This is a genomic window from Pseudoalteromonas piscicida, from assembly GCF_002744175.1.
GTDB classification, from domain to species: Bacteria; Pseudomonadota; Gammaproteobacteria; order Enterobacterales; family Alteromonadaceae; genus Pseudoalteromonas; species Pseudoalteromonas piscicida_B.
This window is the reverse complement of record NZ_NKHF01000007.1, coordinates 57,672-115,342: the sequence shown is the minus strand read 5'-3', so window position 1 is coordinate 115,342 and position 57,671 is coordinate 57,672. Positions and strand designations below refer to the sequence as shown.

The following is a 57,671-nucleotide window of genomic DNA, read 5'->3' as shown; positions in this document are numbered from 1 at the left end:
AAAGGGCAAGAAGATAGCTGAGCGCGTGCCAATGACTAGCGCGCTAATGCCTTTTTCCGCTCGTCGCCAAGTATGGAGGCGATCGTTATCGGTTAAGTTTGAATGCCATAGGTCTATAGGTAAGTGTTTAAAACGCTTTTTGAAACGATTAACGGTTTGCGGTGTCAGGCCTATTTCAGGCACTAATATAAGTGCCTGTTTCCCCGCCTTGATGATGTTTTCGAGGCACTGTAAATATACTTCGGTCTTGCCACTCCCCGTTACCCCTTCAATTAAAAAGGTACGGTAGCCGACTTGTGCATTTACGGCGCTGCAAATAGTGGCTTGCTGGTCGTTTAATCTAGGCTTTTCACCCAGCATTAACTCGCTTTGCGCCCAGTTGTTGTCATGCTCTATCGCTTGTGCAATCAGTCCTTTTTCTTCCAGCGCTTTAATGGTTTGATTGGTAAAGCCAAGCGCTTTTAATTCACTGAGTTTGATCCCACCTCCTTCGTATAATTGAGAAAGTAGTGCTTGTTGTTTTTTTGCCCGTAGCGTGGGGAGCTTTTGGCCTTTTTCTGTCAGTCTAACAATAGGGACCTGGGTTTTGTCTGGGCTCCCTCCATCTCTTAATACGGCAGGTAGAGCGGTAAAGAGTGTATCGCCAATAGGGTGGCAGTAATACTGCGAAACAAAATGCAAAAAAATGAGCTGCGATTGGGTAAATACAGGCGTACTGTCTAACACTTCAATGACAGGTTTTAGTTTGTCTTGTGGTACGTCGGTACTGTCTTTTATCGCGATTGCAATGGCGGTGGCGCGGCGGTTAGCAAAGTTCACGGTGACTCTCATTCCAGGCTCAACTTGCATGGTTGGTGCGAGCAGATAGTCGAACGTTCGGTGCAGTGGCAGCTTTAAAGCTACTTCAAGGATCAGCATGTATTACAGTTCCATAACGTGAGCGCAGGGACGAAGTATATACCTAAGGTGGTGTGAATTGAAAACGCAGACAGAGAGGTATAGAAAAAACTCTGAAATATTGCTTGTAGATTGTTCAGTTAACCACTAAAATACGCGTCCACATTTTTGTATAACTACGTATGGTGCCAGACTTCGGGTTTGGAGAGCGATACGGCCTTAACTAGAGGTTGCTATGAAAGAAGGTATTCACCCTAATTACGAGACGATCACTGCATCGTGCTCTTGCGGTAACAAGTTCGAAACTCGTTCAACGCTTTGTAAAGATATTCACCTAGACGTATGTTCTGCATGTCACCCGTTCTACACTGGTAAGCAGAAGATCCTTGACACAGGTGGCCGTGTTGATCGCTTTAACAAGCGTTTCGGTGCACTTAGCAGCAAGAAGTAATCTTGTTGGTCTAGTCGGAAAAAGCACCTTAGGGTGCTTTTTTTGTGCCTGTATTTTTACTCCGCCTTCGCGCACTCTTCTTTTCCTCTTGCCAAGTTGTTCCTTCCAAATATAAAAATCTGTCAATTTGGCAGTAAATCTTTACTCTTGCTGAGAGTGGAGTAAAAGCTCTATTTCGCTCGTTGATATTGAATATTTATGAGCTTAAGTTGTGAAAATAGCGAAAACGAATATAGTTATTGATATCGAAAGAAGTGAGTCTACTATGCATAAAATCGGGATATATGCGGTTAAGTGTCGCTATATTGTAGTCAAAGTTGATAAAGTTTCCGTTTTTCGTTTTTTATCTTAGGGTTTTTACATCTGCATTAATTTTCACCATGTTAGGGCGCTTTTTAGCTCATTTTCTTTGCCGTTTACCCAGCTTAATTGTGAAATTTTTCTTAAAATTGGGCTTATCTTCTCGGAAAATACAAAAAATAGCGGGTCCAGTGGATAGACCTGATTTTACTTGAATAATGAATAAAACTCGGTATTGTGTGAATACGGTCGATTAACTATATGTCCTATTGACATACTGCGCATAGCATTGTGCTTTAACGCTGTGTAATGTCGTCGCTCATATAGTTAATCGCACTGTCTGTGGTTGTAGACATCGTTGAGCAACCAACATTCAGAATGCGAACGTTTACCACACTCTCACATTAACTTCGTAGGAAAATATCGCGCCATGACAGACTTTCGTCAACAAGCTCTAGATTATCACGAGAAGCCCGTTCCAGGTAAAATCAGTGTTGAACTCACTAAACCTGCCGAGACCGTCAAAGACCTAGCACTAGCATACAGCCCAGGTGTTGCTGAGCCAGTACGTGAAATCGCGGCAGATCCGGCGAACGCCTATCGTTATACTGGAAAGGGCAACATGGTTGCAGTGATCAGTAACGGAACCGCAATTTTAGGTTTAGGTAACTTAGGTCCATTGGCTTCTAAGCCTGTTATGGAAGGTAAAGCTTTGCTATTCAAGCGTTTTGCTGGCCTTGACTCAATTGATATCGAAGTAAAGCACAACACGACGGAAGACTTCATCAACACAGTTGCAAATATTGCAGATACGTTTGGTGGTATTAACCTAGAAGATATCAAAGCGCCTGAATGTTTTGAAATTGAACGTGCCCTAATCGAGCGCTGTGATGTGCCTGTGTTCCACGATGATCAACACGGCACTGCAATCGTGACAGCAGCTGGTATGCTAAATGCGCTAGAAATTCAAGGTAAAGATATTCATGATGCCATCATTGTGTGTTTAGGCGCAGGTGCTGCGGCTATCGCTTGTATGGAACTCCTAATTAAATGTGGTGCACAGCGTGAACACATCTATATGTTAGACAGAAAAGGGGTTATCCACACTCGCCGTGATGACCTCAACGAATACAAAGAGTTGTTTGCAAACAATACAGATAAGCGCACACTACAAGACGTTATTGCCGAAGCCGATGTCTTTGTTGGTGTATCTGGTCCTGATTTATTGTCACCTGAAGACCTTAAGTTGATGGCTGATAAACCAGTGGTATTTGCTTGCTCTAACCCAGATCCTGAGATCAGCCCTGACGTAGCACATGGTGCCCGTGACGATTTGATTATGGCAACGGGTCGTTCGGATTATCCAAACCAAGTAAATAATGTTTTATGTTTTCCGTTTATCTTCCGCGGTGCACTAGATGTCCGTGCTACGGCCATCAATGATGAAATGAAGATCGCAGCGGTTGAGGCGATCAGAAGCATTGCAAAAGAGCCTGTGCCGGCTGAAGTTTTAAAAGCAGCTGATGTTGATAGCCTTGAGTTTGGTGCCGAGTACATCATTCCAAAACCGATGGATCCGCGTTTGCTACCACGTATTGCAAAGGCGGTTGCGACTGCGGCTGTTGAGTCTGGCGTAGCGCAAATCGAGATGCCTGTGGGCTACATGGAATAATATCACCTTTTTTGTGCTACTTGAGGGAGGCTAGCAGACGCTAACTGCATTAAAATTTTGGCTTTAGAACAACTAAATAGCAAATTTTTTGCCTAGTTACTAAAGCTATTTCTGTGCTTCAAGTTGCGCATTTACTTAATACATTTGGTATAAACTTGGTATGATCAACTTATCCCAAATATGAAAAAAGCCTCGATTGAGGCTTTTTTTGTCTGTATTTCCAAAGAAAATAGAAGAGTAACGATCACTCTTCGTTTATTTCTGGGATCTCTAACCCACGTTCTTCCATTATTTGTCTAACTTCTAACGGAATACGCTCTGGGTTGTCTTTCCTTAAGTCTTCATCACTGGGAAGTGGCTGACCTGTGAAAGCATGTAAAAACGCCTCACACAGTAGCTCACTGTTTGTGGCATGACGTAAGTTATTCACTTGACGACGTGTACGCTCATCAGTTAGCACTTTGAGTACATTCAGAGGTATGCTCACCGTGATCTTTTTTACTTGCTCTGCTTTTTTACCGTGTTCTGCATATGGGTGAATATACTCACCATTCCATTTTGCCATAATTGTGTACTTGCCTCAGTTACATCAATGCCAATATGACTGGGTTCTGATCTATTTTATTCAACTAAACCAGTAACACAGGGAAATCTTTACTGATAAAAGATAACACCTGATCTCGAACAGTTGAATAAACTAATCCGCTATAGCGAGATCAATGAATCTCTGCCATAGTTTTCAATAACTCAGTCGTATTAGCAACGCCTTAGAGTGGCGAAATTTTATCGGTTTAAAAAAGATAGTCAAATACTAGTTATTTAGCCATTTAGCGGTATAAATGTTTTGACTTCTACTTTCTCTTGCTCTAACCTTTTAGACGTCTAAACATCCAACTATCTAGGTGACCCTATGAGTCAAAGTAACAAATCGACGGTTGCAGTACGTCATGGCATAGAAGCAGATAAAGCACATGGTGCTGTAGTGCCGCCTCTTTACCTTTCGACGACCTATTCTTTTGCCGATTTTGATACCAAGCGCGACTATGATTACGGCCGCAGTGGTAACTTTAATCGTGATGTGCTTGCAGAAGCGCTGACCGAACTTGAAGGGGGTAAGCGTGGCATCATTACCGCAACCGGTATGGCGGCGGTTCACCTAGTTACTCAACTTTTAAACCATGATGATACGCTGGTGATCCCACATGATTGCTACGGTGGTAGTTACCGCTTATTTACCTCATTGGCAAAGCGTGGTTTGCTCAAGCTGGTGGTATTAGATTTAACTCAACCACAAAGTCTAGCAAAACTTGAGGAAATCCAACCTAAACTGGTTTGGATAGAAACCCCAAGCAACCCCATTTTACGGTTAACTGATATCGAAGCCGTTGTAACAGCCGCTCATGCTGTGGGCGCGTTGGTCGCAGCCGATAACACTTTCTTATCACCAGCACTGCAAAACCCTATCGCCTTCGGTGTTGATATTGTCGTACATTCAACAACCAAATACATTAATGGTCACTCTGATGTGGTGGGCGGTGCGGTGATAGCGCGGACACAAGAGTTAGGGGATGAGTTAGCTTGGTGGGCAAATAATATTGGTATCACCGGCGCGCCTTTTGACAGTTATTTGACATTGCGCGGTTTGCGTACATTAAAAGTGCGTCTGCGCCAACACCAAGAAAACGCGCAATTAATTGCACAATATCTAGAGCAATCACCTTATGTTAGTCAAGTGTACTATCCTGGTCTTGAATCACACCCGCAGCATGAGCTTGCGAAAAAGCAGCAGCTAGGCTTTGGTGGCATGGTAAGTTTTGATATTAAAGGCAATTTACAAACCTCTGCGAAATTCTTAACGTCGTTAAAGCAGTTCTCTTTGGCTGAGTCATTAGGTGGGGTAGAAAGTTTGATCTGCCATCCAGCGACAATGACACATGCTGGTATGGAGCCGCAGGCAAGATTAGAAGCTGGGGTAGGCGATACACTGATCCGTATCTCCGTTGGAATTGAAGACGTACAAGATTTAATCGCAGATCTTGAATCTGGATTTGCGTGTATTGATGAAAATCAGGCGACTGATGATGCTAAGTCATTCAAGCTAACGCCTGCACATACAGTAGCGTTGTGGTGAGTAAATGGCAAAAGTAGTACATAAGTTTGGTGGTTCAAGTTTAAGCTCTGCAGAGCGCTATCAGGCCGTTGCTAAGATAGTATTAGAACAGTGTCAGCCAGGTGACAGCGTGGTGGTTTCTGCCGCAGGTAAAACAACCAACACTTTGGTGAAGCTTTGGCAGAGTTTTGAGCAGCAAGATGCCCGTGCCTTTAACGATGTCTTGTTACAAGTAGAAAACCATCAGCGTGAATTAATAGATGCGCTGTTTAGCGGTGATCTACACGCTGTTTTGCTCAAGCAGCTTGTTAATGAGTTACAGGCCATTGCGCAAGGACGTGAAGCACGCACACTTCACTATGCCAGCCTATTGGCACATGGGGAGTTGTGGTCGGCTCGTATACTAGCTAATTACTTAAGCTCGCAAGGTATTGAAGCAAAGGACATTGATGCTAGAAAGTTATTTGTCCAACAGGACGGCGTATTACTGCATGCTCTGAATAAAGAGGCGTGCTATAACACGATTGGTGACAACGCTATCCATATTGTAACGGGTTTTATCGCAGCTAACAGCCAAGGTGAAACTGTGACTCTAGGCCGAAATGGTAGCGATTACAGCGCCACCTTATTGGCAAATTACATTGATGCTGCACAAGTGTCGATTTGGACGGATACAACTGGCGTTTTTAGTACCGATCCACGCAAAGTAGTCAATGCTATTAAGTACACTAAAGTATGCCGAGGTCAGGCTGAGTTATTGGCGCGTCTTGGTAATCCAGTATTGCATGCCAAAACACTTTCACCACTGAAAGATACCGATATTAAACTACAAGTACGAAGCAGCTTTGATCCCGAAGCGCTGGGCACTGAGATTGTCAAAGCGGGATACAGCAAAGAGAAGCGCTTTATCACGACCTTTGGACAGCTTGATTTACTGCGAGTTGAAAAACTAAATAATGGTGAAGTAAAGCAGTTGAGTCAACGGATCCAGCATAGTATCCATCATTTTATTAAAGGTGGAGAAGCACATCTATTGGTGCCATCTGAGTATAGTCATGTGGTTATTAACGCATTAGATTCTCGTGCCAATATTATCGAGTCTCAAGTTCAGGGGTTTGCGATTGTCGCACCAAGTCAAGATATTGCAGGATTGCATCAACAAGCGCTAGAGCTTCTAGATGATAACGCAATTGTGACTCGTTTTGTTTTGCAAGCACCTCACTATAGCTTGGTTTTAACCGATCAATCTATTGATAGTGATTTGCTCGCCATATTACATGAGCGTCTGGTCAACAAAGGCAGAGAGCTTGCTGTGATTGTTGCAGGTGTTGGTAATGTTGGGGAAGTGTTTATTGAGCAGTGCAAACAGCAGGTTGGTAAACTGAGTGAACACTTCGATCTCAAGCTGGTGGGTCTACTGCGCTCCAAGCAAATGCTGTTTTGTCCAAGTGGGCTCAATCTTGATTTATGGCAGCAGCAATGGCAAAACGAAGCCATAGAGTACAATGAAACTGAGTTATTTACTCGTATCAACGAGTTAGATTACGAGCATAAGGTGATTGTTGATATCACTGCGAGTGAAGGCTTCAGTGAGCTATATCCTAAGTTTATAGAACACGACTGCCACTTGATCAGCGCGAATAAATACGCAGGTACAGCCAAACAAAGTTGGTACTCGCAGTTACGCCAGCAGTTGCAAGAGCGTAACTTACTATGGCGTTACAATACCAGTGTTGGGGCTGGACTACCGATTAATTTTGCTTTAGCGGATCTACAAAATAGCGGCGATGAAGTTGTGAAAATTGAGGGGGTCTTCTCTGGTACTTTATCTTGGTTATGCAGTCGTTATGATGGTACTAAGGCCTTCTCTGAGTTAGTACTGGAAGCGCAAGCGCTTGGCTTTACGGAACCTGATCCGCGAGAAGATCTATCGGGCCGTGATATGCAGCGTAAGCTACTGATCTTGGCCAGAGAGCTAGGAGTTGAGTTAGAGCTTGATGATATTGAGTTGGAAGCACTCATGCCATCCTCACTGAGTGCAGGTTCATGGCAACGGTTTTTGGAGAACCGCCAGCAGCTTGATGATTTTTATGCGGCACATTACGCACAAGCCAGCGCCAACGATGCAGCGCTGCGTTACACCGGTGCGCTTGAAATTGCGAGCAATGGCAAAGTGTCTGCAAAAGTTGGCATTGCACAAGTACCAAATGGTTCAGCGATTGCAAACTTAACGCCTGGCGATAATATTTTTGTGATCCATACTAAATGGTACGAACAAAACCCATTGGTGATCCAAGGGCCCGGTGCTGGGAAAGAAGTTACAGCCGCTGGGATCCACTCTGATTTATTCTGGCTGACCCAAAACCTGAATTCAAAATAATACCAATTGATATAACGCCGATATCACATCATCTGTGATGAAGGCCAAAAAAGCCGATACATGTATCGCTTTTTTGGTTTAAAACAATTCTTCTGGGCTTGGAAGCGGCGCGGTATCGTCAAAGGGTGTGCCGCTATTGGTATCTAGCACATATTTGCTCGGCGCCGTACCTTGCTCAAAGTATTCAAACCGCGAGGTATGATCGTTCTTACGAGACAACAGCCCGGTTTTTAAATCAATCCTAGTTGATATTAAGCCAGGGGGCGGTTCAATAGGGGCTAGTGGCTCGTCTTTGAGCGCTTCACGCATAAAGTCTATCCAGGCTGGCTGAGCCGAGATAGCACCAGCCTCGGCACCGACTAGTTGGTTTCTACCTAGGTTGGCATTATACGCTGCACGGCCTAACGATTTACTAGCATCATCAAAGCCTACCCAAACGGTTGTCAGCACATTGCGATTAAAACCGGTGAACCAGGTATCAACAGAGTCATTAGTAGTACCAGTTTTACCAGCAAGATCGCGACGTTTTAACCATTGACCACGCCAACCTGTGCCACTCCAGCCGGTATCATGTTTCCAGCTTCCACCACCCCAAATCGCGCTATGCAGAGCATCGGCAATCAAAAAGGCATTTTGCTCAGAAATTATTTGCGGGGCACAGCGTTCTGGCCGCTCTTCTTGTTGCTGCTCATCGCAAACGATCAGTGGCTCAGCTGCACCCAATTCATTACCAAACGAGTCGGTAATTTTATCGATAAAGTAAGGTTCGATAAGATGTCCGCCATTGGCAAAAGTAGCCATACCTCGGGCCATTTCTATTGGTGTTAACGCAGCACTCCCGAGTGCTAAAGATTCACTGCGATTAATGTCGGCATCTTGGAACCCAAACTTCAGAAGGTGATCTGCGGCTTTATCTATTCCAACTCCTTTAATCAGGCGCACCGATACCACGTTTTTCGATTGTGCTAAGGCAGACGAATGCGGATTGGACCATTGTAAACTTCTGGACTATTTTTTGGACGCCAAGCCACGCCAACGCTTCTGTCCCAGTGGTTAATTGGCGCATCGTTAATGATTGTGGCAAGGGTGTAGCCATTTTCAAGTGCAGATGAGTAGATAAACGGTTTAATGTTAGAGCCTACTTGACGTTTAGCTTGTGTTGCACGGTTGTATTGACTCAACTCAAAGCTATAGCCTCCAACAATGGCCTTAACTCGACCATCTTGGGGATCGAGAGAAACCAACGCACTAGCCGCTTGCGGTAACTGGCTTAGCATCCAGCCATTCGTTTGTTTGCGAACAAATACCTGCATGCCCGGTGCCAGAATATCAGCGGTGGTCTTCGGTGGTAAGCTTTGTCGTCTTTCGCTAATGTATTGTCGTGCCCAGCTCAGGCCTGGCCATTGCACGGTAATTTGCTCGCCACTTTTGAGCAAAAGTCCGGCACTTTGCTTCGCAATACTTAATACGACAGCCGCTTTTAATGGGCCAATCTCATTGACTTTGTCTAGGCGACTTAATATTCCCTCATGAGTCAACGGAGATTCACTTTCTGCATCCCAGTAGGTGGCTTCTGGGCCTCTAAAGCCGTGGCGCATATCATATGCATGAAGATTATCTACTAGGGCATGTTGAGCGGCGAGTTGTATCTGTGATTCAACGCTGGTGTAGACTTTCATGCCTGAATTATAGGCCTTATCTGTGCCATAACGCTCAACCATATAAGCGCGAACCATTTCAGAAATATAAGGGGCATACAGCTCAATTTCAGCACCATGAAACTTTGCAGTAATAGGCGCTTGAGTGGCCTCATTATATTCTGATTGAGTAATGTATTTTTCTGCCAGCATTCGGCCGAGCACAACATTTCGGCGATGCTTAGCTCGCTCTGGATTGCGGATTGGGTTTAGCGCAGAAGGTGCTTTTGGCAGCCCTGCTATCATTGCCATCTCAGGTAAAGTTAATTCTGAGAGCGAGCGACCATAATATACCTGCGCTGCTGCACCAATACCGAACGCACGATTACCCAGCTCAATTTTATTCAAATAAAGCTCAAAAATTTCATCTTTCGTTAATAGCTGCTCAATATGCAACGCAATAAAGATTTCTTTGACTTTACGAATATAGGCTTTCTCTCGTGTTAAGAAAAAGTTTCTGGCAAGTTGCATGGTAAGCGTACTTGCTCCTTGTTTCTTTTCACCAGTGGTGATGAGCACGAGCGCTGAGCGAACAATCCCGATGGGGTCTATGCCAAAGTGGTCATAAAAGCGATTATCTTCTGTGGCTAAAAAAGCCTTTCGCATGGGGACTGGTACATCTTGCAAACGCACTGGGATCCGACGTTTCTCACCAAATTGATTGATGAGTTTTCCATCCCGAGTAAAGACTTGCATAGGAGTTTGTAATTGAACATCTTTCAAAACCTCTACACTTGGTATGTCAGATTTGACATAATAATAAAGGCTGATAAGTGTCAATACGCCTAAAAGGGTACAAACAACAGCGAATTGTAAAAATCTTTTCAATAATTTCACGGAATTATCCCTAGTTAGACTCCCAATTACAGGTAGACACTGCTAGTATATCTTGATTAAAAAACGATTAATATTTTTGTGTGCTAAATTTTTATAGTATACAGACTGAAAAGGAAACGAGCGCTTCACATGCTGAGCCAACTACTAAAAAAACAAGCACCTCTGATGATAGGGATCGACATCGGTTCTCATTGTGTCAAAGCTGTGTTGTTGTCAAAGACAAGTTCCAGCTACCGTGTTGAAGCCGTTGCGATTGAGCCTATACCTAAGGGTGCAGTAAATGAAAGGGCCATTCAAGACATTGAAGCGATCGGCAACGCGATAACTAAAATGAAGCGGCGCATGCCAAAACTCACGCAGTATGCTGCAGTTGCCGTATCCGGTCAGACCGTGATTACCAAAGTGATCTTTATGGATGTGTCATTAACGGATGCTGAACTTGAGTCTCAAATCGCCATAGAAGCAGATAGCTTAATCCCTTACCCATTAGATGAAGTCAGCTTAGATTTTGAGAAAATCGGAGTCAATGAAGCAGACCCGTCTAAAGTGAATGTGTTGTTATCTGCTGCTCGAACAGAAAGTGTCCAAGCTCGTGTTGGGGCATTAGAAGAGGCTGGCTACAAAACCAAAGTAGTTGATGTTGAAAACTATGCGCTGAGTCGCGCTATGGATGTAATTTATCCAGAACTACCGAATGACGCCTTCGACAAGATTGTCGCCATGATTGATATTGGTGCAGTGCTAATGTTGGTGAGCGTTATTCAATCGGGCAAAACCATCTACACTCGAGATCAGGTTTTCGGTGGTGAGCAATACACCAATAGTATCGTGGCTTACTACAATAAAACCTACGATGAAGCTGAACTGGCTAAAACTACTGGCGATCTGCCACCTAATTACACATTTGAAGTGTTAGCCCCCTTCCAAACCTCAATGCTGCAACAGATACGCCGAGCGGTGCAAATGTTTATGACCACCAGTGGCAAAGATCATATTGACTATATTGTGTTAACCGGTGGCACAGCGTTGGTTGAAGGATTAGACAAACTGCTGATTGATGAACTTGGGATCCATACCATCGTTGCTGATCCTTTTAACGAAATGGAAATTGCCCCTAAAGTTGATAGACATGTATTGCAAAAACATAAAGCGCAATTTGCACTAGCAACTGGATTGGCATTAAGGAGTTTTTCATCATGCCACATATAAATTTGCTGCCATGGCGAGAACAGCAACGACAAGCCTCACAACAGATTTTCTTATCCATCATTGCCGTTATTATTGGAACCTGCCTATTGCTTATGTATCTTGTGGGAAGCTTTTATGATGGTTTAAAAACGGGGCAGGAAATTAAAAATCGTTATCTAGACAGTGAAATTGCGTTACTCGATTCTCGCATTGTGGAAATTAATGATTTAAATAAACAAAAAGAAAATTTGCAGCGTCGTATTAGACTGATTGAAGAACTACAATTAAACCGCAGTTTGGGAACGCAAATTATCGATGAAATCGCCAGAGTGGTCCCCGCGGGTATTTACCTTACTAGCCTTGAGCGCAAAGATGACATGATCAAAGTCATTGGCCGCAGCGAATCAAACAACCGATTATCGCAAATGCTCAGGCAGGTTGAATCATCATACTTACTAGAACGCCCAGTGATCCAAGGGATAGTTGCAGGTGAACAAAGTTCGCAAATACTGAGTGACTTTACCATGCATTTTTACGTTAAGTCTCATGAAGACATTAACTTAGCCGATAAAGCAAAGTAGCGTGGAGGCATAGGTAGATGAACTTTGACTTAAATAGTTTAAAAGAAATAGATTGGAATGAGCTTGAACTTGACAACATAGGCCACTGGCCGTTTCCTGTAAAAGTTTTATGTACAGTATTGGTTGTTATCTTAATGATGATTTTGGGTTACAACCTGATGGTATCGAGTTCTATAGACCGCTATGAGAAAGCGGTGAAAAAAGAACAAGAACTAAGAACCAGTTATCGAATTAAGTATGCAAGAGCGAATAACTTAGAATTATACAAGCAGCAAATGATCGACATGGAAGCCCAATTTACTGAGCTACTTAGGCGTTTACCTAGCTCAAATGAAACGCCAGGGCTACTTGATGATTTAACCTATGTGGGTACTTCAAGTGGACTAACGTTCTTGAAAATTGGTTGGATGCCAGAGGTTCGCAAAGAATTTTATACTGAGCTACCGATTAAATTAGAAGTGATTGGCAAGTATCATGAATTTGGGCAGTTTGTAAGCAAAGTGTCTGAACTGCCGCGGATTGTTAGCTTACATGACTTTAGAATTGAAAACGCGGGTAATGGTGAGCTTATTTTCAGTGTTGTTGCTAAAACGTATCGCTATGAGCAAGGAGGTCAGCAATGATCCGAGTTTTGCTTAGTGTGTGTGTTTTGCTTTTTGTTACTGGGTGCAATGATAGCACGGCAGAACAAAAGGAATTTATTGACCAAGTGAAGGCAAGCTCTATACCTAAAATTGAGCCAATTCCTGAGATGCAAAGTTACGAGCCGTTTAAATATAGCGCCTCACAGTTGCGCAGCCCATTTGTTGCGCCACAACCAGAAGTCATTGAAAATAAAATGGTACAAATTAAAAATTGTCTACATCCTGACCCCGACAGAAGCCGTTATCCATTAGAAAAGTTCCCCTTAGATAATTTAAGAATGAAGGGAATAATTGCAAAAGAAGGTGGTCGCTGGGCGCTTATTGAAGCGGCAACACAGGGGCTATATCGTATTCAGCGTGGTGAATATATGGGGCTGTACCATGGAAAAGTGCTCAGCGTACAAGCCGATCACTTAGAACTATTAGAATTAATCCCTGATGGAACGGGATGTTGGAAAGAAAGACGAACTAAAGTGGAAATGTTAGAAGCGGAACAAGGTGGCTCGAGTGAACACTAACAATAACGAAATAAATTCAACGAAAAACGGCACTCGAACGATTTGGAAATCTGTGCTTGGTGCGGCTTTTGTCGGCCTTTCATCGATTGCTCATGCTATTCCTATGCTGTATGACGTCCGTTATAACCCAGTCCCAACAGGGGAAACGCAACTACAACTGGTTTTTGATGAAAAGCTCAGCAGTGAGCCTAATGTTCGAGTGGTAGGCGAAAACTCCAGTCTGGAGCTGTTTTTCCCACAAGCTGAATATGAAGAAAGTTTAAAATCATTAGCTATTAATAAAGCGGGTATTAAAGGGATCACCAGTGAGCTCAGAGACGGTGGCTTTGCAGTCGCCATCAATATGGATGAACTAAAGCTCTATAAGACGGAAGTGAAAAACAACTTGGTTATTGTTGAAGTTTCCGATAAGCCGATTGTCTCAGAGCAGGATCAAAGCGAAAAGGTGACTGCTTTTATCAACCAAATTCAGGCGATTGATTTTCGCCGTGGTGAAAAAGGTGAAGCAAAGGTCTTAGCGTTTTTAGAGCATAATCAAGCCGCTATCGATGTACAAGAACGAGGTGGTAAAATCATTGCTGATTTTCACCATATTGATATTGCTGAAGATCTACTCTACGAACTTGATGTACTTGACTTTGGCACTGTGGTGTCGCGCATCGAGACTTTTAAAGAAGAAAACAAAAGCCGTATTGTGATAGAACCTAATGCGGCGTTTAAGTTTACTTACCAGCAGCTAGATAACATCTTCACCTTATCGGTTGAAAAGGATGAAGGTAATAAAACCTTTGGAGATAAAAAGGAATACAAAGGTCAACCAATCACATTGAACTTCCAAGATATTCCGATCCGCTCTGTGCTACAAATTATTGCTGATACCAACGGCTTCAACCTAGTCACCAGTGATACTGTCTCTGGTAACATAACGTTGCGCTTAGATGGCGTACCTTGGGACCAAGCTCTGGATGTGGTATTGCGAGTAAAGGGCCTAGATAAACGAATGGATGGTTCAATCTTAATGGTTGCGCCATCGGAAGAGTTGGCAGCCAGGGAAGCCAAAGAGTTACAAGCGCGTCAGCAGGTTGAAGAGCTTGAGCCTTTGTATAGCGAGTATATTCAACTTAACTACGCGAAAGCGGAAGAATTTGCAGACTTACTTAAAACCGACATTAACTCTATTATTAGTCACCGTGGCAGTGTGTCGGTAGATAAGCGCACCAATACCTTATTGATTAAAGATACCTCGCGCAGTATTGAGAGTGTTCGTCGTATGGTCGAAACACTAGATGTACCGGTAAAACAAGTACGTATCGAGTCACGTATGGTAACGGTAGACGACACCGTTCAAGAAGACCTTGGAGTACGCTGGGGCTTTAGTGATCAGCAGGGAAGTGACGCGATATCTGGCACGCTTGAAGGGGCTGATGCTTTATCTAACGGTAATATTCCTTCTTTAGAAAACCGCTTGAATGTTAATTTGGGGGTGAAGGGGGTGCCTGCTGGTAGTATCGGTATGCATATCGCCAAGCTTGCTGATGGTACGTTAATTGACCTCGAATTATCGGCACTGGAGCAGGAAAACAAAGGCGAAATCATTGCAACGCCAAGTATCACAACGGCGAATCAGAAAAAGGCGCGGATTGAGCAAGGTACAGAAATACCTTATGTCGAAGCGTCTTCCAGTGGTGCAACAACAGTCAGCTTTAAAAAAGCGGTGTTGAGCTTAGAAGTAACACCCCAAATCACACCTGATAATAAAATAATTCTCGACTTAGTGATTACACAGGACACCAAAGGTGATACCGTGCAGACGCCAAATGGCCCAGCGACTGCAATCAACACCCAACAGATCCAAACACAAGTACTGGTCGAAAATGGTCAAACCATCGTATTAGGTGGTATTTATCAGCAAGAAGTAAAAACAGCAGTAAGTAAGATCCCAATCTTGGGCGATATCCCGTATTTAGGTCTATTGTTTAAGAACTCTCGTGACATTAATGAGAAGCGAGAATTGCTGATATTTGTAACACCTAAGATCATTCAAGACAGTTTATAGGCCCGTAACAGTAAAAGTATTGCGCTTTTTGCGCGGTTTGACTTGAAATTGTTCACGGATTACTGAGATAATCCCCTCCTTAATTTTGGGGCCAGGTCGTTAGGCGGGGTTTTATTTCAAATTTTAGAGTTCGTTTGTACTAAAAAGATATGGCTGAGAAACGTAATATATTTCTAGTAGGCCCTATGGGGGCTGGTAAAAGCACGATTGGTCGTCACATTGCAGATCAATTACACCTTGAATTTTTCGACTCAGATCAAGAGATCGAGCGCCGTACCGGTGCGGATATTTCTTGGGTCTTTGATATCGAAGGCGAAGAGGGATTCCGCAAGCGTGAAGAGAGCGTCATCTCTGACCTAACTGAAATGCAAGGCATTGTGTTAGCGACAGGTGGCGGTTCAGTGATCAGCAAAGAAGTGCGCAATAAATTATCTGCGCGCGGTATTGTTGTTTACCTAGAAACGCCAATCGAAAAACAGGTAGCTCGTACTCAGCGTGATAAGCGTCGTCCATTACTACAAACGAGTGAAGATTCACGTGACGTACTAGAGCGCTTAGCCGATGAGCGTGAACCACTATATAGAGAAGTGGCCGATCACGTTGTTCGTACGGATGAGCAAAGCGCTAAAGTAGTTGCAAACCAAATTATTGAAAAATTAGATTTCTAATAACAACACCGAAGGAGGGGAGCCATGCTTGAATTAAAGGTTGATTTAAACGAGCGCAGCTATCCCATCTTTATTGGTGAACATCTCTTATCGGATGAAGGGCGACTGAAGCAGTATGTAGGGCAAAGTCGTCCTGTTATTATCACAAACACCACCATTGCACCTTTATATCTAGATACCCTTCTTGCTGTTTTTGATGCGCAAGCGCCTTTGCATTTTGTGATCCCCGACGGTGAGCAATATAAATCACTTGAGTGGTTTGAGAAAATTTCGGCGTTTTTGCTTGAGCATAACTGCGGCCGCGATACTTGTCTGATTGCGTTAGGTGGGGGAGTTGTAGGTGACCTTACTGGGTTTGTCGCTGCATGTTATCAGCGGGGTGTGCCGTTTATCCAAATCCCAACGACACTACTTTCACAAGTGGACTCGTCAGTAGGTGGGAAAACCGCAGTAAATCATCCTTTAGGTAAAAACATGATTGGCGCTTTTTATCAACCAAAAGCGGTTTTTATCGACACCAAAACTTTGGATACATTACCTGCTAGAGAGTTCGCTGCGGGGATGGCTGAAGTGATAAAATATGCGCTTATTTACGATGCCGCATTTTTAGATACGTTAGCTGAGTTACATTCAGAGCTTAGTACCTTGAATACCCAAAGTCTTCAGCAGGTGATTTATAAGTGCTGTGCGATTAAGGCTGAAATCGTTGCTAAAGATGAAACAGAAGCTGGGTTACGAGCACTATTAAACCTCGGACACACCTTTGGTCATGCCATTGAGGCCGAGATGGGCTATGGCAATTGGTTACATGGCGAAGCGGTTGCCGCTGGTATGATGATCGCTGCAAACCTAGCTTGTCAGCGTGGCGCGCTAAATGCTGATGAGGTTGAGAAGATCCGCGATGTTATTGCGTTGTATCAGTTACCTACTGAAGCGCCCAGCGAGATGACTGGTGAGCAGTTCTTAATGCACATGCGCAAAGATAAAAAGAACAAACAAGGTAAAATTCGTTTTATTCTGCCAACGCAATTAGGTCAATGTACGTTGGTTGATGATGTTAGCGATGAAACCGTGGTAACTCTAATAGGTCGTTAAATGCAGTCGCAAATTTTACCAAGCAGAGCTGCGTTGGTAGATAGAATTGCTATGCAATTCGACTATGGGCAGAACCTAATCACTTTAGTGGGCTCGTCTGGACTTGGCAAAAGTTACTTGGCTGAGTCGTTTCTTACCGACAAATATCCAGATTTTAATAAAGCTTTTGTGAAGCTGAGTGCAAATACGCAAGAACTTGATGTTGTGCGCCAGTTACTTGAACACAGTTTTCGCAGCCCGTTGATTGACCAAAAGCTGTCGCTTAGCGAAAACTTTATGTTGCTCCATGATGAGCAGCCGTGCGGTCCTTGTTTATGGGTGCTAGATAATGTGCGACATCTAACCCAAGAGCTTGCAGAGCAGCTACAAAAGCTGGCCAAGTCCTCGCGAGAAACCATTTATATTCTGGCCACCGCACAACAACCACAGCTACTTCCTGAAAGTTTAGATATACATATCGAGCCTTTGTCTCTACTTGAGAGTAAGCGCTTGATGAAGATGTTTTATAAAGACCTACCGCCCGATGAAGATCCGATTTTCAATACTTTTGTGACGGAAGCCCGTGGCAATCCCAGTGTTTTACTTTCTTGGCAACCTGAACAACAGCAACTTAATCTTCGTGATAAACAAGTCAACAAGCGGGTTAAATCGCAGTGGCAATGGTATGTTATTGCACTGTGCTTGGTACTCACATCACTAATGGTGGCGCTGGTGTACAAGCAGGAAATAACCCGGTACTGGCAATCAGAAGATGCTCAAGACGCGGTTGCGACCGCAATGGATGCACAATCGGTGTTTAAAGCACTTGATAAGGAAAGTGAACAAAGTGAGGGGGTCATGGCACAGCCAAGTGATGTACCTGTCGCTACGGCTAATCAAGATGAAGTGATTGAACGGGCACCGGTGGATAGTATTTTATCGGCACTGACTGAAGCTGATGAAGCTAGAGCGACTCAAGATAGCCCAGCATCTTTATCTGAACAAGTAGAAGAAATTTCGCAATCTAATTTTGAGCGTGATGATCAAGTAGCACTGACCACCGACGAGCCCGAGTCAAAAGATATCAATGTATTATCAGGTAATGCTTGGTATTTGAGCCGTTCAGATGAAGAGTGGGTGATCCAGTTACTTGCAGTGACTGAAAATGAGATAGCAAAGGACTTTATAGCACAACATAGTGCAGTGCCAATGCAACAATTTACGGTGTTAAGAAACAACCGAACTTGGTTTGTGGTTACCTCGGATGCCTATGAAAACCTCGCCTTGGCAAAACAAGCAAAAGCACAACTACCCGATACGTTGCAAAAGGGACAACCATTTTTTAAGAGAATGAGTAAAATTAAACAAGAAATCACTCAGTCTCTCGGTAATTAGCCACATTTAGTGTAAAATCGCGCAACCACTCACGACATAGAACGAGCATGCAACAAAAGACTAGAGCCTTCTTAAAATGGGCAGGCGGAAAATACAGCTTAGTAGAAGATATTTCTAAGCGCTTACAAGCAGCAAGTAATGAAGCCGATACGCTAGTTGAACCTTTTGTTGGTGCGGGATCTGTGTTCCTGAATACCCAGTTTAAGCATTATGTGCTCAATGACATAAACGCTGATCTCATTAATCTTTATAAAGAGCTTAAGCGCATTCCCGATGAATTTATTAGTGATGCAAAACGTTTATTTGTCGATCTGAATAATCATCCTGATGCTTACTATGCTTATCGTCAACAGTTTAATGAAAGCATTGACGTGTACGAGCGCGCGATCTTATTTTTGTATATGAATCGCCATGGTTACAATGGCTTGTGTCGCTATAATCTCAAAGGGATTTTTAACGTCCCGTTTGGTAAGTATAAGAAGCCTTATTTTCCTGAGCATGAACTTTACGTTTTTGCAGAAAAGGCGCAGCGAGCCACTTTTACCTGTCAGAGCTATAGTCAAGTATTTGAAACTGTACCAAACAACGCCGTGGTCTATTGTGACCCTCCGTATGTGCCGCTTAGCAAAACAGCCTCTTTTACCAGCTATGCAAAAGGTGGCTTTAACTTAGACGACCAAGCGCAACTTGCTAACCTTGCTGAGACAGCGGCCTTTGAAAAGCAAACGCCAGTGCTGATCTCAAACCACGATACGGTATGGACGCGAAAGATCTATAATCAAGCAAAGTTGGATGTTATTAAAGTGAAGCGCACCATTAGCCCCAAAGGCAACGGTCGTAATAAAGTTGACGAACTGATGGCGTTGTATCACAAGCCTAATACTGTGCTCAGTTGACTGTAATTACACACGCACTAGCACTACCACGGGTGTCAGCATGGTAGCCTGGTGTTCTACTCGGTTTACTGTTTACTGGCGGATAAACATCAGTGATTAAGCAAGCACTACGCCGTTCACAAACCATATTAAGCCCAACACAAAGGCGAGTACGAAAACTATGCCTGCAAATGCAAACGGCCAGAAGTGTTTTTTGTTGAAGTCGTATTCTTGTTTTTGCCCGCTCTGCACACCAAACATTGCTGCACAGACGCTTTGAACCACTGCGAATTTACTATTGGAGGAAGCCATAGTGTTTACCTCTTACTGGTTGAAAAACTCAACTAGTGTTAATAAGGAGATGAAACTTTACTACTGCTTTGATTGTCTTTAGAGCCAATTAATAGTTCAAGTAGATCTAAATAATGGAATTGACCACTTGAGCTTCCGCCTGTCAACCATGCAGCCCAACTGGTGTGTGCTTCACGTTGACACTCTACTGCACTTACTCGGCTGCTTAAATTACCTGAACTACAAGAACATGCAGAATAATTAGCGACAAAATCTTCATCGTTATCGAAAGAAAATACTCCTGCCGACACGGCTAACACCGCCCCAAGCAGAGCAATCCGTGCTTTATATCTAGAAACCATAACCCTATCCCCAGAAAATAGATATCGTTTAATGATACACAATGTTCGTTTATTGCACAATCTTAAAAGCGCTTAATTCGCAGACATTTTAGCTAATTTACGGTACAGTGTTGTCGTCTTACGTTTAGGGGAAAAGTATGTCTGATTTTTTAATTGCACCATCCATTCTATCGGCCGATTTTGCTAGGTTAGGTGAAGATGTTGAAAAGGTACTAGCAGCAGGTGCTGATGTGGTTCATTTCGATGTGATGGATAACCACTATGTGCCAAATTTAACCTTTGGTCCAATGATTTGTGATGCATTAAGGAATTACGGGATAACAGCGCCGATAGATGTACATTTGATGATCAAGCCGGTAGACAGCCTTATCCCTGAGTTTGCCAAAGCTGGTGCGAGTATCATCACTTTTCACCCAGAGGCGAGCGAACACATAGATCGCAGCTTGGCGCTAATTAAAGAGTCTGGTTGTAAAGCGGGGCTGGTATTTAATCCGGGTACGCCATTGCATTATCTTGACCACGTGATGGATAAAATTGATCAAATTTTATTGATGTCGGTAAACCCAGGTTTTGGTGGTCAAAGCTTTATCCCACATACTCTTGAGAAATTAAAGGAAGCGAGAGCTCGCATTGATGCATCAGGCCGTGATATTCGACTTGAAGTAGACGGTGGGATTAAAGTGGATAACATCGCAGAAGTTGCCGCTGCAGGCGCTGACATGTTTGTTGCTGGCTCAGCGATTTTTAATCAATCTGACTACAAAGCGGTTATAGACGCCATGCGTCTTGAGCTTGCAAAGGTAAAATAATGCGCTTCGACGGTATTTTATTTGATCTTGACGGTACGCTAGTCGATAGCGTTGAAGACATGTATATGGCGCTCAACTTAACTTTAAGTGAGTTTGCCCATCCTATTGTTAGCCATTCATTGGTGCGCGAATGGGTGGGTAATGGTATCGATATGCTGGTTAAACGAGGACTAAGTGGCAGTCACGAAGTAAGCGGGCAGTTATCCGATAGTTTGGCTGATAAAGCCATTGAGCGTTTTAAAATCCATTATGATGAGTTAGTTGGTCAGTATGCGGGGTTGTATCCTCATGTAGAAACTGGCTTGTCTGCTTTTGCAACAGTACCAAAAGCGATAGTGACCAATAAAAACCGCGCTTTTACGTTAAAGCTATTAGATAAACTCAGTCTTACTTCACATTTTGATTGCATTATCTGTGGAGATGACACCGATAAAAAGCCTTCTCCGGCTCCATTGCTGCTTGCCGCTGAGCGTCTCGGTATTGCAACCGACAAATTGATCATGGTTGGAGATTCTAAAAGCGATATTTTAGCAGCTCAGGGCGCCAACATACCTGTGATTGCTGTAAATTATGGGTATAATCAGGGATTCGACCTGAAAGAATTCAATCCACAGTACCTTTGTGATGGATTCTTAGATATTATTCCCATTATCAATCAACGTTAATTTAATGAAGAAATAAAGGAACGACATGAGTAAACCTGTAGTATTAAGTGGTATTCAGCCAACCGGTGGTATGACAATAGGCAATTACGTGGGTGCCATTAACCAGTGGCTTAAACTACAAAATGATCATGATTGTTACTTTATGCTGGTTGATTTGCATGCCATTACGGTTCGTCAAGAGCCAGAGCAATTGCGTCAGCGCGTACTAGATGGTGTTGCACTTTACACCGCTTGCGGTATTGATCCTGATAAATCGGCGTTGTTTGTACAATCACAGGTTCCCGAGCATGCACAGCTTGGTTGGGTATTAAACTGTTATGCGCAAATGGGCGAGTTAAACCGTATGACTCAGTTTAAAGATAAGTCTGCGAAACATTCAAATAACGTAAACGTGGGTCTATTTGCTTACCCAGTGCTTCAGGCCGCAGACATTTTACTGTATCAAGCAGATCAAGTACCTGTGGGTGAAGATCAAAAGCAGCACCTAGAGTTGACCCGTGATATCGCAACGCGTTTTAATAATCTTTACGGTGACGTGTTTAAGGTGCCTGAACCTTATATTCCGGAGTTTGGTGCACGTGTAATGAGTTTACAAGATCCAAGCAAAAAGATGTCAAAGTCGGATGAAAATCCAAATGGCTTTGTTATGCTGTTGGACGAGCCGAAAAAGATCGAAAAGAAACTGAAAAAAGCAGTAACAGACTCAGATGAGCAAGCACGTATTTATTTTGATCGTACCGAGAAGCCAGGTGTTTCTAACTTGTTGACGTTACTAAGTGTTGCAACTAAACGTTCAATTGAAGACTTAGTGCCTGAATACGAAGATAAAATGTATGGACACTTGAAAAAAGATACGGCCGAAGCGGTAGTAAACATGCTAGAGCCTATCCAAGCGCGCTTCAAAGAAATTCGTGAAGACCAAACGTTGCTCGACGAGATCATGCGTAAAGGTGCAGAAAAGGCGGGAGCTCGTGCCGAGCAAACCTTGAAAGCTGTATATGATGCGGTAGGCTTTATTCCTCGCGCTTAATTCTAGCGCTAAAAAAAGGCACCAATTATGGTGTCTTTTTTTGTGTTTGTTATACCAATTTACTCCCTCAAATTGAGCTGGTATTAATGTGGATTGGTATTACTTACCAGTGCAACGAAAATTCCTCCCTTTTTTACTTCGTGGTAAAATGGTGTGTTCGACACAAACTTTACTCTAGTGGTAAATATATTCCTTGGGTTTTTAGTGGTAACTCTACATGCTGTTAATGATTGATAACTATGATTCTTTTACGTATAACTTGGTGCAATACTTCCAACGCTTGGACGTGGAAGTTGTGGTTAAACGTAATGATGAAGTGAGTATTGCGCAGATTAAGCAGCTAAACCCGAAGTATCTGGTACTGTCACCGGGGCCGTGTAGTCCTAACGAAGCTGGGATCTCATTAGAAGTTGTCAAACAACTACAAGGACAACTCCCAATCTTGGGAATTTGCCTTGGTCATCAGACAATAGCCCAAGCATTGGGCGGCAAAGTTATCCGCGCAAAACAGGTAATGCACGGGAAGACATCTTGGGTACATCACAATAACAAAGGTGCGTTTAACGGGCTGCCCTCGTCTTATGAAGTCTGCCGTTATCATTCATTGGTTGTTGAACAAAACGGGTTACCAGATGAACTCGAAGTGACCGCTTGGACTCAAACGCAAACCAATGAACTAGATGAAATCATGGGGATAATTTCCCCACAAAGGGCGCTGGAAGGGATACAGTTTCACCCAGAGGCGATATTGACAGAGCATGGTCTTGCATTACTTGATAACTTTATAAAACGCTTCTAAAGTTTAAACAAAACCAGCAAAGGTTTATCGCTGTGTAATAAATTCATATTTTCTATATTTTTGTTAGATATGTTTGAGTAACAGGTAGCTTTTTGATTTTATTATGTACAATATCAAACCTTAGTGTTGCCTTTACTGGTATAATGTTCGTCAATAACACTGTCTGTTGAGTGCCAAACTCACCGTTTTTCCTTTAGATAAGTAGCATGCATGACGCAAGAAAATAAGCAAACTAGAATGGCACAGGCGCTTTCAGAGCGTGCCCATGATCTTCTTATCAGCCTTAACTTTGCGCAACAGCAAATAGGCTATATCCATACGTTTGATATTAGCTATGGAGAGAATATCGCGCAGCGAACCATGCTTGAAGTAGAAATAGCTGCAGCTGCCAAACGTCATGAGAGTAGTACAAGTCACCATAAGTATATCGCCAAAGCGAGTAAGCACTTACACTCGGTGATAGAGGATGCGATCGCCAAACAATTAAATGATCTTGATAACATTTATCATGAAGTTATTGGGATCCAAGACTCTGTGCCTGCCATATTGGATATTCTTGCGGTGCGCTCGGCCTCCGTTGGACGATTAGAACCTTTGGTCAATGACCTCAGTTGGCTAGGCCGAGAACTGGTTTCTTTGGTTAACTTACCTCAATATCGCAAGAAAAACAGTAAAGGCACGTCGATAAAGGTGGATACACCGGCTTTAGCGCTGAGATACCTTGGCTTAGAAAACCTTCAGATGGTTATTCCGACAATGGCCATGAGACACTGGATGCCCCATGCAACCGAGCCGTTTGGGCTGATGAAGCGCAAAATGCGGGAACTAAGCATGAGTACGGCAATTGCGGCCAAAGAGCTGGCGCCTTTCTTTGGGGTAAAAGAACAACATGCGTTTACTTTGGGCATGTTACTTGAGCTTGGTAAAATAGCACTAGTGAGGCTGTACTTACGTACCTTTGAGAAGGTATGGCAGGCCAAAGTGCAGATTGCGCGTGATAAAAAGCAAAAAGACTTACACACTGCATTAATGGAGCTATCACCCGATCCATTATTTTTGCGTAACTTACTCATAGAGCATTCTGCTGATATCACTCGTAAATTAATTGAGAAAATGGAGCTTCGCTACTTGCCTTTTAACGCGGTGATGGAGGAGTATACGCAAACTTATCTACCAAATTCGCATAAAACAATAGCCGATCCACTGCCGCTCACTCAAGTGATGCAAAAAGCTTATGGTTATGCGCAAATGCTTGTTTTAAAAGACAGCCAGCTTATTGAAGATGATGAAACCGAAATTCTACTCAGTCATCTGGGGCTAAGCGAAGAAATGCGTCAGCAATTGGCGAAATGTGCATTCCATAACCTTCAGTTGACGATTTTGTAAAAAAAACTAAAATTTTTTTTGCGACTATTCATTCAATACCTAATATCAAAGGATCAGTGCAAGGCAGCATCGTGCTTGCTTTGCCCTGAATATCTGCCCTAAATAGTTATTCACTTGAGCTGAGAATATATGTTAAACCCTTGAATACTAAGGGCTGAGAACATGGTATATGTGAGACAAATGGCGCTTTTTCTGGAATAATGAGCGTATGAATTTTGTGCCATCAAGGGGCGGGTCAAAATACATAGCACCGAACTGGTGTGAATAAATATCCTCTCATGTGGCGGCAGTACGCCGACTCTCAAAAGGGACTGACTCCTTGTTGCACTTTCACTCACCAAATATGAGGAAATAAAATGACTATCAATCGTGAATTGTTTGACGACGTAATGGTACCTAACTACGCACCTTCAGCGGTTATCCCTGTTAAAGGTGAAGGTTCTCGAGTATGGGATCAGGAAGGTCGTGAGTATATCGACTTTGCTGGTGGTATCGCAGTTAACTGTCTAGGTCATTGTCACCCTGCTTTGGTGGGCGCGTTAAAAGAGCAAGGCGAGAAAATTTGGCATCTATCTAACGTGATGACCAATGAGCCAGCATTACGTTTAGCGAAGAAATTAACAGACGCCACGTTTGCAGATAAAGTTTACTTTGCAAACTCAGGTGCAGAAGCGAACGAAGCAGCGCTTAAACTTGCACGTCGTTGGGCGCTAGATAAGTTTGGTGCTGAAAAATCACAAATCATCTCATTCAACAAAGGTTTCCACGGCCGTACTTTCTTTACGGTAACGGTAGGTGGTCAAACTGCTTATTCTGATGGTTTTGGTCCAAAGCCTGGTGATATTGTTCACACAGATTACAACGACTTAGCGGCCTTTGAAGCGCTTATCTCAGACAACACTTGTGCTGTAATGATGGAGCCACTGCAAGGTGAAGGCGGTATCATTTCACCAACTGCTGATTTTGTTAAAGGTGTACGTGAGCTGTGTGACAAACACAATGCACTGCTTATTTTTGATGAAGTACAAACCGGTGTTGGTCGTACTGGTGAGCTATACGCATACCAAGGTCTAGGAGTGACTCCAGACATTTTAACAACGGCTAAAGCGCTTGGCGGTGGTTTCCCTATCGGTGCGATGATCACAACAACTGAGATCGCAACACATCTTAAAGTGGGTACTCACGGTTCTACATACGGCGGTAACCCGTTGGCTTGTGCCGTTGCAGAAGCAGCGTTTGACACTGTAAACACAACAGAAGTACTTGATGGCGTAAAAGCAAAAGAGCAGCTGTTCCGTGAACTACTCAACGATATCAACGAAAAATACCACGTATTTACTGAAGTACGCGGTAAAGGTCTATTACTTGGTGGTGTCGTTACTGAAAAGTATGAAGGTAAAGCAAAAGAGTTCTTAGTTGAAGGTATCAAGCAAGGTGTGATGTCACTCGTTGCAGGGGCAAACGTTGTACGCTTTACTCCATCTCTAGTTATTCCAGAAGCTGACATCCGCGAAGGCATGGCACGCTTTGAAAAAGCGGTTGCTGCGGTAGTTGCTAACAACGCTTAATATTGGTTGCAAGGTCACCGTTTGGTGGCCTTGTTGTTATCCACATTTTTGAGGAGTAAGCGGGCTCATGATGATCCTTCGCCCAATCCAAGAAAGCGATTATCCAGCGCTTTTAAACATTGCTCATGAATCAGGTCACGGTTTTACCTCATTACCTGTTAACGAAGAGCTATTACAGAAGAAGATTGCACGCTCTGTTGCTTCATTTGGCAAGCAGGCAGACAAGCCTTTTGATGAAGGGTATTTATTCGTATTAGAAGACATCGAAACAGGCGAGGTGGTTGGTACTAGCGGTATCGAGGCAGCGGTTGGTCTAGATGATGCTTTTTATCATTATCATTTAAGTAAAGTGATCCATTCTTCACGTACACTCGATGTTTATAAAGCAGTGGATATTTTAACGCTCTGTAATGACTACACTGGCGCAACTGAGTTGTGTACTTTGTTTTTAAAAGATGGCTATCGCAAAGGCGCAAACGGTAAACTGCTATCTCGTTCTCGCTTTATGTTTATTAACCAACATCGCGAACGCTTTGCCGAAACTGTCATTGCAGAAATGCGTGGCGTATCTAACGATCAAGGTGAAAGCCCATTCTGGCAGTGGCTTGAAGAGCACTTCTTCTCGATGGATTTTCCAACGGCGGATTACCTCACGGGGATTGGCCAAAAAGTCTTCATCGCAGAGTTAATGCCAAAATACCCGATTTACGTCAATTTACTCAGTGAAGAAGCACAAGCGGTGATTGGTCAGGTACATGACAACACACGCCCCGCAATTGAATTGTTGAAAAGTGAAGGTTTCACGTTCAATGGCTATGTTGATATCTTCGACGCGGGTCCAACAGTAGAAGCTAAAGTTGGCAATATTCGCACCGTTCGCAACAGCGAAGTACGTACCGTGAAGATTGGCGAAAACAATGGCGGATTCCCTGTTATGGTTGCAAATGATAAACTAGTAGACTATCGCGCAGCCGTAATCGAGTTAGCATTGACTGATGGCAGTGAGGTAACCCTTGCGCCACATGTAGCAGCAGCGCTAAAAGTAGAAGAAGGCGACAAAGTCAGCCTAGTAAAGATTTAAGATTGGGAACAGATTATGACAACACATGCAGCACAACTAATTAATGGTGAGTGGGTTGCAGGACAAGGCGCAAGCTTTAGCTCTGTAAACCCGGCAAACAACGACGTTATTTGGACAGCAAATGCCGCAACGGCTGAGCAGGTTGATGGCGCAGTAAAGGCGGCGCGTGAAGCTTTCTATTCTTGGAGCGACATGAGCTTTGAGGCACGCTTGGAAATTGTTAAGCGCTTCGCTGAAGTACTAAAAGAAAATAGCGAAGAGCTAGCGATTGCGATTGCTAAAGAAACCGGTAAGCCACTTTGGGAAACTCGCACAGAAGCGGGTGCCATGGTAGGTAAAATTGCGATTTCTGAGAAAGCATATCAAGAGCGTACCGGTGTAGTTGAAAACCCAATGCCAGTTGGCCGCGCAGTGATCCGCCATAAGGCGCACGGTGTAGTTGCTGTATTTGGCCCGTATAACTTCCCAGGTCACCTACCAAATGGTCATATTGTGCCTGCACTACTGGCAGGTAATACGGTTATCTTCAAGCCATCTGAACTGACTCCATATGTTGCTGAGCTTACGCTGAAGCTTTGGCAGCAAGCAGGTCTTCCTGCTGGTGTGATTAACCTAGTTCAAGGTGAAGTAGAAACAGGTAAAGCGTTGGCGTCACACGCAGGTATCGACGGTTTATTCTTTACTGGCTCTTCACGTACAGGTCATTTGTTACATGAACAATATGCGGGCCAACCAGGCAAAATTCTTGCACTAGAAATGGGTGGAAATAACCCACTTATCGTGAAAGATGTTGCGGATACTAAAGCGGCAGTTCATGACATTATCCAATCTGCATTTATCTCAAGTGGTCAACGTTGTACCTGTGCTCGTAAACTATTCCTTCCAGCGGGCGAGCAGGGAGATGTTATCCTTGAGCAATTATTAAAGGCGACTAAAGCAATTAAAGTTGGTCACTTTGATGATGAAGATCAACCATTTATGGGTTCTATGATCTCAAATGCAGCAGCCGCAGGCATGGTGAAAGCACAGCAGCAGCTTGTTGAGCTTGGTGGCGAATCACTTATTGAACTGACGCACACCGAAGGCACAGGCTTTGTGACGCCGGGTATCATCGAATGTACTAACATTGCAGATTTCCCTGATGAAGAACACTTCGGCCCGTTACTTAAAGTATTCCGTTACACAGACTTTGACGTGGCAATCGAAAAAGCGAACGAGACAAGCTTTGGCTTATCTGCAGGTCTACTTGGCGACAGCGAAGCAGATTATGATCGCTTCTTACGCCGCATTCGTGCTGGGATCGTAAACTGGAACCGTCCAATTACTGGGGCTTCAAGTGCTGCTCCATTCGGAGGTATTGGTGCATCTGGTAACCATCGCGCAAGTGCTTATTACGCCGCAGACTACTGTGCATACCCAGTTGCCTCTGTTGAGCTTGAAAAGGTAACTTTACCTGCGAGCTTGAGCCCAGGTTTATCTTTGGATTAAAATATCAATATTGAGAAAATCTCAATAAATATTGATGAAAAAAGCAGCTTCGGCTGCTTTTTTGTATCTAGTTGACTACAAAAGTAGCAATCGAAAAAACTTTCTGCTTAAATCAATAGGAGATGTCTTTGATAGGTTCAGGTGAGCAAAGTATGGTGTTAGATAAACAAGGGTACGATGATTTAGTCATGTATTTGACGCAGAACTTAGCCTTGTTTGAGAAGTCCGGGACGGTTGAGCCGGGGGCGCCCAAGGTCATGGAATTAATCGAAGATGTGATCGCTGAAAATGTTATCCGGATCTGTGAGCAACACAGCGAGCTGTCTACAGAACAACGTAGCATGATTGTACGTGAGGTGGATGGTATTGTGTATGACTTGCAAGAAGTGCTATCAAGCGTTGTTGATAGACGTGTCACGGTAGAACAAAAAGAGTTCATCGAGGAATTCGCGGGTTTGGTCAAAAACCTGTTTGATTCTGCGGTGTAGGTTGGCACAATCATGCTCAACAGTGCAAAAAACTGCACCTAGAGGCAAATCAATATTAAGTACCAATGAATTGGTAACAGAAGCACCGCCGAATGGCGGTGTTATGCTTTATAGAGGATAACTATGTTAGCTAACGTAAAATGGGTTGAAGGAGATACCTTTATCGGTCGCTCTGCGTCGGGACACAATGTTGTATTTGATACTGGCTCTGATAGCGCAGCACCAAGTCCAATGGAGATGGTATTGATGTCGGCAGGATGTTGCTCGTCGGTGGATGTAGTCAGCATTCTGCAAAAGGCACGTCAGGACATTACTGATGTGGAAGTAAAACTAACCGCAGAGCGCGCAGAAAGCGCACCACGGGTTTTTACTAAGATCAATTTACACTTTGTGGTTAAGGGGCGAAATGTCTCTGAAAAACACCTCGAAAGAGCAGTGAGTTTGTCTGCTGAAAAGTATTGTTCAGTGGCATTAATGCTTGAAAAAGCAGTAGAAATTACACATAGCCATGAAGTGATTGAAATTGACGCAAAATAACGCTTTTTCATGGCGCTATTTTCGTATAAAATCCGCGAACTTTTGTTTCTGCAGCGCAGATTTTTTGTATTAAGGTGGGTCTATCGTGAACAAGCCCTTTGATAAAATTAAACTCCATGGCTTTAACAACTTAACTAAGAGTTTAAGCTTTAGCATTTACGATATTTGCTACGCCAAGACCGAGCAGCAACGTAAAGAATATCTTGAATATATCGATGAGCAATACAGTGCAGATCGTCTGACGGATATTCTACGAGACGTGACAGACATTATTGGTGCAAACGTGCTTAATATTGCACGTCAAGATTATGAACCGCAAGGGGCGAGTGTTACGATTTTGGTATCTGAAGAGCCTGTTGAACAACAGACTTTTGATAGCAACGAAGCGCCGGGTCCATTACCGGATTCAGTGGTTGCACACTTAGATAAGAGCCACATTTGTGTTCACACTTATCCAGAAGCGCACCCGCATGATGGTATCTGTACTTTTAGAGCGGATATCGAAGTATCAACCTGTGGCATTATTTCGCCATTAAAAGCGCTGAACTTCTTAATTCACTCTTTAGAGTCTGACGTGGTGACGATCGACTACCGTGTTCGTGGATTTACTCGTGACGTGAATGGTGTAAAACACTATATCGATCATGCGATTCACTCGATCCAGAATTACATGACGGAAGATACTAAAGACGCGTACCACATGGTAGACGTAAACGTGTATCAAGAGAACTTATTCCACACTAAGATGATGCTGAAGGAAACAGACCTAAACGCATATCTATTTGGGATCAGCACTGATGACCTAGATGAAGGGGAAGAGGAAGAAATTCGTCTGAAGCTAAATCGTGAAATTCAGGAAGTGTTCTACGGCCGTAATTTACCTGAAACCGAATAATCAGTTCCAGTGGTAAAGTGATAAGTTAAAAAGGCGCGTAAGCGCCTTTTTTCATGTTTATTATTCTGTGCCGTAAGGCACCCTACAAGCTAGCAGCAACAAGTACTAAGAGCCCTGTTCTAATTCCTCCTCATCGGCCGCATCTGGGCGCTGTCGTTCGACAAAGATAGTGGCCAGTAGGGTGGTGATCACACAGGAAAGTAAAATCGACTTGAGGATTTCGTAGTTTTTATATACCCAGCTCCAACTCCAAAATTGTTTAGCAAAGCTTTCATTTACGCCGACATACTCTAAATTACGAATAATATTTTCACCGAAGGCTGCTAAATCCACTATTACAAACACAAAGTAAATTCCGTATAGTATTGGGTCGGCATATGTCATATAAATGGAGCGCCAGTTATCGGGTGTTGTACGACGGATATAGCGCAAAGACAAGCGTACTCTATATTTCAATACAAACAATAGTGTGAGGTCAACAAATAAATGTGTTCCAAATAGTAATGCATTACTTTGAAATGCAGGGAGCCCCATACTATTTAATGAGAAAAAATAGCTTACAAAAGTGTATTCTATGGCTGTCACTATAAATAGTACTGCGGATATATGCTTTATATTTTCTAAATTTTTAGCCATAAAGCAAAATAGAATAATACCAGCAAGCATGACGATATCAGCATAATGGTTGAAGTGGATATAAATTACCGACAGCGAAGTTGCAACTGCTGCACAAATAAGTAAAAAAATCCAAGATACTCTCATTTTTTATCCTTTCAGTAAGCTCGGTAAATAGCAACGTTTTGACTTTTTCTTCTACTTGAGTATTCAATTAACTGCAGTCTTAGAAGCGAAGCATGTATTTCGGCTATAGTGTTTGCTTTCCGCTGACTCCACCTTTGGATCATCTGCTTTTGTGCCGCCGCTTCCACCAAGAGTTTTCCTCACTTCATCAACGCTTAATACTGTAAAGTTGGAGGTACGAGCTTTTGTATCTGCGAATAGCGCCCTAGGATCATCCCCTTTAGCTCCCCCTGTTCCGCCAAAAACTTGTTTAATGTTGCCTTCAGTTAAATAAACTCGGTCGGAAGCTGTACATTTATTATGTGATTTTCTAACTTTAGGATCATCAGCTTGACCCCCTGTACTCCCACATACCACTTTACTGAATGAGTCGGCTTCCAGCGGAGACTTTTTACTTGGTCGAACCGTCTCGTTTTTCATTCTCAGATCGTCACCTTTATCTACATGGCTTCCACCGTTAACCTGATTGACGGAATCAGCACTAAGGGATGATTGTTTGCTTGGCGCTACAGAGTCGCTTTCGCCCCTTGGATCTTTTGCTTTTGGTCCAAGCGTTCCAGCGGATACCGTGCTAGCTTGTTTTTGGGAAAGCGCTGTTAAATTTACGAGTCGGTTAGCTATATTTTTTATCAAAAAGCGCATAGTGACGTCCTTTCTAAGTTAAGTTTTGCGGTGTTTAGTTTCCACTCCACTTTACTCCTTAATAACAAAGTTGAAAACACTACGTTGCAAATGGGCTCTATTCGTAACTTTATTGTTTTGCATCTAGCGGAGGAAGGATGAAAGTGCGCATCTCTCATTAGCTGTTATCCTCATTGCTTGCTTTGTTGCTTCGCGGTGTTGGCGACTTACGCCATAACTTGGCGTCGTCGATTTTGTCTCTTAAGGCGAGGATTTGCTCTCTTACAGGATTGAGGTTGATACCGCAGGCGTCACACCATACTTCAAAATACTCGTAGGGGAATTTACTTACGCCTTTTTCGTAGTTTTCATAAGTGCCACGCTCTACACCGACCATCTTGGCCATCTCTAGTGTTGTTTTTCCAGCGACCTTGCGCATACGACGCAAGTCGTCTCCTGTAAAGCGCTTATCAAATTTCCCCACCAACTCAATCCTTTTACCTGTCGCATTGCATCACAAACGGCTCAGGCTTGCTCAAGCCTGTTATTAATTTGTTTGTTTGCGTATCTACCTTGTTAGCTTAACCAAGTTGCATTTTTGTATCTAAATAGTAAACGCAAGTCTATATAAGAAAATTTCTTTTTCAAGTCTATTGAGTTTAAAAATGAATATTTTGTTGCATTTAATTACCCTTCGTATGATTTTTTGTGCGAAGCAAATAAGATGCGTAGATCGTGAGTTTATATAGTCGTCAATTGATTTATTTAAAGAATTATTAAATTTATTTCTTCGCGCAGATTTTTACCCGAAGCTTTTGTTACTTTAGTGTGAAATAAAGTGAATGTTGGAGAGCAATATGGATTATCTACGCCAATATCAAGACTTAACGATTTATTATGATGCACTGAAAAAAGCAACAAAGCAGCATGACGAGGTGCCAGACACCACAACCAAATGGTTAGCGTTGGTGGAAACCACCTTGTTTGAGTTGCAGGAGCTTGCACATATGGAAAAGGCTTACATGCAAAAATCAAAGACGATGAATAATCTGGTTGAGTTAGTGTATTCCAGTGCCCCAAGCATGGAATAACAAATAATTGCTTTTGAGTTTTGCGGTGAGGGGGGAGCGTTTAGCCTGATTTTACGCTTCCCCTTTTTTACCTTATAAACACTATCAGCGAAGCAGCCAGTGCATGGCTGCTACAAAGAGAGGGGTGACTTACAGTTCGTATGTAAAACTTAACCCATATACTCGTGGCTCGCCGTATTGCACATAAGTATGCTCTTGCCACCCATCCAATGGGTTATTACCAAACCTAAAGCCACGCACTACAATGTCTTCATCCGCGAGGTTTCTGCCCCATGCCGTTAAAGACCAATTGTTACCATAGTAACTTAAGCTTGCGTTGATCAGGTTATGATTGCGCGCTTGCTCGTTGTGGCTATCCGAGAGGTAATAGTTGTCTTTCCCTTCAATGCCCAACTCAACCACCAGATTATCGATAAGTTCATAATTTACGGCAAAGGAATATTGATAGTTTGGCGCTTGTGCTTGGTCTCGGCCATCAAGGCTAACACCACTTGCCGCAACAAAATCTTCAACTTCTGTCTCTAAGTAACCAGCACTATAACTAAAGCCAAGGCGTTCGGTATATTGGAAATCACCTTCTAGCTCTAAACCATAGTTACTACCTTCACTGGCATTGTCGATGTAACCTGCAAATTGCTGATTAGAAACTTGCCACTGTTTTAGCTGAATATCATCACGTTGCATATAAAATGCCGTGACACGCACAAGGTGGCGTTTATCTTTTGATTCACCTTTAACGCCAAATTCAGCATTCCAAACATATTCTGGATCAAAATAATGATGTTCCACAGGAATATTTAAGCCTTCATCTTTTGCTTTTGCCAGTGCTTCACCGTTTACGCCACCCACCTTATAACCACGGCTTAGGCTGGTATAAATCATAGTACGAGGCACTACTTGATATTCAAGTGCAACCTTTCCGCCCCACATTAAATCATCGGTTTCGATGGTAAAGCCATTGCTATCTAGATAGTCGGCGTCGTATTGCTCTGCGCGAAGGCCACCGATCAGGCGAGTTTTATCAGATAGGTGATGTACATATTGACCAAACACGGCTTTGCTTTCTACTGAATAAGCCGACGTAAATGGTGCAGCAAGCCAAGTATAACGGCGAGTTAAATCAACATCATTTCGTTTAGCAAAAAAGCCAAAAACCCAATCGTTTTCTTTGTCTTTGATTAAAAATTCAATGTCGCCTTTGTCGTAACTACGTTCATAAGCGTCTGTTGAGCTGTATCCCTCTGGGTGTAATCCAGCAGCACATAGCGCAGGCTTGCTCGGGTCATTACACACCCAGTCTTCATCGAAGCTGTACAGTGTATCAGCGTCTAGTCCCGAAACCTTAAATTCAACATTAAACAGATCTGGGCGAGTATAAAATCCACGTAAAGAAAACGCATCGGACTCTAGATTATCTTGCCCTGGTTCATCTGCAACGCTGTTACGTGTATTGTCTAAAGTAAAACCGTCGTAGCCATTGTTAGTATTGATATGATGGTAAGCAAACTCAAGTGCTAGGCTATCACTAACTTGAGAGTTGAGTTTTACTCTGGCTACTTGCTCATCTTGTGATTGCGTCGATTTATTTAAATAAAGGTTATCTACATAGCCATCGGATTCGCGTTGATAAAGACTCACGCGGGCAGACGTGTTGTTACTCAGCCCTGTGCCTGCTGCCAGCCCTGCTTCATAGCTACCATAGTTACCGGCACCGAGTTTTAATTTTAATGATGGTGCAGTTGTTGCAGCTTGAGTATTTACTTCAACGATCCCTGCCAATGCATCAGAACCAAACTTAGTTCCTTGAGGTCCGCGGTAGACAACCACTGACTCTGTATCAAATAGGAGTGCACTTGCGCCTAACCCAGAATAGTTGATGCCGTCAATCAATAAGCCAACGCTGGGATAAATAGGATCAACAAACTGTGAGCGTAAACCAACACCACGGATCTGCATAAAGCGACCACGAGAAGCACCGGCAGTAAAGTTAACATTGGCGGTGGCACCTAAGATTTCATCTAAATATTGTGCTCCACGTTTGTTAATGGTCAAGTCATCAACCACTGAAGCACTGGCGCTTAAGGTTTGGATGGTTTCGTTTTGAAAATCGCCAGTAACCACGATTGTTTCAATGTTATCGTCGGCAAGTGTTTGATGAGAGAAAAATGGCAGCAATGCCAAGGTGATCGTAGAGAGTTTTAACTTCATGCTTAATCTTTGTCCCATTTTTAATTGGGCACAGTTTATCAAAAGCCAGACCAGTTAACAGTGAAATTATGTTATATGTTAGCCAGTAAATTTAAATACGCGTGGAGTTAAGATGAGTTTTAAGGTTGATTTTAAAGTAAGAGACTATGAGTGCGATCTTCAAGGGATTGTAAATAATAGTGTCTATTTTAATTATCTTGAGCATGCAAGGCATGAGTTCCTGTTGGCAAAGAACGTTGACTTTGCAGCCCTTGCCGAACAAAAAGTGAACTTAGTCGTGATCCGTAGTGAAATGAATTATAAAGATTCATTGCGCCCTGGAGATGCTTTTTATGTGGAAGTTGAGCTGCAGCGAGAGAGTCGAGTTAAGTTTGCATTTAAGCAAAGGGTTATTCGAGCGCACGATAACAAGCTGATGTTAGATGCTGTCGTGACAGGAACGTCGGTAAATGAACGTGGTAGACCATTTTTACCCGAGGCGATCACCCATTTATTTAGCTAAATAACTTGAGCTTCGGATAATTAATGCCTTTCTAGCATCCAGTTTTAACGCTAGCTGCGTTGAATTCACTTCCAATAGCCAGCTATTGGTGCGTAAATTCGCCTAGTTATCCCTAAAACTCTCTGGCTAGATAAGGAAATAATTTAATGCGATTTTAAAGACAATGAGTTAGCGCATTCCTTATCCAAACCTCAGGTTAAATACAAAAATATGTAAATGCAGTGATGATTAGCTATTCAATTGGGTTATTTTTACAGAATTTTACTGCAATTTTTATGTCTTAAAACGTTATAATAATTGTAGGGCATAAAATAGATGGTTTACCATGAAATTCATCAGCATAATTTGCGCAGTTATTGCGCTTAGTGGATGTGTCTCAACAGGGAAGGTAGACACTAACGTATTAAAGTATTCCGCGTGGCAGTTACAAAGCATAAATGGCCAAAATGTTGCGCAATTAAACATTGAGTCTAGCGTTGCTAGCATGCCGATTGAGCTGCGCTTTATCGATGCATTGCAGGTTAATGGATTTGCGGGGTGCAATCGCTTCTTTGGTGAAGGAGAAGTGATCGAAGGACAATTGAAAGTAAAGAACTTAGGGATGACACGCAAATATTGTGGTGAGGAAGTGGCTAAGGTTGAGGCACAGCTAATTAACCAATTACAAATTGGTGTAGCACTTGATCTAGTTGCTAATCAATTGACCTTAAAAGGGAAACCGCAGTTTACTTTTATTAAACAGTAACACCAAAAACTATTATTAGGTCAGGACTTGCAGGTATTTAGGTAAGCAAGTAGACTGACGCTAATTCGTTACTTGTCGGAGTGCCTCGAATTTTTACAGCAAAAAAGCTGCTAATAATTCAGGCTGAGATCGCATTTTTGCGGGATCCGTGGACCTGATCAGGTTAATGCCTGCGTAGGGAACAAGACAGCAAACGCGCTGCGTTTGTCTGTAGCAATAGTGGTTTATTGCTATCCACCTTACCCGAGGACCATCCTCGTCTCGCTCCTTTTGGAGATCTGACAAGACACCTTTGATGAAAGTAAGAGGAACGTCATGTCAAACAATAGTAGCAAGCTAAGTCGTCGTGAAGCGCGAGCAGCCGCGGCGGAATTTATCCATAACCTTCAAGGTCAACCTTTCCCCAACTCCCACAAAGTGTATGTTGAGGGTGAACAAGCAGGCGTACGTGTAGGTATGCGTGAAATCACACTCAGTGATTCGTTTGTTGGTGGCAGCGAAGAAAACCCTGTGTTTGAGTCAAACGACCCCATTCGTGTATACGATACCTCGGGCCCATATACTGATCCGGAAGTAGCGATTGATGTTCGTGCTGGGTTACCTAAATTTCGAGAGCAATGGATAGTCGAACGCGATGATACCGAAATGCTTGAGTCGGTGACGTCGCAGTTTTCACAGCAACGTATGGCGGACGAGGGGCTCGATCATATCCGCTTTGAACATCTACCTAAAATTCGCCGTGCTAAAGCTGGCAAAAATGTCACGCAAATGCACTACGCTCGTCAAGGCATTGTGACACCAGAAATGGAATATGTTGCGATCCGTGAGAATATGGGGCGTGCCAAATTACGGCAAGAGATCCTCGCGCAGCAACATCAAGGTCAATCCTTTGGGGCAAGTATTCCTGAATTTATTACGCCTGAGTTTGTGCGTGATGAAATTGCCCGTGGCCGCGCCGTATTACCAAACAACATCAATCACCCAGAAACCGAGCCGATGATCATCGGACGTAATTTCCTCGTCAAAGTTAACGCTAATATTGGTAATTCATCGGTAACTTCTTCTATCGAAGAAGAAGTCGAAAAAATGGTATGGTCAACTCGCTGGGGGGCTGACACCGTGATGGACCTGTCTACTGGCCGTTACATACATGAAACTCGCGAATGGGTGGTACGCAACTCTCCGGTGCCAATTGGCACAGTACCAATTTATCAAGCATTAGAAAAAGTAAATGGTGTTGCCGAAGACCTAACGTGGGAGATTTTCCGCGACACTTTGATTGAACAAGCAGAGCAAGGTGTGGATTATTTTACTATCCATGCCGGCGTATTGCTGCGCTATGTGCCGATGACGGCAAAGCGAGTGACGGGCATAGTGTCTCGTGGTGGCTCAATCATGGCGAAGTGGTGTTTAGCGCATCACAAGGAAAACTTCCTTTACACGCACTTTGAAGATATTTGCGAAATTTTAAAGCAATACGATGTTTGTTTCTCGTTAGGTGATGGCTTGCGTCCAGGCTCTATTGCAGATGCCAATGATGAAGCACAATTTAGTGAACTGCGTACCCTTGGGGAGTTGACTAAGCTTGCGTGGAAGCACGATGTACAGGTCTTTATTGAGGGCCCAGGACACGTGCCGATGCATATGATCAAAGAGAATATGGAAGAGCAGCTTAAACACTGTGATGAAGCTCCATTTTATACCCTTGGCCCACTGACAACCGATATTGCCCCAGGTTATGACCATTTCACTTCAGGGATCGGTGCAGCGCAAATTGCCTGGTATGGCTGTGCCATGCTGTGTTATGTCACACCAAAAGAGCACTTAGGCTTACCGAATAAAGAAGATGTAAAAGAAGGTTTGATCACCTATAAGATCGCAGCGCATGCCGCAGATTTAGCAAAAGGACACCCTGGCGCTCAAGTTCGTGACAATGCCTTGTCTAAAGCACGTTTTGAGTTCCGTTGGCATGATCAGTTTAACTTGGGCCTAGATCCGCAGCGCGCTCGTGAATATCACGATGAGACCTTGCCGCAAGAGTCGGGCAAAGTTGCTCACTTCTGCTCTATGTGTGGTCCCAAATTCTGCTCGATGAAGATCACGCAAGATGTACGCGACTATGCAAAAGAGTTAGAAGCGCGAGGCATTGACCCTAATAATGTGGGTGAAGAGATCAGCATTAAAATGGTGGATGTTGAAGCCGAGATGAAGGCAAAGTCTGAAGAGTTTAAGCAATCTGGCTCAGAGCTTTATCACAAAGCCTTATAACTCATCCCATCGTAGCCACCTTGATGCCCGTCAGGTGGCTAATTTTAGGAGTGTAGCTATGTCTACTCAAGCAAGAGTTGCTATCTTGGGTTTTGGCTTAACCGGACGTATCGCCGCATTGATGCTTGCTGAGCGTTATCAAATCAGCGTGTTTGAACAGGCTAAGGAAGGGGCTGAGGCTTCAGCCGGTAGTGTGGCAGCTGCTATGTTAGCACCATTGGCCGAGTCTGTGATATGCGATGAAGCCCTGGCGCAGCAGGGGCTGGAATCGATGGCGCTGTGGCCTCAATTATTGGCGCAATTGGATACACCTGTCTTTTTTCAGCAGCAAGGGTCGCTGATTGTGGCGCATGGTCAAGACCGTGGTGATTTAGTGAGTTTTCAGCAGCGCTTAAAACCGCTAAAAGACCACCACGCGGAAGCGGTGAGCGGTGAGCGGATCGCACAACTAGAGCCAGATCTTGGCGGAGTTTTTCATCAAGGTTTATATTTGCCCTGTGAGGGACAGCTTGATAATCAGGCCTTTTATCAAAGTAGTGCGACAACACTCAGCAATCGCGGCGTGAAAGTTCACTATGGTGTTCATTGTGATGAAGCGCAAAAGGCGCGGCTTAGTCAAGCCTATGACTGGGTAGTTGATTGTCGCGGCCTTGGTGCTAAAGCTTCGTGTAATGGGCTTCGTGGTGTGCGTGGCGAAGTGGCGAGAATTTATGCCCCAGAAGTAACACTGACTCGACCAGTACGCTTGATGCACCCAAGATATCCCATTTACATTGCGCCAAAACCGGAGCATCAGTTTGTTATTGGTGCGACGGAAATCGAGTCGCAAGATAATGGTGAGATAACTGTGCGCTCTACACTTGAACTACTCTCCGCTGCTTATTCAGTTCATCGTGGGTTTGCCGAGGCGCGAGTATTGTCTTTATTAGCTGGGCTTAGGCCCGCGTTTAAAGACAATCACCCCAAAATTGAACAGCAAGGTAATGTGATCAGTATCAATGGCCTATACAGACACGGTTATTTGCTGGCACCGCTTATCGTAAAGCAAGCGTTATCTAAGGAGTTATTATGAAAGTCGAATTTAATGGCGAAACGATTAATCTCAACCGCGAGCAAAACATTCAGGAATTTATTGAAGCCAGAGGTGCTAAGCCTCCTTTTGCTGTGGCGTTGAATGGAACTTTTGTTTCTCGCACTGAGCTGCCGAGCGTAACGTTGAGCGACGGTGATAAGGTTGAACTCTTATCACCCATTCAAGGGGGATAATCATGCAGTCTTTGGCTGATACCAAGCTCACTATTTATGGTGAGCAGTTTACTAGCCGTATGCTAATTGGCTCGGCCCTTTATCCCTCTCCTGAGGTGATGCAGGCTGCGATTAAAACATCTGGGGCTGAGATTGTCACGGTATCGTTAAGGCGTCAACAAACCCTGCAGGCAGGTGATGATTTTTGGTCCCTTATCAAAGAGATGGGTTTGCGCGTTTTACCAAACACGGCTGGTTGTCATAGCGTAAAAGAAGCGGTGACCTTGGCGCAGATGTGTCGCGAAGTGTTTGCCACGGATTGGATTAAGCTTGAACTCATTGGTGATGAATATAACTTGCAGCCAGACCCAATCGCATTGCTCGAAGCGACCGAGATTTTGCTAAAAGACGGTTTTAAGGTGTTGCCCTATTGCACTGATGATTTGGTGCTGTGTCAGCGTTTAGATGCACTTGGTTGTGAGGTTTTAATGCCTTGGGGCGCACCAATTGGTACGGGAAAAGGGCTGCTAAATCCATATAACCTGCAAACCATCCGCACGCGTTTGCCCCATCAAACCTTGATTGTCGATGCGGGACTTGGCTTACCTTCTCATGCTTGCCAAGCTCTAGAGCTGGGTTATGATGCGGTATTATTAAATTCTGCAGTGGCGGGAGCTGGGTGTCCAATTACCATGGCAAAAGCGTTTGCAGCCAGCACGGTGGCAGGGCGTTTGTCTTATTTGGCAAAGGCGATGCCGCAAAAAGAGGTAGCATCGCCCTCTACGCCAACCTTAGGAATGCCTTTTTGGCATGCAAACTAACTTGAATTGCGGATAACTACATAAGGAGTTTTCTTTGTCACACATCGTTTGGAGTATTGCGGGTTCTGATTCTGGCGGCGGCGCTGGTATTCAAGCTGATATCAAAGCAACGCAGAGCTTTAATGTTCATTGTTGCACCGTAGTAACGGCGTTGACAGCGCAAAATAGCGTAGGGGTTGAGGCATTGAACCCTATTTCTACCACGGTTATTGAATCTCAGCTAACGGCGCTTTCGCAAGATATGCCTGCAACGGTGATAAAGATTGGTATGCTTGCCAATGTGCAGCAGATCCAACTCATTGCTGAGCATTTAACCCATTACAAAGCCACATGGGCGACACCGCCAGTCGTGGTTTATGACCCTGTTGCCATCGCGACGAGCGGGGATTCATTAACCGAAGAAGATACGGTGGATGCGCTAAAAACCCATTTACTACCGCTGGTGGATGTCGTCACACCTAATACGCACGAGACTCAGCTGCTGACCGGCGTCTACTTAATTGGTCCTGACGCGGTAAAAGAGGCTGCCACTAAGCTGCGTGAGTTTGGAGCAAAATCGGTGATTATTAAAGGGGGTCATTGGGACTACCCAAAAGGCTACTGCATTGATTATGGTCTAGCGGAAGATACCGAGTATTGGCTTGGCAATGAGAAAATTCAAACACCGCATAGCCATGGTACTGGGTGCAGTTTATCGTCGGTCATTGCGGCTTGTATCGCCAAGGGCTATCCATTTAAAGATGCTTTTATTCTCGGAAAGGCTTATATCAATGCTGGGCTTAAAGCCGCGATACGTTATGGTGAAGGAGTTGGACCTGTGGCGCACACGGGGTTCCCTGTTGAACTCAATGACTACCCACAAGTGATTGAAGCCGGCTCTTGGCTTGCTGATGAGCTAGAGTTTGCATTACCTGAGGAATTTAATTTTGCTGCAGGCTTTGCCAGCATTGATGATCCGATAGGGCTCTATGCTGTGGTAGAGAGCGCTGATTGGGTGGAAAAATGTCTGGCTATGGGGGTCGATACAGTTCAGTTAAGAATTAAAGATCCGGAGCAGGCTAATCTTGAAGCGGAAGTACAAACTGCCATTGCACTTGGACAAAAATACGATGCTAAGGTATTTATTAACGACTATTGGCAGTTAGCGATTAAACACGGCGCTTATGGCGTTCATCTAGGCCAAGAAGATATCGATAAGGCTAATCTTGTAGCCATCCAAGAAGCTGGGCTGCGCTTAGGTCTGTCTACCCATGGTTTTTATGAAATGCTCAGAGCACATAACTATCGCCCCAGTTATTTGGCTTTTGGTGCAATTTACCCAACTACGACCAAAGACATGACAGGTCAAATCCAAGGGCTGGAAAAGCTGAGGCACTTTGTCCCTTTGATGCAAAGCTGCTATCCAACAGTCGCGATTGGCGGTATTGATCTTAGTCGAGCACAGGAAGTGGCTGCGACAGGCGTGTCTAGTATTGCTGTGGTAAGGGCAATTACTGAAGCCCAAGACCCACAGCAAGCTGTACTTGAATTAAAAGAGGCTATGGCAAAGCATGACTGAGCTGAGTGACAAAGAGCGCTTAAGGTATAGTCGCCATTTGCTGTTAAAAGAGGTTGGTGAACAAGGCCAGCTCATGTTGAAGCAAGCTCATGTTGCTGTGGTTGGGTGTGGTGGGCTGGGTAGTCCGGCGCTGTTTTATCTAGCGGCCAGCGGTATTGGTCGCCTAACTTTTATTGATAATGACGATGTCGAATTGTCTAACTTACAGCGTCAAATCTTGTATAAAATTAATCACTTAGGGCAAGGTAAAACACGGGCCGCGAGCAAAGTGCTAGCAAGTCTTAATAATGAGATAACACTCACGCCAATTAATGCGCGTTTGACTCAAGACAATGTGGCAGAGTTACTCAATGAGGCCGATATAGTCTTAGATTGCAGTGATAACTTTAATACGCGCTATTTATTGAATGCGTATTGTCGTGCTGCCAATAAGGTTCTGATCGCAGGGGCTGCGATTGCTACGCAAGGCCAGCTAATGTGTTTTGATTTTAGAGCCGAGTCGCCTTGCTATGCTTGTGTTTTTCCGATGGACTCACAAGCCTCAACAGAAAACTGCGATAATTTTGGTGTGATCAGCCCGTTACTTGGGATTATTGGTGCACAACAAGCGTTATTGACTATCAATGTGTTACTTGGACACCATCAGGGCAGTTTGTTTAGTGTCTTGGATGGTCTGAGTTTACAACAAAAGCCTTACAGGCTAACTAAAAACTCAGAATGCGAATGTTGTGGTTTGAAGTAGCTTCAAGCCACAACAGGATAATTTATATCAAATTGATTATAAAATTAATTCAATGGGTATTAATCTGCCATTTTCGCAAACGGCGTGCCCATACGTGTTACCGTTTCTGGGTTTTGGCCGTCGAGGAAGTCTGCTTTGTCAGCGCCCCATGCTAAGATCACAGTAGAGCCTAGTTTGAAGCGACCCATCTCTTCGCCCTTTTTCAACTTTATTGCATTGTCACCAGCTTCTGGGTAAGTCCATGTAAATACATCACGACCTGCCGGTGGGGTTACCGTACCAGCCCATATGGTTTCAATGCTGGCAACGATGGTTGCGCCTACTAACACCATCGATAGTGGACCGATTTCAGTATCGAAAATAGCCACTACACGCTCGTTACGCGCAAATAGGTTAGGTACATTTTGCGCAGTTAACGGGTTTACAGAGAACAAGTCACCTGGCACGTAGATCATTTTACGAAGTGTGCCATCAATAGGCATATGAATACGGTGATAATCTTTTGGCGCTAAATAAATTGTTGCGAACTTACCGCCAATGTAAGGCGTAAAGTCTTCCTCTTTACCACCAAGTAAAGTCTGTAAACTATAGTTGTGGCCTTTAGCTTGGATGATCTGGCCATCGACAACATCGCCTAGTTGGCTGATTGCACCGTCAACGGGATGTGCCAAAATATCTTGATCTTCAACCAGTGGGCGGATCCCCGGTTTTAGTGGGCGTGTAAAAAACTCATTAAAGGTTTTGTAGTGAGCTGGATCTTCGTGCAGTGCCTCACTCATGTCGATTTTATATTGTTTGATAAACAACTTAATGAGCTTTGTTGTTAATGCCCCTGCTTCTGCTGCGGCAAGTTTACCAACCAAACGAGAAACCGCATGTTTAGGTAATGCATATTGCATGGCAATTTTTAGTTTATCCAAATTCACTTTTAACAATTCCTAATTGTAGTCTTATCACTAAGGTACTCAGTGACAGTTGGGCTCAACTGATTGAGCCAATTTAGCAAATATTATCAGACTCTCGGCGCGCGCGCACCTGCGCGACCGTCCGCCATCGATTCTAAAATACGATGGTAGCTTTCAAAGCGCAGTTCGCTGATTTTTCCTTCATCGACAGCTTCTTGGATTAGGCACCCTGGATCATTGAGGTGTTTACAATCTCTGAAGCGGCAGCCGCCAATAAATTCTCTGAACTCTTTAAAGCACCACGTAACTCGTTCAACTTCAAGGTGCCATAAACCAAACTCACGGATCCCAGGGCTATCAATTAAGTTTCCGCCAGAAGGGAGGTGATGTAAGCGCGACACGGTTGTTGTATGCTGACCTAACCCGCTGTTTTCTGACACCTCTTTGGTAAGGATGTCGGCATTTGGGAGCACAGTATTGACCAGCGTTGATTTACCGACACCAGATTGGCCAACAAAAATATTATTTTTATCTTCCAATAAGTGTTTTAGCTCATCAATGCCCTCACCAGACTTAGTACTGACTAACAGCACTCGGTAACCAAGCTCACGGTAGATATCTAGTACGTCATCAACGTACTCCAAGCTTTCTTGGTCGAGTAAGTCAATTTTGTTTAGTAATAAAATTGGCTCGATACCCATGTCTTCACAGGCAACCAAATAGCGGTCGATTATCTGTGGCGTAAACTCAGGCACTACGGCTGATACCATTAAAATCTGATCAATATTTGCGGCGACTACTTTTACGCCATCATAAAAGTCGGGGCGAGTAAGTTGTGTGCGCCTTTCATGCACTGCTTCAATTACACCGGCTAGGTCGCCATCACTGACCTTGGCACGACGAAAAATGACTTCGTCACCGCAAACTAAGCTAGTTACGGTGCGGCGAATATTACAACGCAAAACTTCTTGTTCTGCGGTTTCTATATCCGCATGTTGCCCGAAGCGGCTAATAACCACTGCGGATTCTGTTGGCCCTAGGTTGTCGTTTTGCCATGAAACATCAGAGTTTTCAGTACCTTTAGCTTTATCGATACGCTTCTGATGATTGGCTCTAATCCGACGAGATTGGCCCTTACTGAGTTTCTTTTTCTTTGCCATGTTTATAATCTGTTTAAGCTTTGGCGTGCAGAGCGTTTAAATTTAGGCTATAAATCAATAAAACGCCGTGCATGGTAAAAAAAGCTTTAGGTCGAGTGTTTAAACTAATATGATATATCTAATTGCATTGGATCTAAAGGAAAGTACCGCTAAGGTAATGTATGTCTTTTCATGAATCAAACTTGATCTGGCTCGATCTCGAGATGACGGGGCTAGAACCAAAAACAGATAAAATCTTAGAAATCGCGACGGTGATAACAGATGGTGATCTCAATATTTTAGCTGAAGGTCCTGTGGTGGCAATTCATCAAAGCAATGCGCTTCTTGATGGAATGGACGAATGGTGTACTAACCAGCATGGTCGTTCAGGTCTAACCGATCGTTGTAAAGCGAGTAAATTCACAGAAGCAGATGCAATCAAGCAGACGTTGGACTTCTTAAAAGAGTGGGTGCCGCCAGGTGCTTCACCAATGTGCGGTAACTCCATTGGACAAGACCGTCGATTCCTCAATAAATATATGCCAGAGCTTGAAGCTTACTTTCATTATCGCAATCTAGATGTGAGCACGATAAAAGAGCTAGCGAGACGCTGGAAGCCTGAGTTACTAGGTGAGATCAAAAAGAAAAGCTCTCACTTGGCTTTAGATGACATCAAAGATTCCATTATGGAATTAAAGGTTTATCAAGAAAAATTCTTCAAAGTCTAAAAAAATACTTGCAAAGCAAATTTTATCTTGTAGAATCCTGCCCCGCTTGAGACGACAAGCCCTGCGGGGTGTTTTGAGTGTTATTACAACGCAGCTCTAGCTCAGCTGCAGTAGGTAATCATCGCGACCTTGCGTAGTTACCGACAACATAATGAGCTAACTATGGAATGCGGCACTAGCTCAGCTGCAGTAGGTAATTAACGCGACCTTGCTTAGTTATCGACAAATTCAGAGCTAACTATGGAATGCGGCACTAGCTCAGCTGGTAGAGCGCGACCTTGCCAAGGTCGAGGTCACGAGTTCGAACCTCGTGTGCCGCTCCAAACACTTACTTTAGGTGTATAAACTAAAAAATGTGATGCGGCACTAGCTCAGCTGGTAGAGCGCGACCTTGCCAAGGTCGAGGTCACGAGTTCGAACCTCGTGTGCCGCTCCAACTTCTCTAAATATCTATATTCTTCAAGCACTTTTTATCTCCTTTTAAAATACAAACATATTCCACCAATTTTTTGCAATAAACTGATTGCTTAATTTTAGCGCTACACGTAAAATACGCGCTCTTTCGGCCCTACTATTATCGTTCCTTGCCTTACCCCGACTGGCCGAAACGGGACAAGGCTATACTAACCGTAAGGAATATCCATGCGTCATTACGAAATCGTATTCATGGTTCACCCAGACCAAAGTGAGCAAGTACCTGGTATGATCGAGCGTTATACTGGTGCTATCACTGAAGCTGGCGGTACTATTCACCGTCTAGAAGACTGGGGTCGTCGTCAACTGGCTTACCCAATCGAGAAGCTTCACAAAGCACACTATGTTCTATTGAACGTTGAAGCACCAACTGAAGTAATCAACGAGCTTGAAACTTCTTTCCGCTACAACGATGCAGTGCTTCGTAACCTAGTTATGCGTACTAAAAATGCAGTAACTGAAGCGTCTCCTCTTGCAAAAGAAGAGAAAAAAGAAGCAGCTTCTGCTTAATCGTTGTTGATTTCGGATTTGACTAACCTTTCGAGGTAATGGTGAGTACTCAGGTTGACCTGTATACCAATCAATATCTGCTTTCGGGCGTGATTTGTAAAACACCTAAATTTAGTCAAAGCCCAGCTGGGATCCCGCATTGCATATTTGTACTTGAGCACAAATCAATGCAATTAGAGGCTGACCTTACTAGAAATGCCTATGTGCGTATTCAAGTGGTTGCCAGTGGAGAACAGTTCCGAGACCAAACAGAGCATTTATACGTTGGGCAAGCATTACAAGTTCGCGGTTTTTTAAATCGCCACGAGAGCCGAAATGGCTTGAGTCAGCTGGTATTGCACGCACAACATATTGAAAGAATTAATTGAGGAAATTACTCATGGCACGTTATTTCAGACGTCGTAAGTTCTGCCGTTTCAAAGCGGAAGGCGTACAACAAATTGATTACAAAGATCTGGCTACTCTTAGAAACTATGTAACAGAAAGTGGCAAAATCGTACCTAGCCGTATCACAGGTACTAGCGCTAAATACCAGCGTCAGCTAGCAACTGCTATTAAGCGTGCTCGCTACCTAGCCCTTCTTCCATACACTGACTTACACAAGTAAGCAGCTGATTACTAGTTTTTAAAAGGTGTAGAGACATGCAAGTTATTCTACTAGACAAAATTGCAAACCTAGGTAGCCTAGGTGATCAGGTTAATGTTAAATCTGGCTTCGCACGTAACTTCTTATTCCCTAAGGGCAAAGCAGTTCCTGCAACTAAAGCTAACATTGAAACTTTCGAAGCACGTCGCGCTGAGCTTGAAGCGAAAATCGCTGAAGAGCTAGTTGCTGCACAGGCACGCGCTGAAAAACTAGAAGCACTAGCTGAAGTAACTCTAGTTTCTAAAGCGGGTGACGAAGGTAAGCTATTCGGTTCTATCGGTACTCGCGATATTGCTGATGCTATCTCTGCAGTAGGTGTTGAGGTATCTAAGTCAGAAGTTCGTCTACCTCTAGGTACTATCCGTGAGACTGGCGAGTTCGACGTAGCTATCCAAGTACACTCTGACGTTACAGCTACGATCAAAGTAATCGTAATTGCTGAAGCTTAATTTTTAATTGAGCTTAAAAAAGCCGTGTATTTTTATACACGGCTTTTTATTCACTTAATTTACCTAGAATAACCGATATTTCGAATAGCAAAGTGCTATTTAACCGTCGCCATTCACGCTTAGCATGTTGCGCGCACAAGTATGGGCTTTAATCGTATTCAAGGCTTTAAGTAAATTAAGTAACCCTTCAAAGAAAATCATAATAATAATCTTATTCATACCAATTTAAGGTGTGACATGGATGATCCTCTCGCTCAAAGTTTGCCTTAAATCAAAAGGTAGTACGGCTGTAATGTGATGTAATAGGTTTCCTTTTTAGAAACTATCGCTTCATGTTATGTTTACATATTATAGGCTCGGCCTTTTCTTTGTCTTAATCTGTCATAAGGTAATAAAATGACAGCGCTATCAATTTAGTGGTGGAATAAATAATGTTTAGTAATAAAGGCTTTACGCTAACAGAGCTATTAATTGCGGTTGCCATTGTGGCGATTACGGCGAGTTTTGCTTATCCGTCTTATATCCAGTACGTCCAAGATGCACATCGCTCTCAAGCTCAGCAGCAGTTACTAGAGACTGCTGCTGTAATAGAGCGCATTTATAGTCGCAATGGAGGTTATCCAGATGCCGCGTTAATACCCAATTTACCTCAGTCAGAGTTTTATACCTTTAAATATATTCCCGCCGATAAGCCTAATGGTGCGGTTGGTCAATATCGTAATTTGAGTTACCAACTTACAGCGACTCCTATTGTGGGAAAAGCACAAGCGACGGATCGATGTGGTGTGTTGAGCATCAACCATCAAGGCAGCCAAGGACCGAATAACAATGAGTGTTGGTAATAAACGAGCCGGGTTCACGTTACTAGAACTGCTTATTGCAATGGCGATACTAGCCATTTTAGCTGCTATTGCGGCACCTAGTTTTATTAAACAGATCCAGCAAGACAGAATAACCACGCATGCCAATGAGTTACAGGCTATTTTTCGTCTTGCTCGCAGTGAGGCGGTAAAGCGTGAACAGCAAGTGTCGTTGGTTGTTGAGGATGGTGATTGGGTTGTTAAAACCAATGAGAATGGGCAACTAACAGAAGTGAGCCGCTTTACCATCAAGCATAGCTCAATAGAAGTTGCTTTGACTGATCAACTTGTGCGCGAGAGTGGAGAAGTGCTTGCAACCAATAATATTCTGATCACAGACAAGATTACAGATACGCAGGATTATCGGTTGTGTGTATTGGTCAGCGGTCAAAGCTGGTTAGCTGAGGCGGAACAAAATTGCAGTTAAATAAAGGCTTTTCACTAATTGAAGTGGTGGTGTCTATGTTAGTCGCCGGATTAATGCTGCTTGGACTTGCTGCAACGCAATTAAAGTCATTACAGTTTGCGTCTAACAGCTTCCACTACACAATGGCGCTGGTACATGGGCAAAATGCCATTGAGCGGATATGGCCGTTATTGTGTGAATTACAGCATAACAACAACGATATGACACAAAATAATCCGCTGATGCAGCAGGTACAGCCTATAGATGATCGCTTTACGCTCATCTTGCCAGCCACTTACAGTCATAATATGCAAATAACCGTAAGCTGGCAGGACAAACGGCTGAGTAACCCCGCGGAGAATCAGATTTCTTTAACAGCTAGCTATCCCAGTGTTATAGACACTTGCTCAGCACCACCAGGAGGAAGCTAATGCAGCATAAAGGCTATACCTTACTTGAACTGATGGTCGCGATGGTGGTTGGTTTAATACTGGTTTCGGGAATAGCGGCTTCATACACCTCAATAAAAGAGACAGTCACGACAAGTCAGCAGCTTGCGACATCTCAAGAAATTATTCGCTATACCAACCGAGTAATGATGCGCAGCATAAAGCAGACACAGATCCTGCCTACTGTGTCTGCGACAGATATTCTCATAGAGCAGTTGGCGGGAGTACCTGCTTGTGATGGTAGCGTTCCGTCAGCTAACTATACCGAACGTTATTTTTTACAAGGTGAGTATTTAGTGTGTAACCGTGGAAGCGGAGACATTAATTTATTAAAAGGGGTTACAGGATTAGCGTTTGCCATTGATGGTCAGCTAATCACAGTAACAATACAAGGTAGTAGTTTTCCACCGCAGTATGGTGCAGGCATACAAATGAATTTTTACGCTGGATTAGGTAGCTAATACAATGAAACAACAACAAGGTTTTACACTAGTAAAAGTTATGCTGCTTGGCGGCATGGCAAGTGTTGTAGTATTCGCTTCTCTCAAGGAAGGTGTTGTACAAGAGAGATTAAGTGGTAACTTTCAAAAAGACATTAATGCTAGGCTGGTTGCTGAGCAGGGGATCCGAGACTATCGCCAAAAACTGCAACAGTCTTTGGAGAATAACCCTCTAGATGTCGATAGTTTAATTAACGGAATTCCTACAACGGGAAACGGTGCAATCGGTGATTCCCGCTTTCAAATCTCGGTGAGTAGTGATGGTAACGAGTTTGAAGTCGAGAGTTTAGGGCAGCGTCATGGAGATCACGCCAATCATCGCCTTGTGGCGCGTTTTGAACTCAAACCAGCTCCCAAAGAGTCGATATTTCAAAATGCGGTTACGGGCTGTAAAGGTGTAAACCTATCAGGTAGTGGTGCTGTAGATAGCTATGATTCTTCAAGAGGTACATACGAAGAAACCAAAAGTCATGATGGCGATGTTCATACCGTTGTAGGAGAAGCTGACGTCGTTTTATCTGGTCACTCACCCATTAAAGGTGATGTACAAGCATCGGGGGTGATTTACTTAAAAGGTTCTTCACCAATTCTTGGGGATGTACGATCAAATACAGGGGTGGATATCTCCCCCTCAGCGAGTGGGATCCGAGTGGAAGGCAACGTGTTTAGCCGCGGATTTTTTAAACATCGAGGTGGTAAAATACAGGGCTATGTACGTGCTATGGGAGACGTACAAATGGCGTGGGGAGCTGAAATCCTTAATCAAAATGGGGATCTCTTTGATATTCAATATACCGGAAATGGCCAGTTTAAAGATACCGGGTTACAGGTCCAAGATGGTATTCATTATTCTGATCCAAGATTTAGAGTGGCAGATTTGGTTGTTGAGCCAGTCAAAGTTTACGATCCTGATTCTCCAGACTATGATCCAGCCAAACCGAACAAAGAATGTGACCCCTTAGCACTGCCATTCAATATGGAAAGTATTATTGATCCACGTAACCGGTTTGCGCCTTTACATGTAGGTGCGCAGCAAATTCTTCATTTTAAGCCGAAGCAGGCGGTATATGAGCGCAATGGATCCAATGTGTACGTTGCCAAAGAACAAACGATCTATCTATTTAAAGGCATAGATCAAAACCTTGGCAGTGCAACTGAGAGTACTCAATTGGTCTTTCCCTTTAAAGGGTTAAAACTGGGCTCAGACGGTAAAATTAAGATCTCTGGAGGCGACGTTATTTGGTTGATAGATGGCGATCTAACCTTATCTGGAAATACGCATATTTGGATAGAAAAAGAGAGCTCACTAACCGTATTTACCACGGGCAAGGTTTCGATTGGCGCGAGCGCAAAAGTTATTTCAGAGCAAGAAGGTCTAACTCAGAGTGGCTTACCTGTATTTAGCATTTATTCGTCTTTTGACGGGCCAAATGGATTTGTTTTCAGTGGTGCTTCTTCATTGTATGCCGCTATCTATTCACCACTAACTTCAATCTTGTTAAATGGCAGTGGGCAATTGTATGGTACGGTCCGAGGTGCTTCAATTACAGGCACTGGTGGTACTGGTATTCATTTTGACCAAGCATTAAAAAATGCAGGCATTGGCGTTCAGCCCCCAGGGAAAAAACCCACATTAGTATTCAAAGGGTGGCACTACAAGCCTTACCAAGTTGCTGATGAGGACGAGTCAAAACAAACAGAATAATAGTGGAGCAGGAATGCTCCATTTTTTTCATCAAATTTTTTAACTTCCTTTAAACCATTTCCTATTTACCCGACGTCTAAAAAAGTACTTTACAAAAAAGTAGAAATTGGCAATTGAACGTTGGTAACTTTGTTTGTTTCATTTGATATGCGAAGATGAAGGTATCAACCCAAAGGAACAAACGCATGATAATTAATGCCAAAGAGGCATTTTCACAAGAACAAACTGATGCGCTAGTGGCTAGATGTCAACAGGGGGATCAAGGTGCTTTTCGCGAGCTGTTTGAGCAGCATCACTGTCGCGTTTATGCCTTGTGTCTGAGACTGTTAGCTGAGCCTGCTCACGCGGAGGATGCTTGTCAGGAAGTTTTTGTGCAATTGTGGCAAAAGATTGACCAATTTAAAGGGCAATCAAAATTTTCGACTTGGCTCCACAGTGTGACGAGCAATATTGCTATCAGTTACCTTAGGAAGCAAAAAAACTGGTTTCAAAAGGTAGTGAGTTTTGAACAATCTGGACTCGATGAACAAGGTGCTGAACAGCTTGGTGAGTTAAATGGATTGGACAAACTGATAGTAAGGCTCCCGGAGCGCGCCAGGTTGGTATTTGTATTACATGCCGTTGAAGGGTATCGCCACGAGGAAATTGCCAATATGTTGAATATGGCCGTCGGGTCGAGTAAATCGCAATATCACAGAGCACGTAACTTATTACAGGAGTGGTACAACAATGACTAAACCATCTTTCGATGAATTTATGCATACCGCACTGAATGATGAAGACACCCAGCCAAAACCACAACGTGATTTATGGCAAGGGGTAGAGCGTGCGATTAATCAAGCACAGCCAATCCAAGCGCCAAGGCAGAATAATTGGCAAAAGCTGTCTGGAATAGCGGCTTGTACAATTGCAGGTTTACTCGCTTGGCAAGTGATCATGAATCAACCAAAACAAGACTCACTGGCTAATATTAGCGCTTTTTTTGAGCAGCAAAAGCAATCACTGCTTGTACAGTACGAAACGCAACCTGCGTTGACTACCGATTGGCAGGTACAGCTACATGAGCTTGAACAGGCTGAGCAAGCGATCAAGCTGTCGCTCAAACAAGACCCTGAAAACGCAGCGCTACTTAAGATGTTGGCTCAGGTCTATCAGCAACAACTCGATTTAATCAATAAGGTTCACGAACCTCGTTGGCAACAAATTTAGGAGAATTAGAATGAGAGCATTAATTATTGGCTTAGCGGCACTGCCTGCGATGGTATTTGCTGGAGAATCGATAGATAAAGAACTTTCAATACCTGCTGATGGCAAAGTAATTATTGAAAACCAGCGTGGTGACGTAACGATTAAAACATGGGATCAAGCTATGTTTAAGGTTACAGGCGAGCTAGATGACAAGGCCGAAGGTTATAAACTGGAAACCTCCGGCGAGGTTACTGAATTTGTTGTTAAAATGCCAAGGCGTTACAAAAGCTGGGGGGGCGGTGATGGCTCTACGTTGACCATTTATATGCCGCGCACCAGTGAGCTTGATTTTGAAGGTGTTATTGTTGATGTAGCCGCGGCTGATTTAACCGCAGGTGCTCGTATTAAAACGGTAAATGGCAACATTAAAGTGGAACAGATCAGCGGAAAGATCTCTCTAGAAACCGTAAACGGCGATATCGATAGCCGGGATTTAGACGGCAATATTCAATTTGAAACCGTTAATGGTGATATCGATGATGTTGCCTCAAAAGGGAAGTTAAGATTTAACGCTGTAAATGGTGAGATTAAAACGCAAACTACCGCAACAGAACTTCGTTTGGAGAATGTGAATGGCGAAGTGGAACTGAAAATGGCAGCGCTAAAAGATTTACGTCTGTCGACAGTGAATGGTGAAATTGCGGTATATGCCGATGAACTGCTAGATAATGCGAGTATTAATATGGAAAGTGTGAGCGGTGACATTGAACTTAACTTTCCAAAAGACGTATCTGCACGATTTGAGATTAATGCCCACTCTGGTGGCCGTATTAGCAATAAGCTAAGCTCGGACCAAGTTAAAAAAGCTAAGTATGGTCCTGCTCGTTCCTTAGAGTTTGTGTTAAACGGTGGGAATGCCGACGTCGAAATAGATACTGTCAGTGGTGATATTGAGTTAAAACAAAAATAGTGCAGCAATAAACCAGTAAGAACAGTAAAAGGCCAGAGATTATAGAAACTCTGGCCTTTTGTTATTTGCACTTGTGGGTAGACAAGATACAATAGAGGGCCTTCTACTTCTCTATGTTGTGATATGGCCAAATCAGATCTACAAGTCGATACTCTAAAAGTTCCACCGCATTCAATTGAAGCCGAGCAGTCTGTACTCGGTGGCTTGATGCTCGACAACGAAGCCTTTGACCGTGTTGCGGAATTGGTGGTGTCGCATGACTTTTACACCAGAACCCATAAGCTGATCTTCGAAGCAATGGAAAAACTGGTGGAGCTAGGTCAGCCCATCGATTTAATTACCATTTCTGAGAACTTAGAAAAGAATCATCAGTTAGAGACAATTGGTGGCTTTTCTTACCTTGCTGAAATCGCGAAAAATACACCCAGTGCAGCAAACATTGACGCGTATGCGAGCATTGTTCGCGAGCGTGCCGTTGTTCGTGAAATGATTGGGGTTGCGAATGAAATCGCCGAAGCGGGTTTTAATCCTGAAGGACGTGATAGTCATGAGTTGTTAGACTTAGCGGAAAGCAAGGTGTTTAAAATTGCTGAGCAGCGCTCAAAAAGCACCGAAGGTCCGCAAAGTATTCATAGCATTCTTGAAAAGACCGTTGATAAAATCGAAGAGCTTTATCAGTCACCACAAGATGGTGTAACTGGGGTCAGCACCGGATATGGTGATTTAGATAAAATGACCGCAGGTTTACAGCCTTCTGATCTCATCATCGTAGCAGCCCGTCCATCGATGGGTAAAACGACGTTTGCGATGAACTTAGCCGAGCATGCAGCGATGACGCAAGACAAACCGGTTTTGATTTACTCGTTAGAGATGCCGTCAGATCAGATCATGATGAGGATGCTTGCTTCACTAGGTCGTATCAACCAGACCAAGGTTCGTACAGGTCAGTTAGACGATGACGATTGGGCACGACTGTCTTCAACTATGGGGTTGCTGATGGAAAAGGGCAAGATGTACATTGATGATGCATCTGGCCTGACTCCGACGGATGTGCGCTCAAGAGCTAGGCGTATTGCTCGCGATCACGGTGGGATTAGCATGATCATGGTGGATTACCTCCAGCTTATGCGCGTACCTAGCCTCTCAGATAACCGTACGCTGGAGATTGCTGAGATCTCTCGCTCATTAAAAGCGCTGGCAAAAGAGCTACAGTGTCCAGTTATTGCACTGTCTCAGCTTAACCGTACACTAGAACAACGAGCTGATAAACGTCCTGTTAACTCAGACTTACGTGAATCAGGCTCTATTGAGCAGGATGCCGACTTAATCATGTTTATTTACCGTGATGAGGTTTATAACGACGATAGCCCAGATAAGGGCACTGCTGAAATCATCATAGGTAAACAGCGTAATGGTCCAATCGGTAAGGTTAGGTTAACCTTCCAAGGTCAATACTCTCGATTCGATAATTACGCAGGTCCTGCAATGGACGACGAATATTAACCTCTACCTGATTGAGTCGTAAAATGAGATTAGCGAGTGCTGAAATAGACTTAACCGCGCTGCAAGAGAACTTGCGGCTAACGCAAAAGTTAGCGCCAAAAAGCAAGATCATGGCTGTGTTAAAAGCAAATGCTTATGGCCATGGTCTAGTTAAAATAGCACAGCACTTACAAGATGCAGATGCCTTCGCCGTGGCCAGAGTGGACGAGGCATTAGCGCTTAGAACGGGTGGCATCACAAAGCCGATTGTACTCTTAGAGGGCTTTTTTCACTCCTCAGATCTGCCCATTTTACTAGCCAACAACCTACAAACTATCGTACATGATATTTCCCAACTCGAAGCCATTGAGCAAGCGAATTTGGAATCTCCACTGACGGTATGGCTAAAAATCGATACTGGTATGCATCGTTTAGGCGTTGAACCGGAGGAGTTTGAACACTTTTACTCTCGTCTGAAATGTTCTAACAACGTGGCCGAAAAAATCCATCTGATGACCCACTTTGCTTGTGCTGATGATGTCGGCGACAATAAAACAGAAATACAGCAAGTTCTGTTTAAGTCACTGGTTGGTCAAAGTCATGCTCCGCTTTGCCTTGCGAATTCAGCTGGGATCATCGGCTGGCCAGAATCACATGGTGATTGGATCAGGCCAGGATTAATGCTCTATGGAGTTTCCCCTATGTTAGGGCGTGTTGGTCAGCAACATGGGCTTAAACCTGTTATGCGTCTTACCACCAAAGTAATTGCCATAAAGCATGTTAAAGCCCATCAAGCGGTTGGATATGGCAGCCGTTGGCAAAGTGAACAAGATACGTATCTTGCCGTGATCGGAGTTGGCTATGGTGACGGCTACCCGAGACATGCAAAAGTGGGCACGCCTGTTGTTATTCGTAATCGACGTTACGGTATTGTTGGGGCTGTATCTATGGATATGATAAGTATCAATATTGGTGATAACCCAGATAACATAGAGGTAGGCGATGAAGTGGAAATGTGGGGACCCAACCTTCCGGTAGAAGAAGTGGCGCAATGCGCTGAAACTATACCCTATGAGCTGCTATGTAACGTCACCCCAAGGGTGAGTTACGAGTATATTGAGGCTTAGAGCAAAGGCAGAGCCCTGCAACTAGCGCTTTTGACCCTGTATTGTTGCGATTATACGCCTAGCTCCGCCGTGGTCTCGGTGTTCCCCTAAATATATTCCTTGCCAAGTTCCCAAATGCAAGCGACCTTGAGCAATAGGAATGGTGACTTCACATCCTAAAGTGCTGGCTTTGATGTGGGCTGGCATGTCATCGTCACCTTCATAGTCATGGCGATAATAACTCTGCCGTTCTGGAACAAAATGATTAAAGTGGCTTTCCATGTCCATGCGCACTGTCGGATCGGCATTTTCGTTGACGGTTAAGCTTGCCGAGGTATGTTGAATAAACAGATGAAGCAGGCCGACATCGTAGTCATGTAGTTCCGGCAACTGAGTGATAATTTCGTCATCAATCAAGTGAAAGCCCCGCTTTCGAGGCTTTAAGGTGATTTGCTTTTGAGTCCAGCTCATAAAATGGTATGTCCTTTTGAACCGAAGTTTCGGATAATTAATGTCTTACTGGCAGCCTGATATTGGTGCGTAAATTCGCCTTGCCTACAGGATTTACGAGAGCAGGGTGCGAAAGCGGAGTTATCCTGAAAACTCTATGGTTAGATAAGGAAGTAATACCAATTGAATTAACTCTCTAATCAATTTGAAGGATGAAATAGCATAGTAGCGTCGTTAAAAATTTCTCATTTAGAACAACTGAATAGCAAAATTTTTGCCTTGCTACTAACGCTATCTCTGTGCTTCAAATAACTCATTTACTTAATACATTTGGCATAATTCAATGTGACTTTAAAAACA

The 57,671-nt window shown here is 43.6% G+C and carries 59 protein-coding genes, 2 tRNA genes, 1 pseudogene and 1 riboswitch (1 of these 63 only partly in view); of the genes and pseudogenes, 50 read left to right on the top strand and 12 right to left on the bottom strand.

The window, feature by feature from the left end; all coding sequences use genetic code 11:
• Positions 1 to 918, bottom strand: partial view of a primosomal protein N' gene (gene priA, locus CEX98_RS01855; protein WP_099640439.1) — the start only. 1,254 nt of this gene lie to the left of the window's left edge; the window shows 918 of its 2,172 coding nt (coding positions 1–918); it begins with the start codon at positions 916 to 918; its stop codon lies beyond the left edge, outside the window.
• A gap of 214 nt (positions 919 to 1,132) precedes the next feature.
• On the opposite strand from priA, the gene rpmE reads away from it, so the two are divergent.
• Both rpmE and CEX98_RS01845 read left to right on the top strand, forming a co-directional pair.
• Complete coding sequence (rpmE, locus tag CEX98_RS01850; RefSeq protein ID WP_010607053.1) at positions 1,133 to 1,348, top strand: 50S ribosomal protein L31; 216 nt, start codon at positions 1,133 to 1,135, stop codon at positions 1,346 to 1,348.
• Between the two features lie 730 nt (positions 1,349 to 2,078).
• Positions 2,079 to 3,320 carry a malic enzyme-like NAD(P)-binding protein gene (locus CEX98_RS01845; protein ID WP_099640438.1) on the top strand — a complete coding sequence of 414 codons (1,242 nt, stop codon included), beginning with the start codon at positions 2,079 to 2,081 and terminating at the stop codon, positions 3,318 to 3,320.
• A 244-nt stretch (positions 3,321 to 3,564) separates the two neighbouring features.
• Here the strand turns inward: CEX98_RS01845 and metJ are convergent, their stop codons facing one another.
• Positions 3,565 to 3,885: a met regulon transcriptional regulator MetJ gene (metJ, locus tag CEX98_RS01840; protein ID WP_010368921.1), complete on the bottom strand. Its 321-nt coding sequence runs from the start codon at positions 3,883 to 3,885 to the stop codon at positions 3,565 to 3,567.
• 345 nt (positions 3,886 to 4,230) lie between these two features.
• On the opposite strand from metJ, the gene metB reads away from it, so the two are divergent.
• Both metB and metL read left to right on the top strand, forming a co-directional pair.
• A complete protein-coding gene (gene metB, locus CEX98_RS01835) occupies positions 4,231 to 5,451 on the top strand; it encodes a cystathionine gamma-synthase (RefSeq protein ID WP_099640437.1) in 1,221 nt (406 codons plus the stop codon).
• Between the two features lie 4 nt (positions 5,452 to 5,455).
• A complete protein-coding gene (gene metL / locus CEX98_RS01830; protein ID WP_099640436.1) occupies positions 5,456 to 7,810 on the top strand; it encodes a bifunctional aspartate kinase/homoserine dehydrogenase II in 2,355 nt (784 codons plus the stop codon).
• Positions 7,811 to 7,888: 78 nt separating this feature from the next.
• Here metL and CEX98_RS01825 read toward each other — a convergent pair.
• Positions 7,889 to 10,344: pseudogene (locus tag CEX98_RS01825) on the bottom strand (penicillin-binding protein 1A).
• 129 nt (positions 10,345 to 10,473) lie between these two features.
• On the opposite strand from CEX98_RS01825, the gene CEX98_RS01820 reads away from it, so the two are divergent.
• The 9 genes from CEX98_RS01820 to CEX98_RS01780 all read left to right on the top strand — a co-directional run bounded on the left by CEX98_RS01820 (position 10,474) and on the right by CEX98_RS01780 (position 19,364).
• Positions 10,474 to 11,553: a pilus assembly protein PilM gene (locus tag CEX98_RS01820; protein ID WP_099640435.1), complete on the top strand. Its 1,080-nt coding sequence runs from the start codon at positions 10,474 to 10,476 to the stop codon at positions 11,551 to 11,553.
• Complete coding sequence (locus CEX98_RS01815) at positions 11,541 to 12,113, top strand: PilN domain-containing protein (protein ID WP_099640434.1); 573 nt, start codon at positions 11,541 to 11,543, stop codon at positions 12,111 to 12,113. Before CEX98_RS01820 ends, CEX98_RS01815 begins: the two co-directional genes overlap by 13 nt.
• Before the next feature lie 17 nt (positions 12,114 to 12,130).
• The gene (locus CEX98_RS01810; protein ID WP_099640433.1) at positions 12,131 to 12,736 is read left to right on the top strand and encodes a type 4a pilus biogenesis protein PilO; all 606 of its coding nucleotides are present in this window, start codon (positions 12,131 to 12,133) and stop codon (positions 12,734 to 12,736) included.
• Complete coding sequence (locus tag CEX98_RS01805) at positions 12,733 to 13,275, top strand: pilus assembly protein PilP (protein WP_099640432.1); 543 nt, start codon at positions 12,733 to 12,735, stop codon at positions 13,273 to 13,275. The genes CEX98_RS01810 and CEX98_RS01805 overlap by 4 nt, the downstream gene beginning before the upstream one ends.
• Positions 13,265 to 15,331, top strand: coding sequence for a type IV pilus secretin PilQ (locus CEX98_RS01800; protein WP_099640431.1), 2,067 nt, complete (start codon positions 13,265 to 13,267; stop codon positions 15,329 to 15,331). The genes CEX98_RS01805 and CEX98_RS01800 overlap by 11 nt, the downstream gene beginning before the upstream one ends.
• Before the next feature lie 149 nt (positions 15,332 to 15,480).
• Positions 15,481 to 15,999: a shikimate kinase AroK gene (gene aroK / locus CEX98_RS01795; RefSeq protein ID WP_010607062.1), complete on the top strand. Its 519-nt coding sequence runs from the start codon at positions 15,481 to 15,483 to the stop codon at positions 15,997 to 15,999.
• A gap of 24 nt (positions 16,000 to 16,023) precedes the next feature.
• Positions 16,024 to 17,094 (top strand): 3-dehydroquinate synthase, encoded by a 1,071-nt coding sequence (gene aroB / locus CEX98_RS01790; protein ID WP_099640430.1) that lies wholly within the window; start codon positions 16,024 to 16,026, stop codon positions 17,092 to 17,094.
• Positions 17,095 to 18,468 carry an AAA family ATPase gene (locus CEX98_RS01785; protein WP_099640429.1) on the top strand — a complete coding sequence of 458 codons (1,374 nt, stop codon included), beginning with the start codon at positions 17,095 to 17,097 and terminating at the stop codon, positions 18,466 to 18,468.
• A 47-nt stretch (positions 18,469 to 18,515) separates the two neighbouring features.
• Positions 18,516 to 19,364: a Dam family site-specific DNA-(adenine-N6)-methyltransferase gene (locus CEX98_RS01780; protein WP_099640428.1), complete on the top strand. Its 849-nt coding sequence runs from the start codon at positions 18,516 to 18,518 to the stop codon at positions 19,362 to 19,364.
• 96 nt (positions 19,365 to 19,460) lie between these two features.
• Here CEX98_RS01780 and CEX98_RS01775 read toward each other — a convergent pair whose 3' ends face one another.
• Positions 19,461 to 19,655, bottom strand: a complete 195-nt coding sequence (locus CEX98_RS01775; protein WP_099640427.1) for a DUF2970 domain-containing protein — start codon at positions 19,653 to 19,655, stop codon at positions 19,461 to 19,463.
• 38 nt (positions 19,656 to 19,693) lie between these two features.
• A complete protein-coding gene (locus CEX98_RS01770) occupies positions 19,694 to 19,996 on the bottom strand; it encodes a hypothetical protein (RefSeq protein ID WP_099640426.1) in 303 nt (100 codons plus the stop codon).
• 137 nt (positions 19,997 to 20,133) lie between these two features.
• Here CEX98_RS01770 and rpe point away from each other — a divergent pair, with 137 nt between their 5' ends.
• From rpe to speD, 11 genes are all read left to right on the top strand, one after another.
• The gene (gene rpe / locus CEX98_RS01765) at positions 20,134 to 20,805 is read left to right on the top strand and encodes a ribulose-phosphate 3-epimerase (protein ID WP_099640425.1); all 672 of its coding nucleotides are present in this window, start codon (positions 20,134 to 20,136) and stop codon (positions 20,803 to 20,805) included.
• Positions 20,805 to 21,470 carry an HAD-IA family hydrolase gene (locus CEX98_RS01760; RefSeq protein WP_099640424.1) on the top strand — a complete coding sequence of 222 codons (666 nt, stop codon included), beginning with the start codon at positions 20,805 to 20,807 and terminating at the stop codon, positions 21,468 to 21,470. Before rpe ends, CEX98_RS01760 begins: the two co-directional genes overlap by 1 nt.
• Before the next feature lie 25 nt (positions 21,471 to 21,495).
• Positions 21,496 to 22,500: a tryptophan--tRNA ligase gene (gene trpS / locus CEX98_RS01755; RefSeq protein WP_099640423.1), complete on the top strand. Its 1,005-nt coding sequence runs from the start codon at positions 21,496 to 21,498 to the stop codon at positions 22,498 to 22,500.
• A 217-nt stretch (positions 22,501 to 22,717) separates the two neighbouring features.
• A complete protein-coding gene (locus tag CEX98_RS01750; RefSeq protein ID WP_099640422.1) occupies positions 22,718 to 23,299 on the top strand; it encodes an anthranilate synthase component II in 582 nt (193 codons plus the stop codon).
• Between the two features lie 210 nt (positions 23,300 to 23,509).
• A complete protein-coding gene (locus tag CEX98_RS01745; RefSeq protein ID WP_099640421.1) occupies positions 23,510 to 24,685 on the top strand; it encodes an HDOD domain-containing protein in 1,176 nt (391 codons plus the stop codon).
• A 356-nt stretch (positions 24,686 to 25,041) separates the two neighbouring features.
• Positions 25,042 to 26,253 (top strand): aspartate aminotransferase family protein, encoded by a 1,212-nt coding sequence (locus CEX98_RS01740; protein WP_099640420.1) that lies wholly within the window; start codon positions 25,042 to 25,044, stop codon positions 26,251 to 26,253.
• Positions 26,254 to 26,320: 67 nt separating this feature from the next.
• A complete protein-coding gene (gene astA / locus CEX98_RS01735) occupies positions 26,321 to 27,334 on the top strand; it encodes an arginine N-succinyltransferase (protein WP_099640419.1) in 1,014 nt (337 codons plus the stop codon).
• Between the two features lie 15 nt (positions 27,335 to 27,349).
• Complete coding sequence (astD, locus tag CEX98_RS01730) at positions 27,350 to 28,822, top strand: succinylglutamate-semialdehyde dehydrogenase (protein ID WP_099640418.1); 1,473 nt, start codon at positions 27,350 to 27,352, stop codon at positions 28,820 to 28,822.
• 152 nt (positions 28,823 to 28,974) lie between these two features.
• Positions 28,975 to 29,310, top strand: coding sequence for a DUF3802 family protein (locus tag CEX98_RS01725; protein WP_172439707.1), 336 nt, complete (start codon positions 28,975 to 28,977; stop codon positions 29,308 to 29,310).
• Positions 29,311 to 29,433: 123 nt separating this feature from the next.
• A complete protein-coding gene (locus tag CEX98_RS01720; protein ID WP_099640416.1) occupies positions 29,434 to 29,847 on the top strand; it encodes an OsmC family protein in 414 nt (137 codons plus the stop codon).
• Between the two features lie 85 nt (positions 29,848 to 29,932).
• Positions 29,933 to 30,742, top strand: a complete 810-nt coding sequence (gene speD, locus CEX98_RS01715; RefSeq protein ID WP_099640415.1) for an adenosylmethionine decarboxylase — start codon at positions 29,933 to 29,935, stop codon at positions 30,740 to 30,742.
• A gap of 105 nt (positions 30,743 to 30,847) precedes the next feature.
• On the opposite strand, the gene CEX98_RS01710 is transcribed toward speD, so the two are convergent.
• From CEX98_RS01710 to CEX98_RS01700, 3 genes are all read right to left on the bottom strand, one after another.
• On the bottom strand, positions 30,848 to 31,504 hold the full coding sequence (locus CEX98_RS01710) for a hypothetical protein (RefSeq protein WP_099640414.1): 657 nt from the start codon (positions 31,502 to 31,504) through the stop codon (positions 30,848 to 30,850).
• Positions 31,505 to 31,567: 63 nt separating this feature from the next.
• A complete protein-coding gene (locus CEX98_RS01705; RefSeq protein WP_099640413.1) occupies positions 31,568 to 32,185 on the bottom strand; it encodes a hypothetical protein in 618 nt (205 codons plus the stop codon).
• Between the two features lie 157 nt (positions 32,186 to 32,342).
• Positions 32,343 to 32,648 carry a helix-turn-helix domain-containing protein gene (locus CEX98_RS01700; protein WP_172439705.1) on the bottom strand — a complete coding sequence of 102 codons (306 nt, stop codon included), beginning with the start codon at positions 32,646 to 32,648 and terminating at the stop codon, positions 32,343 to 32,345.
• 373 nt (positions 32,649 to 33,021) lie between these two features.
• Here CEX98_RS01700 and CEX98_RS01695 point away from each other — a divergent pair, with 373 nt between their 5' ends.
• Positions 33,022 to 33,255, top strand: a complete 234-nt coding sequence (locus CEX98_RS01695) for a hypothetical protein (RefSeq protein WP_099640411.1) — start codon at positions 33,022 to 33,024, stop codon at positions 33,253 to 33,255.
• Positions 33,256 to 33,384: 129 nt separating this feature from the next.
• Here the strand turns inward: CEX98_RS01695 and CEX98_RS01690 are convergent, their stop codons facing one another.
• Entirely contained in the window at positions 33,385 to 35,463 is a 2,079-nt protein-coding gene (locus tag CEX98_RS01690) for a TonB-dependent receptor (protein ID WP_099640410.1), read from the bottom strand.
• Positions 35,464 to 35,575: 112 nt separating this feature from the next.
• On the opposite strand from CEX98_RS01690, the gene CEX98_RS01685 reads away from it, so the two are divergent.
• The 8 genes from CEX98_RS01685 (at position 35,576) to CEX98_RS01650 (ending at position 43,344) form a co-directional block, all read left to right on the top strand.
• A complete protein-coding gene (locus tag CEX98_RS01685) occupies positions 35,576 to 35,965 on the top strand; it encodes an acyl-CoA thioesterase (protein WP_099640409.1) in 390 nt (129 codons plus the stop codon).
• A gap of 325 nt (positions 35,966 to 36,290) precedes the next feature.
• On the top strand, positions 36,291 to 36,710 hold the full coding sequence (locus CEX98_RS01680; protein WP_099640408.1) for an META domain-containing protein: 420 nt from the start codon (positions 36,291 to 36,293) through the stop codon (positions 36,708 to 36,710).
• Positions 36,711 to 36,776: 66 nt separating this feature from the next.
• Positions 36,777 to 36,908, top strand: a riboswitch (TPP riboswitch).
• Between the two features lie 117 nt (positions 36,909 to 37,025).
• A complete protein-coding gene (gene thiC, locus CEX98_RS01675; RefSeq protein ID WP_099640407.1) occupies positions 37,026 to 38,978 on the top strand; it encodes a phosphomethylpyrimidine synthase ThiC in 1,953 nt (650 codons plus the stop codon).
• 58 nt (positions 38,979 to 39,036) lie between these two features.
• A complete protein-coding gene (locus CEX98_RS01670) occupies positions 39,037 to 40,050 on the top strand; it encodes an FAD-dependent oxidoreductase (RefSeq protein WP_099640406.1) in 1,014 nt (337 codons plus the stop codon).
• The gene (gene thiS, locus CEX98_RS01665) at positions 40,047 to 40,244 is read left to right on the top strand and encodes a sulfur carrier protein ThiS (protein ID WP_099640405.1); all 198 of its coding nucleotides are present in this window, start codon (positions 40,047 to 40,049) and stop codon (positions 40,242 to 40,244) included. The genes CEX98_RS01670 and thiS overlap by 4 nt, the downstream gene beginning before the upstream one ends.
• Positions 40,245 to 40,246: 2 nt before the next feature.
• The gene (locus tag CEX98_RS01660) at positions 40,247 to 41,044 is read left to right on the top strand and encodes a thiazole synthase (RefSeq protein ID WP_099640404.1); all 798 of its coding nucleotides are present in this window, start codon (positions 40,247 to 40,249) and stop codon (positions 41,042 to 41,044) included.
• 34 nt (positions 41,045 to 41,078) lie between these two features.
• Positions 41,079 to 42,602 (top strand): thiamine phosphate synthase, encoded by a 1,524-nt coding sequence (gene thiE / locus CEX98_RS01655; RefSeq protein WP_099640403.1) that lies wholly within the window; start codon positions 41,079 to 41,081, stop codon positions 42,600 to 42,602.
• A complete protein-coding gene (locus CEX98_RS01650) occupies positions 42,595 to 43,344 on the top strand; it encodes a HesA/MoeB/ThiF family protein (RefSeq protein ID WP_099640402.1) in 750 nt (249 codons plus the stop codon). The genes thiE and CEX98_RS01650 overlap by 8 nt, the downstream gene beginning before the upstream one ends.
• Before the next feature lie 59 nt (positions 43,345 to 43,403).
• Here the strand turns inward: CEX98_RS01650 and asd are convergent, their stop codons facing one another.
• Positions 43,404 to 44,270 (bottom strand): archaetidylserine decarboxylase, encoded by an 867-nt coding sequence (gene asd, locus CEX98_RS01645; RefSeq protein ID WP_099640401.1) that lies wholly within the window; start codon positions 44,268 to 44,270, stop codon positions 43,404 to 43,406.
• Between the two features lie 86 nt (positions 44,271 to 44,356).
• Positions 44,357 to 45,409 carry a small ribosomal subunit biogenesis GTPase RsgA gene (gene rsgA / locus CEX98_RS01640; RefSeq protein WP_099640400.1) on the bottom strand — a complete coding sequence of 351 codons (1,053 nt, stop codon included), beginning with the start codon at positions 45,407 to 45,409 and terminating at the stop codon, positions 44,357 to 44,359.
• A 161-nt stretch (positions 45,410 to 45,570) separates the two neighbouring features.
• Here rsgA and orn point away from each other — a divergent pair, with 161 nt between their 5' ends.
• The 17 genes from orn (at position 45,571) to alr (ending at position 56,882) form a co-directional block, all read left to right on the top strand.
• Positions 45,571 to 46,116 (top strand): oligoribonuclease, encoded by a 546-nt coding sequence (orn, locus tag CEX98_RS01635; protein WP_099640399.1) that lies wholly within the window; start codon positions 45,571 to 45,573, stop codon positions 46,114 to 46,116.
• A 247-nt stretch (positions 46,117 to 46,363) separates the two neighbouring features.
• A tRNA-Gly gene (locus tag CEX98_RS01630) sits at positions 46,364 to 46,439 on the top strand.
• A 37-nt stretch (positions 46,440 to 46,476) separates the two neighbouring features.
• Positions 46,477 to 46,552, top strand: a tRNA-Gly gene (locus tag CEX98_RS01625).
• A gap of 206 nt (positions 46,553 to 46,758) precedes the next feature.
• A complete protein-coding gene (gene rpsF / locus CEX98_RS01620) occupies positions 46,759 to 47,100 on the top strand; it encodes a 30S ribosomal protein S6 (RefSeq protein WP_010368810.1) in 342 nt (113 codons plus the stop codon).
• Positions 47,101 to 47,138: 38 nt separating this feature from the next.
• Complete coding sequence (gene priB / locus CEX98_RS01615) at positions 47,139 to 47,468, top strand: primosomal replication protein N (RefSeq protein WP_099640398.1); 330 nt, start codon at positions 47,139 to 47,141, stop codon at positions 47,466 to 47,468.
• 11 nt (positions 47,469 to 47,479) lie between these two features.
• Entirely contained in the window at positions 47,480 to 47,707 is a 228-nt protein-coding gene (rpsR, locus tag CEX98_RS01610; protein ID WP_002962753.1) for a 30S ribosomal protein S18, read from the top strand.
• Positions 47,708 to 47,742: 35 nt separating this feature from the next.
• Positions 47,743 to 48,195, top strand: a complete 453-nt coding sequence (gene rplI / locus CEX98_RS01605) for a 50S ribosomal protein L9 (RefSeq protein WP_099640397.1) — start codon at positions 47,743 to 47,745, stop codon at positions 48,193 to 48,195.
• 431 nt (positions 48,196 to 48,626) lie between these two features.
• Entirely contained in the window at positions 48,627 to 49,037 is a 411-nt protein-coding gene (locus CEX98_RS01600) for a type IV pilin protein (RefSeq protein WP_099640396.1), read from the top strand.
• Positions 49,024 to 49,482 carry a GspH/FimT family pseudopilin gene (locus tag CEX98_RS01595; RefSeq protein WP_099640395.1) on the top strand — a complete coding sequence of 153 codons (459 nt, stop codon included), beginning with the start codon at positions 49,024 to 49,026 and terminating at the stop codon, positions 49,480 to 49,482. The genes CEX98_RS01600 and CEX98_RS01595 overlap by 14 nt, the downstream gene beginning before the upstream one ends.
• Positions 49,473 to 49,892, top strand: coding sequence for a type IV pilus modification PilV family protein (locus CEX98_RS01590; RefSeq protein WP_099640394.1), 420 nt, complete (start codon positions 49,473 to 49,475; stop codon positions 49,890 to 49,892). Before CEX98_RS01595 ends, CEX98_RS01590 begins: the two co-directional genes overlap by 10 nt.
• Complete coding sequence (locus CEX98_RS01585) at positions 49,892 to 50,371, top strand: PilW family protein (protein ID WP_099640393.1); 480 nt, start codon at positions 49,892 to 49,894, stop codon at positions 50,369 to 50,371. Before CEX98_RS01590 ends, CEX98_RS01585 begins: the two co-directional genes overlap by 1 nt.
• Positions 50,372 to 50,375: 4 nt before the next feature.
• Positions 50,376 to 52,115, top strand: a complete 1,740-nt coding sequence (locus CEX98_RS01580; RefSeq protein ID WP_099640392.1) for a DUF7305 domain-containing protein — start codon at positions 50,376 to 50,378, stop codon at positions 52,113 to 52,115.
• A 185-nt stretch (positions 52,116 to 52,300) separates the two neighbouring features.
• Positions 52,301 to 52,852, top strand: coding sequence for an RNA polymerase sigma factor (locus tag CEX98_RS01575; protein ID WP_099640391.1), 552 nt, complete (start codon positions 52,301 to 52,303; stop codon positions 52,850 to 52,852).
• A complete protein-coding gene (locus tag CEX98_RS01570) occupies positions 52,845 to 53,324 on the top strand; it encodes a hypothetical protein (protein ID WP_099640390.1) in 480 nt (159 codons plus the stop codon). Before CEX98_RS01575 ends, CEX98_RS01570 begins: the two co-directional genes overlap by 8 nt.
• Before the next feature lie 10 nt (positions 53,325 to 53,334).
• Positions 53,335 to 54,273 (top strand): DUF4097 family beta strand repeat-containing protein, encoded by a 939-nt coding sequence (locus CEX98_RS01565; protein ID WP_099640389.1) that lies wholly within the window; start codon positions 53,335 to 53,337, stop codon positions 54,271 to 54,273.
• 123 nt (positions 54,274 to 54,396) lie between these two features.
• Positions 54,397 to 55,776, top strand: coding sequence for a replicative DNA helicase (gene dnaB, locus CEX98_RS01560; RefSeq protein ID WP_099640388.1), 1,380 nt, complete (start codon positions 54,397 to 54,399; stop codon positions 55,774 to 55,776).
• A gap of 23 nt (positions 55,777 to 55,799) precedes the next feature.
• The gene (alr, locus tag CEX98_RS01555) at positions 55,800 to 56,882 is read left to right on the top strand and encodes an alanine racemase (RefSeq protein WP_099640387.1); all 1,083 of its coding nucleotides are present in this window, start codon (positions 55,800 to 55,802) and stop codon (positions 56,880 to 56,882) included.
• A 21-nt stretch (positions 56,883 to 56,903) separates the two neighbouring features.
• Here alr and CEX98_RS01550 read toward each other — a convergent pair whose 3' ends face one another.
• Complete coding sequence (locus CEX98_RS01550; protein WP_099640386.1) at positions 56,904 to 57,332, bottom strand: secondary thiamine-phosphate synthase enzyme YjbQ; 429 nt, start codon at positions 57,330 to 57,332, stop codon at positions 56,904 to 56,906.
• Positions 57,333 to 57,671: the final 339 nt, after the last annotated feature.

Coding starts and splice junctions, on each gene's coding strand:
- rpmE (WP_010607053.1), top strand. CDS start 1,133: ATGAAAGAAGGTATTCACCCTAATTACGAGACGATCACTGCATCGTGC.
- CEX98_RS01845 (WP_099640438.1), top strand. CDS start 2,079: ATGACAGACTTTCGTCAACAAGCTCTAGATTATCACGAGAAGCCCGTT.
- metJ (WP_010368921.1), bottom strand. CDS start 3,885: ATGGCAAAATGGAATGGTGAGTATATTCACCCATATGCAGAACACGGT.
- metB (WP_099640437.1), top strand. CDS start 4,231: ATGAGTCAAAGTAACAAATCGACGGTTGCAGTACGTCATGGCATAGAA.
- metL (WP_099640436.1), top strand. CDS start 5,456: ATGGCAAAAGTAGTACATAAGTTTGGTGGTTCAAGTTTAAGCTCTGCA.
- CEX98_RS01820 (WP_099640435.1), top strand. CDS start 10,474: ATGCTGAGCCAACTACTAAAAAAACAAGCACCTCTGATGATAGGGATC.
- CEX98_RS01815 (WP_099640434.1), top strand. CDS start 11,541: ATGCCACATATAAATTTGCTGCCATGGCGAGAACAGCAACGACAAGCC.
- CEX98_RS01810 (WP_099640433.1), top strand. CDS start 12,131: ATGAACTTTGACTTAAATAGTTTAAAAGAAATAGATTGGAATGAGCTT.
- CEX98_RS01805 (WP_099640432.1), top strand. CDS start 12,733: ATGATCCGAGTTTTGCTTAGTGTGTGTGTTTTGCTTTTTGTTACTGGG.
- aroK (WP_010607062.1), top strand. CDS start 15,481: ATGGCTGAGAAACGTAATATATTTCTAGTAGGCCCTATGGGGGCTGGT.
- aroB (WP_099640430.1), top strand. CDS start 16,024: ATGCTTGAATTAAAGGTTGATTTAAACGAGCGCAGCTATCCCATCTTT.
- CEX98_RS01785 (WP_099640429.1), top strand. CDS start 17,095: ATGCAGTCGCAAATTTTACCAAGCAGAGCTGCGTTGGTAGATAGAATT.
- CEX98_RS01780 (WP_099640428.1), top strand. CDS start 18,516: ATGCAACAAAAGACTAGAGCCTTCTTAAAATGGGCAGGCGGAAAATAC.
- CEX98_RS01775 (WP_099640427.1), bottom strand. CDS start 19,655: ATGGCTTCCTCCAATAGTAAATTCGCAGTGGTTCAAAGCGTCTGTGCA.
- CEX98_RS01770 (WP_099640426.1), bottom strand. CDS start 19,996: ATGGTTTCTAGATATAAAGCACGGATTGCTCTGCTTGGGGCGGTGTTA.
- rpe (WP_099640425.1), top strand. CDS start 20,134: ATGTCTGATTTTTTAATTGCACCATCCATTCTATCGGCCGATTTTGCT.
- CEX98_RS01760 (WP_099640424.1), top strand. CDS start 20,805: ATGCGCTTCGACGGTATTTTATTTGATCTTGACGGTACGCTAGTCGAT.
- trpS (WP_099640423.1), top strand. CDS start 21,496: ATGAGTAAACCTGTAGTATTAAGTGGTATTCAGCCAACCGGTGGTATG.
- CEX98_RS01750 (WP_099640422.1), top strand. CDS start 22,718: ATGCTGTTAATGATTGATAACTATGATTCTTTTACGTATAACTTGGTG.
- CEX98_RS01745 (WP_099640421.1), top strand. CDS start 23,510: ATGACGCAAGAAAATAAGCAAACTAGAATGGCACAGGCGCTTTCAGAG.
- CEX98_RS01740 (WP_099640420.1), top strand. CDS start 25,042: ATGACTATCAATCGTGAATTGTTTGACGACGTAATGGTACCTAACTAC.
- astA (WP_099640419.1), top strand. CDS start 26,321: ATGATGATCCTTCGCCCAATCCAAGAAAGCGATTATCCAGCGCTTTTA.
- astD (WP_099640418.1), top strand. CDS start 27,350: ATGACAACACATGCAGCACAACTAATTAATGGTGAGTGGGTTGCAGGA.
- CEX98_RS01725 (WP_172439707.1), top strand. CDS start 28,975: ATGGTGTTAGATAAACAAGGGTACGATGATTTAGTCATGTATTTGACG.
- CEX98_RS01720 (WP_099640416.1), top strand. CDS start 29,434: ATGTTAGCTAACGTAAAATGGGTTGAAGGAGATACCTTTATCGGTCGC.
- CEX98_RS01710 (WP_099640414.1), bottom strand. CDS start 31,504: ATGAGAGTATCTTGGATTTTTTTACTTATTTGTGCAGCAGTTGCAACT.
- CEX98_RS01705 (WP_099640413.1), bottom strand. CDS start 32,185: ATGCGCTTTTTGATAAAAAATATAGCTAACCGACTCGTAAATTTAACA.
- CEX98_RS01695 (WP_099640411.1), top strand. CDS start 33,022: ATGGATTATCTACGCCAATATCAAGACTTAACGATTTATTATGATGCA.
- CEX98_RS01690 (WP_099640410.1), bottom strand. CDS start 35,463: ATGAAGTTAAAACTCTCTACGATCACCTTGGCATTGCTGCCATTTTTC.
- CEX98_RS01685 (WP_099640409.1), top strand. CDS start 35,576: ATGAGTTTTAAGGTTGATTTTAAAGTAAGAGACTATGAGTGCGATCTT.
- CEX98_RS01680 (WP_099640408.1), top strand. CDS start 36,291: ATGAAATTCATCAGCATAATTTGCGCAGTTATTGCGCTTAGTGGATGT.
- thiC (WP_099640407.1), top strand. CDS start 37,026: ATGTCAAACAATAGTAGCAAGCTAAGTCGTCGTGAAGCGCGAGCAGCC.
- CEX98_RS01670 (WP_099640406.1), top strand. CDS start 39,037: ATGTCTACTCAAGCAAGAGTTGCTATCTTGGGTTTTGGCTTAACCGGA.
- thiS (WP_099640405.1), top strand. CDS start 40,047: ATGAAAGTCGAATTTAATGGCGAAACGATTAATCTCAACCGCGAGCAA.
- CEX98_RS01660 (WP_099640404.1), top strand. CDS start 40,247: ATGCAGTCTTTGGCTGATACCAAGCTCACTATTTATGGTGAGCAGTTT.
- CEX98_RS01650 (WP_099640402.1), top strand. CDS start 42,595: ATGACTGAGCTGAGTGACAAAGAGCGCTTAAGGTATAGTCGCCATTTG.
- rsgA (WP_099640400.1), bottom strand. CDS start 45,409: ATGGCAAAGAAAAAGAAACTCAGTAAGGGCCAATCTCGTCGGATTAGA.
- orn (WP_099640399.1), top strand. CDS start 45,571: ATGTCTTTTCATGAATCAAACTTGATCTGGCTCGATCTCGAGATGACG.
- rpsF (WP_010368810.1), top strand. CDS start 46,759: ATGCGTCATTACGAAATCGTATTCATGGTTCACCCAGACCAAAGTGAG.
- priB (WP_099640398.1), top strand. CDS start 47,139: ATGGTGAGTACTCAGGTTGACCTGTATACCAATCAATATCTGCTTTCG.
- rpsR (WP_002962753.1), top strand. CDS start 47,480: ATGGCACGTTATTTCAGACGTCGTAAGTTCTGCCGTTTCAAAGCGGAA.
- rplI (WP_099640397.1), top strand. CDS start 47,743: ATGCAAGTTATTCTACTAGACAAAATTGCAAACCTAGGTAGCCTAGGT.
- CEX98_RS01600 (WP_099640396.1), top strand. CDS start 48,627: ATGTTTAGTAATAAAGGCTTTACGCTAACAGAGCTATTAATTGCGGTT.
- CEX98_RS01595 (WP_099640395.1), top strand. CDS start 49,024: ATGAGTGTTGGTAATAAACGAGCCGGGTTCACGTTACTAGAACTGCTT.
- CEX98_RS01585 (WP_099640393.1), top strand. CDS start 49,892: ATGCAGCATAAAGGCTATACCTTACTTGAACTGATGGTCGCGATGGTG.
- CEX98_RS01580 (WP_099640392.1), top strand. CDS start 50,376: ATGAAACAACAACAAGGTTTTACACTAGTAAAAGTTATGCTGCTTGGC.
- CEX98_RS01575 (WP_099640391.1), top strand. CDS start 52,301: ATGATAATTAATGCCAAAGAGGCATTTTCACAAGAACAAACTGATGCG.
- CEX98_RS01570 (WP_099640390.1), top strand. CDS start 52,845: ATGACTAAACCATCTTTCGATGAATTTATGCATACCGCACTGAATGAT.
- CEX98_RS01565 (WP_099640389.1), top strand. CDS start 53,335: ATGAGAGCATTAATTATTGGCTTAGCGGCACTGCCTGCGATGGTATTT.
- dnaB (WP_099640388.1), top strand. CDS start 54,397: ATGGCCAAATCAGATCTACAAGTCGATACTCTAAAAGTTCCACCGCAT.
- alr (WP_099640387.1), top strand. CDS start 55,800: ATGAGATTAGCGAGTGCTGAAATAGACTTAACCGCGCTGCAAGAGAAC.
- CEX98_RS01550 (WP_099640386.1), bottom strand. CDS start 57,332: ATGAGCTGGACTCAAAAGCAAATCACCTTAAAGCCTCGAAAGCGGGGC.